This is a genomic window from Streptomyces sp. NPDC002935, assembly GCF_040611295.1.
Taxonomy (GTDB): Bacteria; Actinomycetota; Actinomycetes; order Streptomycetales; family Streptomycetaceae; genus Streptomyces.
The window spans coordinates 55,577-105,481 of sequence record NZ_JBEXNW010000032.1 but is presented as its reverse complement, the minus strand read 5'-3'; the positions used below and the strand labels follow the sequence as shown (position 1 = coordinate 105,481).

The 49,905-nt window shown below is 70.8% G+C and carries 43 protein-coding genes (1 of these 43 running past the window's edge); 22 read left to right on the top strand and 21 right to left on the bottom strand.

Translation table 11 applies throughout. The features are described from left to right. Positions 1 to 287 precede the first annotated feature (287 nt). Positions 288 to 629, top strand: a complete 342-nt coding sequence (locus ABZX90_RS33510) for a peptidoglycan-binding domain-containing protein (RefSeq protein WP_261706364.1) — start codon at positions 288 to 290, stop codon at positions 627 to 629. Positions 630 to 828: 199 nt separating this feature from the next. Here ABZX90_RS33510 and ABZX90_RS33505 read toward each other — a convergent pair whose 3' ends face one another. The 3 genes from ABZX90_RS33505 to ABZX90_RS33495 all read right to left on the bottom strand — a co-directional run bounded on the left by ABZX90_RS33505 (position 829) and on the right by ABZX90_RS33495 (position 3,417). Next, positions 829 to 972, bottom strand: a complete 144-nt coding sequence (locus ABZX90_RS33505; protein ID WP_355211231.1) for a helix-turn-helix domain-containing protein — start codon at positions 970 to 972, stop codon at positions 829 to 831. After that, a complete protein-coding gene (locus ABZX90_RS33500) occupies positions 972 to 1,166 on the bottom strand; it encodes a hypothetical protein (protein WP_355211229.1) in 195 nt (64 codons plus the stop codon). The genes ABZX90_RS33505 and ABZX90_RS33500 overlap by 1 nt, the downstream gene beginning before the upstream one ends. Before the next feature lie 577 nt (positions 1,167 to 1,743). Then, complete coding sequence (locus ABZX90_RS33495; RefSeq protein ID WP_355211226.1) at positions 1,744 to 3,417, bottom strand: GAF domain-containing protein; 1,674 nt, start codon at positions 3,415 to 3,417, stop codon at positions 1,744 to 1,746. 293 nt (positions 3,418 to 3,710) lie between these two features. Between ABZX90_RS33495 and ABZX90_RS33490 the strand changes: the two genes are divergently transcribed. The 8 genes from ABZX90_RS33490 to ABZX90_RS33455 all read left to right on the top strand — a co-directional run bounded on the left by ABZX90_RS33490 (position 3,711) and on the right by ABZX90_RS33455 (position 12,625). Beyond that, entirely contained in the window at positions 3,711 to 4,736 is a 1,026-nt protein-coding gene (locus tag ABZX90_RS33490) for an NAD(P)-dependent alcohol dehydrogenase (RefSeq protein ID WP_351130194.1), read from the top strand. Positions 4,737 to 4,756: 20 nt separating this feature from the next. Further along, on the top strand, positions 4,757 to 6,367 hold the full coding sequence (locus ABZX90_RS33485; RefSeq protein WP_355211223.1) for an extracellular solute-binding protein: 1,611 nt from the start codon (positions 4,757 to 4,759) through the stop codon (positions 6,365 to 6,367). 70 nt (positions 6,368 to 6,437) lie between these two features. Beyond that, on the top strand, positions 6,438 to 7,316 hold the full coding sequence (locus tag ABZX90_RS33480) for a sugar ABC transporter permease (protein ID WP_351130188.1): 879 nt from the start codon (positions 6,438 to 6,440) through the stop codon (positions 7,314 to 7,316). Continuing rightward, the gene (locus ABZX90_RS33475; protein ID WP_351130185.1) at positions 7,313 to 8,158 is read left to right on the top strand and encodes a carbohydrate ABC transporter permease; all 846 of its coding nucleotides are present in this window, start codon (positions 7,313 to 7,315) and stop codon (positions 8,156 to 8,158) included. Before ABZX90_RS33480 ends, ABZX90_RS33475 begins: the two co-directional genes overlap by 4 nt. Then, positions 8,155 to 9,243 (top strand): ABC transporter ATP-binding protein, encoded by a 1,089-nt coding sequence (locus ABZX90_RS33470; protein ID WP_355211219.1) that lies wholly within the window; start codon positions 8,155 to 8,157, stop codon positions 9,241 to 9,243. Before ABZX90_RS33475 ends, ABZX90_RS33470 begins: the two co-directional genes overlap by 4 nt. A 1-nt stretch (position 9,244) precedes the next feature. Next, positions 9,245 to 10,324: an ABC transporter ATP-binding protein gene (locus ABZX90_RS33465; protein WP_351130180.1), complete on the top strand. Its 1,080-nt coding sequence runs from the start codon at positions 9,245 to 9,247 to the stop codon at positions 10,322 to 10,324. Positions 10,325 to 10,584: 260 nt separating this feature from the next. Beyond that, positions 10,585 to 10,917, top strand: a complete 333-nt coding sequence (locus tag ABZX90_RS33460) for a putative quinol monooxygenase (protein WP_351130178.1) — start codon at positions 10,585 to 10,587, stop codon at positions 10,915 to 10,917. Between the two features lie 322 nt (positions 10,918 to 11,239). Then, positions 11,240 to 12,625, top strand: a complete 1,386-nt coding sequence (locus ABZX90_RS33455; RefSeq protein WP_355211214.1) for an MFS transporter — start codon at positions 11,240 to 11,242, stop codon at positions 12,623 to 12,625. A gap of 45 nt (positions 12,626 to 12,670) precedes the next feature. Here ABZX90_RS33455 and ABZX90_RS33450 read toward each other — a convergent pair whose 3' ends face one another. The 4 genes from ABZX90_RS33450 to lnt all read right to left on the bottom strand — a co-directional run bounded on the left by ABZX90_RS33450 (position 12,671) and on the right by lnt (position 18,000). Then, a complete protein-coding gene (locus tag ABZX90_RS33450; protein WP_355211211.1) occupies positions 12,671 to 14,596 on the bottom strand; it encodes a GAF domain-containing protein in 1,926 nt (641 codons plus the stop codon). Between the two features lie 303 nt (positions 14,597 to 14,899). After that, positions 14,900 to 15,700, bottom strand: a complete 801-nt coding sequence (locus ABZX90_RS33445) for a 3-hydroxybutyrate dehydrogenase (protein ID WP_355211208.1) — start codon at positions 15,698 to 15,700, stop codon at positions 14,900 to 14,902. A 54-nt stretch (positions 15,701 to 15,754) separates the two neighbouring features. Then, entirely contained in the window at positions 15,755 to 16,234 is a 480-nt protein-coding gene (locus ABZX90_RS33440; RefSeq protein ID WP_355211205.1) for an NUDIX domain-containing protein, read from the bottom strand. Between the two features lie 152 nt (positions 16,235 to 16,386). Next, positions 16,387 to 18,000 (bottom strand): apolipoprotein N-acyltransferase, encoded by a 1,614-nt coding sequence (gene lnt / locus ABZX90_RS33435; RefSeq protein ID WP_355211202.1) that lies wholly within the window; start codon positions 17,998 to 18,000, stop codon positions 16,387 to 16,389. A gap of 224 nt (positions 18,001 to 18,224) precedes the next feature. Between lnt and ABZX90_RS33430 the strand changes: the two genes are divergently transcribed. Continuing rightward, positions 18,225 to 19,295 (top strand): O-antigen ligase family protein, encoded by a 1,071-nt coding sequence (locus tag ABZX90_RS33430; protein ID WP_355211199.1) that lies wholly within the window; start codon positions 18,225 to 18,227, stop codon positions 19,293 to 19,295. A gap of 17 nt (positions 19,296 to 19,312) precedes the next feature. On the opposite strand, the gene ABZX90_RS33425 is transcribed toward ABZX90_RS33430, so the two are convergent. Further along, positions 19,313 to 19,858 carry a hypothetical protein gene (locus ABZX90_RS33425; RefSeq protein WP_355211196.1) on the bottom strand — a complete coding sequence of 182 codons (546 nt, stop codon included), beginning with the start codon at positions 19,856 to 19,858 and terminating at the stop codon, positions 19,313 to 19,315. A 50-nt stretch (positions 19,859 to 19,908) separates the two neighbouring features. Next, entirely contained in the window at positions 19,909 to 20,700 is a 792-nt protein-coding gene (locus ABZX90_RS33420) for an aspartate/glutamate racemase family protein (RefSeq protein ID WP_351130161.1), read from the bottom strand. Positions 20,701 to 20,758: 58 nt separating this feature from the next. Here ABZX90_RS33420 and ABZX90_RS33415 point away from each other — a divergent pair, with 58 nt between their 5' ends. Then, positions 20,759 to 21,934, top strand: coding sequence for a glycosyltransferase (locus ABZX90_RS33415; protein WP_355211193.1), 1,176 nt, complete (start codon positions 20,759 to 20,761; stop codon positions 21,932 to 21,934). A 73-nt stretch (positions 21,935 to 22,007) separates the two neighbouring features. Here the strand turns inward: ABZX90_RS33415 and ABZX90_RS33410 are convergent, their stop codons facing one another. Then, the gene (locus ABZX90_RS33410; RefSeq protein ID WP_355211190.1) at positions 22,008 to 23,342 is read right to left on the bottom strand and encodes a TerD family protein; all 1,335 of its coding nucleotides are present in this window, start codon (positions 23,340 to 23,342) and stop codon (positions 22,008 to 22,010) included. A gap of 298 nt (positions 23,343 to 23,640) precedes the next feature. Between ABZX90_RS33410 and ABZX90_RS33405 the strand changes: the two genes are divergently transcribed. The 4 genes from ABZX90_RS33405 to ABZX90_RS33390 all read left to right on the top strand — a co-directional run bounded on the left by ABZX90_RS33405 (position 23,641) and on the right by ABZX90_RS33390 (position 28,316). Further along, the gene (locus tag ABZX90_RS33405; protein WP_351130154.1) at positions 23,641 to 24,057 is read left to right on the top strand and encodes a DUF6643 family protein; all 417 of its coding nucleotides are present in this window, start codon (positions 23,641 to 23,643) and stop codon (positions 24,055 to 24,057) included. A 42-nt stretch (positions 24,058 to 24,099) separates the two neighbouring features. Then, entirely contained in the window at positions 24,100 to 24,924 is an 825-nt protein-coding gene (locus tag ABZX90_RS33400; RefSeq protein ID WP_355211184.1) for an MOSC N-terminal beta barrel domain-containing protein, read from the top strand. Between the two features lie 184 nt (positions 24,925 to 25,108). Continuing rightward, a complete protein-coding gene (locus tag ABZX90_RS33395; protein WP_355211181.1) occupies positions 25,109 to 25,714 on the top strand; it encodes a hypothetical protein in 606 nt (201 codons plus the stop codon). 172 nt (positions 25,715 to 25,886) lie between these two features. Next, on the top strand, positions 25,887 to 28,316 hold the full coding sequence (locus ABZX90_RS33390; RefSeq protein WP_351130149.1) for a right-handed parallel beta-helix repeat-containing protein: 2,430 nt from the start codon (positions 25,887 to 25,889) through the stop codon (positions 28,314 to 28,316). On the opposite strand, the gene ABZX90_RS33385 is transcribed toward ABZX90_RS33390, so the two are convergent. Beyond that, positions 28,286 to 30,679 carry a hypothetical protein gene (locus tag ABZX90_RS33385; RefSeq protein ID WP_355211178.1) on the bottom strand — a complete coding sequence of 798 codons (2,394 nt, stop codon included), beginning with the start codon at positions 30,677 to 30,679 and terminating at the stop codon, positions 28,286 to 28,288. The two genes, ABZX90_RS33390 and ABZX90_RS33385, sit on opposite strands and share 31 nt — an antisense overlap. A gap of 281 nt (positions 30,680 to 30,960) precedes the next feature. Here ABZX90_RS33385 and ABZX90_RS33380 point away from each other — a divergent pair, with 281 nt between their 5' ends. Continuing rightward, on the top strand, positions 30,961 to 31,791 hold the full coding sequence (locus ABZX90_RS33380) for a DeoR/GlpR family DNA-binding transcription regulator (RefSeq protein ID WP_355211175.1): 831 nt from the start codon (positions 30,961 to 30,963) through the stop codon (positions 31,789 to 31,791). Positions 31,792 to 31,981: 190 nt separating this feature from the next. Continuing rightward, the gene (locus tag ABZX90_RS33375) at positions 31,982 to 32,461 is read left to right on the top strand and encodes an SRPBCC family protein (protein WP_351130143.1); all 480 of its coding nucleotides are present in this window, start codon (positions 31,982 to 31,984) and stop codon (positions 32,459 to 32,461) included. Positions 32,462 to 32,795: 334 nt separating this feature from the next. On the opposite strand, the gene ABZX90_RS33370 is transcribed toward ABZX90_RS33375, so the two are convergent. Further along, positions 32,796 to 33,920, bottom strand: coding sequence for a PLP-dependent cysteine synthase family protein (locus ABZX90_RS33370; RefSeq protein ID WP_351130141.1), 1,125 nt, complete (start codon positions 33,918 to 33,920; stop codon positions 32,796 to 32,798). Positions 33,921 to 34,236: 316 nt separating this feature from the next. On the opposite strand from ABZX90_RS33370, the gene ABZX90_RS33365 reads away from it, so the two are divergent. Then, positions 34,237 to 34,560, top strand: a complete 324-nt coding sequence (locus ABZX90_RS33365) for a hypothetical protein (protein WP_261703200.1) — start codon at positions 34,237 to 34,239, stop codon at positions 34,558 to 34,560. A gap of 207 nt (positions 34,561 to 34,767) precedes the next feature. Beyond that, positions 34,768 to 35,283: an ATP-binding protein gene (locus ABZX90_RS33360; RefSeq protein ID WP_351130138.1), complete on the top strand. Its 516-nt coding sequence runs from the start codon at positions 34,768 to 34,770 to the stop codon at positions 35,281 to 35,283. Between the two features lie 62 nt (positions 35,284 to 35,345). Here the strand turns inward: ABZX90_RS33360 and ABZX90_RS33355 are convergent, their stop codons facing one another. The 5 genes from ABZX90_RS33355 to ABZX90_RS33335 all read right to left on the bottom strand — a co-directional run bounded on the left by ABZX90_RS33355 (position 35,346) and on the right by ABZX90_RS33335 (position 41,619). Further along, the gene (locus ABZX90_RS33355) at positions 35,346 to 37,907 is read right to left on the bottom strand and encodes an FtsX-like permease family protein (protein WP_355211170.1); all 2,562 of its coding nucleotides are present in this window, start codon (positions 37,905 to 37,907) and stop codon (positions 35,346 to 35,348) included. Further along, positions 37,904 to 38,662, bottom strand: coding sequence for an ABC transporter ATP-binding protein (locus tag ABZX90_RS33350; RefSeq protein ID WP_355211167.1), 759 nt, complete (start codon positions 38,660 to 38,662; stop codon positions 37,904 to 37,906). The genes ABZX90_RS33355 and ABZX90_RS33350 overlap by 4 nt, the downstream gene beginning before the upstream one ends. Further along, positions 38,659 to 38,964, bottom strand: a complete 306-nt coding sequence (locus tag ABZX90_RS33345) for an SHOCT domain-containing protein (RefSeq protein WP_351130131.1) — start codon at positions 38,962 to 38,964, stop codon at positions 38,659 to 38,661. The genes ABZX90_RS33350 and ABZX90_RS33345 overlap by 4 nt, the downstream gene beginning before the upstream one ends. Positions 38,965 to 39,587: 623 nt before the next feature. Then, positions 39,588 to 40,826, bottom strand: coding sequence for an ROK family protein (locus ABZX90_RS33340; protein WP_351130128.1), 1,239 nt, complete (start codon positions 40,824 to 40,826; stop codon positions 39,588 to 39,590). Positions 40,827 to 40,959: 133 nt separating this feature from the next. Then, positions 40,960 to 41,619, bottom strand: a complete 660-nt coding sequence (locus ABZX90_RS33335) for an alpha-ketoglutarate-dependent dioxygenase AlkB (RefSeq protein ID WP_351130226.1) — start codon at positions 41,617 to 41,619, stop codon at positions 40,960 to 40,962. A gap of 59 nt (positions 41,620 to 41,678) precedes the next feature. On the opposite strand from ABZX90_RS33335, the gene ABZX90_RS33330 reads away from it, so the two are divergent. Together ABZX90_RS33330 and ABZX90_RS33325 are read left to right on the top strand one after the other, a co-directional pair. Continuing rightward, on the top strand, positions 41,679 to 42,833 hold the full coding sequence (locus tag ABZX90_RS33330) for a methyltransferase (protein WP_355211163.1): 1,155 nt from the start codon (positions 41,679 to 41,681) through the stop codon (positions 42,831 to 42,833). Between the two features lie 195 nt (positions 42,834 to 43,028). Continuing rightward, entirely contained in the window at positions 43,029 to 44,426 is a 1,398-nt protein-coding gene (locus tag ABZX90_RS33325) for an FAD-dependent monooxygenase (protein ID WP_355211160.1), read from the top strand. Between the two features lie 125 nt (positions 44,427 to 44,551). On the opposite strand, the gene ABZX90_RS33320 is transcribed toward ABZX90_RS33325, so the two are convergent. The 3 genes from ABZX90_RS33320 to ABZX90_RS33310 all read right to left on the bottom strand — a co-directional run bounded on the left by ABZX90_RS33320 (position 44,552) and on the right by ABZX90_RS33310 (position 48,150). Then, on the bottom strand, positions 44,552 to 45,784 hold the full coding sequence (locus ABZX90_RS33320; RefSeq protein ID WP_351130122.1) for an MAB_1171c family putative transporter: 1,233 nt from the start codon (positions 45,782 to 45,784) through the stop codon (positions 44,552 to 44,554). A gap of 599 nt (positions 45,785 to 46,383) precedes the next feature. Beyond that, a complete protein-coding gene (locus tag ABZX90_RS33315) occupies positions 46,384 to 47,235 on the bottom strand; it encodes a class II fructose-bisphosphate aldolase (RefSeq protein WP_355211157.1) in 852 nt (283 codons plus the stop codon). Between the two features lie 33 nt (positions 47,236 to 47,268). Next, positions 47,269 to 48,150: a sugar isomerase gene (locus tag ABZX90_RS33310; protein ID WP_355211154.1), complete on the bottom strand. Its 882-nt coding sequence runs from the start codon at positions 48,148 to 48,150 to the stop codon at positions 47,269 to 47,271. A 121-nt stretch (positions 48,151 to 48,271) separates the two neighbouring features. Here ABZX90_RS33310 and ABZX90_RS33305 point away from each other — a divergent pair, with 121 nt between their 5' ends. Then, positions 48,272 to 49,051: a DeoR/GlpR family DNA-binding transcription regulator gene (locus ABZX90_RS33305; RefSeq protein WP_355211151.1), complete on the top strand. Its 780-nt coding sequence runs from the start codon at positions 48,272 to 48,274 to the stop codon at positions 49,049 to 49,051. Between the two features lie 191 nt (positions 49,052 to 49,242). On the opposite strand, the gene ABZX90_RS33300 is transcribed toward ABZX90_RS33305, so the two are convergent. After that, positions 49,243 to 49,905, bottom strand: partial view of a GNAT family N-acetyltransferase gene (locus ABZX90_RS33300; RefSeq protein ID WP_355211148.1) — the 3' portion only. Its footprint extends 453 nt past the window's final position; the window shows 663 of its 1,116 coding nt (coding positions 454–1,116); its start codon lies beyond the right edge, outside the window — the gene reads right to left on this strand; its stop codon occupies positions 49,243 to 49,245.

Genomic DNA, 49,905 nt, shown 5'->3' with positions numbered 1-49,905 from the left:
GTCACCCACGCAACTACCTGGCATTTCTCGGCCTCGCCGCAGCCCTCTGCTGCTACAAACGACTCCTCAAACTCACCATGTAGGACACCGTCTTAACGGGATCTGCGCCGTCCGCCCGCGCACACGGGAGGAAGATCGGCGGCAGACGGCGGCGATTCACCAGCCGCAGGGACCTGCGAATCACCGGAATCTTCGGGCTGGGCGCGGCGAGCGGATTGATCCTCGCCACTTGGCTGCCGACCTACCACAACGCCGACCCTACGACCTCCTCTTCGCCTCCCCGGCACATGGAATCCCCACTGCCGACGACTCCCGCGCCGAAGGACCCCTCCCTCCCGACTGAAGGGCAGTCGAACCGCCCGCCGCACGGCACACCAGACCCGCCGCTCCCCGAAATCCCGGGCACGGGCGTCCTGCGCCAAGACGACAGCGGCCATGGCGTCTACGAGTTGCAGGTACGTCTCCTGCAGATACCCGGCATCTACGACGGTGGGCCGATCGACGGGCGCTACGACGCGGAGGTCCGAGCGGCAGTGACCCTGTTTCAGAAGCGGTACGGGATCCGCGGCGATGAGACCGGGGTCTACGGCGACAACACACGTTTTGCCCTCATGCTGCGGACCAAATAGCCAGCGACAGAAGGACGGTTACCAGGATCAACGTCGGCGCCAGTCCCACTGCAGGAACACGCCCCAACTGCGGCAGGGTCGGCGCCACCTACCCCGCAGCGTCTCGTCGAGGTTGCGGATGCGGTGATGTGTGTCCAGAGAGCCGGACGAGTGTCCACTTCAGGGAACCGATGAGGTGACGAGGGCCCCCATGACTCCATCATCTGCGCTTGCGGCGCAGGACCCCGTGCCAGCGGCAGACGTTGAGGGCGAAGTGGAGGTCGAAGGCGTTGGCGTCGAGGTCGAGGTGGCAGTGGTCGACGGCCCGCTGGATGCGGTAATGGACGGTGTTGCGGTGGACCATCAGCTGATCCGCGGTGGCGGCAGCAGCAGCGCCACCACGTCCCCGGTCCCGACACCCCGCGCCCGCAGGGCCGCCGCGGCCCGGCGCACCCGGCGGGCGAACGCCGCGTTGTCCAGAATTGCCACGTCATGAGGGAGGCAGGGCCCGTCCGCGTCCCCACGGGCCCGCAGATCTGACAGTTCCGCGATCTGCATGTCGGCTCCTCGAAGTGACGCGGTGCTCCGCGACCAGCCGCGTCCCGACGCGGGACGGATGTCCGGTACGTGAGGAGAGACGGTACGAATCCGGGGCGCCGCAGGCACTGATGGCCGCAACTGCACGCCGACGCGCCGTTCTTGACCCGGGCACGGTTGCGTCCTCGGAAGTGATCTGGCCATCTGGCCGGGATCTTCGGGTGAACCGTTCCATCGCCCTGTTGACCCCCAGAATCGTCATCTCAGGGCTGTGGACGGCCAGACCGATCGGGCATCGGCGGAACAACCCGTCACGCGGCCGGCAGCAGGCGTGGCTCAGACCCGGGGGTCGCTCCCCGCTCCAACGCCTGGTGCGGGGACGAGTCAGATGCCATGTGACGTATTGAACTCGGTCAGAGCCGGCAACCCAGCGGGCGCGGTGTCACGACGCGGTGGCCATCACCCGCGCATCCCACGACGGCCCTGCCTCCACGCCTCAGGGGCTGGGGCCACCGGGCCTCGTCCATGCTGTGTGGCCGCCCGAGCGGCGACGTCGAGCAGGCGCCGCACGCCACGGCCGGCGTGCCGGACCGGCCCGTCACGTCAGGCTCGACGGAACGATTCCGTAGCGGCGCATCTTGCGGTACATCGTGGCGCGGGAGATCCCGAGGTCCTGCGCGGTCCGCTGGACGTTGGAATTGCGGTCCATCAGCCCACGCAGAATGGCGTCGCGTTCCAGCGCCTCGATGGTGGTCAGGACCTTGTGCGAGGACACCCGGCATTCCGGCGGCAGGTCCTCCACGTGGATCACCCGGCCGGAAGGCCGCCGCGCCAGGCCGCGGATCACCGACTCGAGCTGCCGGACGTTCTCCGGCCAGGGGCATCGCTGAAGCAGGGCCAGCGCATCCGGGGAGAACGTGCACTCGCCGCTCGGCCGGTACTTGCGCAGGAACAACCGCGCCAGGTGCTCGATGTCCCCATAGCGATGCCGTAGGGGAGGCACCTCCACCGAGGCGCCACAGAGCTGGTCGAGCTGGTCGTCGGCACTGACCATCGACGGCTGGCAGATCATGACCAGTTGCCCGGTCGCGCTGCCGTCCAGCTGCACCAGCAGGTTGCTCAGCCGCTGCCGCAGCTGGTCGCCCAACAGGTGGACATCGCTCAGGACGAGCACGTTGGACGGCACGATGAGCAGCTCTCCGATGTCGTGCAGCCAGCGCTCCGTGACGGCCGGTGCATCCGACAGCGGCGCTTGCGTCATCTCCAGCCGACGTCCGGCGCCGCGGGCCCGGTGCAGGGCCTCGACCAACGTCCTCTTGCCGACGCCGGCTTCGCCCAGGAGATGAAGCCATGTCCCGGCGACGAACGCTGTTTCGCTGTCGGCGACCGCGCGCAGCCAGTGCGGGGACGAGCCCACCAGTCCCAGATTGGAGCGGGCGGGCGCGGCGGAACCCGCAGGTGTGGGCTGGGGCCGTCCGATCAGCCGGACTCGGAAGACGGCGCCCGCGTCGCTGTCCTCGCGCCGACAGCGACTGACCCTGAGTTCGGCGACCCGTCCCGAGGGCAGGGCGATGCTGCGGGTCCCCTCAGGCCGGGGATGGTCGGCGATCTCACGGGCGTGGTCGAGCAGCGCATACTGATCCGGCCCGGTCACGGTGGCGCTGAGCTGCTCGTTCATCATGACGACATCGCGGTTGAGAGCGAGCACGGGTCCTGGGCGCGCCGAGGAGCACGCCTCCATGTAGTCCTGGAAAAGAGCCCGCTCGCGCCGCGAGGTGATCGCCGCGATTTCGGCCTCGATCTGGGCCGCGACCGAGCGGGCGAAGGCCATCAGCATGCCGTCGGAGCCCTGACGGATGGTGGTGAGGTTGAAGGCTCCCAGCAGGGTGCGCCGGGTGGGATGCAGGATCGGCACGGCCGCGCAGTGGAAGTCCCGCAGCGCCTCGACGTAGTGCTCCATCCCGGCGATCATGACCGGGTGGCCACTGGCCAGCGCGGTCCCGATGCCGTTGGTGCCCACATAGCGCTCGGCGAACACATGGCCCGGGGCCAGGTGTACCCGGTTGAGGTTCGTCGTCAGCCCCTCGTGGGAGACCTTCCGGGAGAGGACCACTCCATTGCGGTCTGTGATCATCGTGGAGACCGGGTCGTCGGCGAGCTGCTCGTGCAGCCTGTCCAGGATCGGCAGCCCAGCCCTTGCGAGGGGGCTGTCCAGATTGGGGTTGTCCAGGTACGGAGCGTCGAGGCTGCCCGACTTCACCTTGTATTCCATCGAGCGATGCCATGAGGCCACCACAAGCGGCCGGGCGCTCGGATCCTTGGTGACTTCCAGGTAGAGCTCTCTGGCCACTCTCAGTGAGCTTTCGGGTTGTTGGCGGGGCATTAACACTCCCGTACTGCGCGCGTTACATCCCTCGGTGCAGTGATTGGACCAGCTCGACAGCGTGGCGCCTACGGCGTGTACCACATTGAGACATTCGCGGACGGATTCTGAGACATCGACCTGCGATCGGCGGCCTGTGTAATCGGCGCACCACCCCACCCGCCGACTCGCAGGGAGCCGCTATGAAAGCCGTGCAGGTCATCGAGTACGACGAGCCGCCCGTGCTCGTGGACGTGCCGGACCCGCAGATCACCGGCCCGCTGGATGTGATCGTGAAGATCGGGGGCGCCGGAGTCTGCCGGACCGATCTGCACATCCTCGAAGGACAGTGGAAGGACAAGAGCGGGGTCGCCCTTCCGTACACGATCGGTCACGAGAACGCCGGCTGGGTCGCGGAGGTCGGGCAGGCCGTCACCAACGTCAAGGTCGGTGACCCGGTCATCCTGCACCCGCTGGTGACGTGCGGTCTGTGCCGCGCCTGCCGGGCCGGCGACGACGTGCACTGCATGAACTCGGCCTTCCCCGGCATCGACGCCGACGGGGGCTACGCCGAGTACCTGAAGACCAGCGCCCGCTCGGTCGTGCCTCTCGCCCCGTCCCTGGAGCCGGCCTCGGTGGCGGCCCTGGCCGACGCCGGGCTCACGGCGTACCACGCCGTCGCCAAGGCGGCCCGGGTGCTGCGGCCAGGCGACAAGGCCGTTGTCATCGGCGCCGGCGGACTCGGACACATCGGAATTCAGGTGCTGCGGGCCCTGTCGCCGGTGGAGATGATCGTCATCGACCGCAGCCCGGAGGCCCTGGCTCTGGCCAAGGAACTGGGCGCCGACCACACCCTCGCCGCGGACGGAAGCGAAGCCGACCGCGTACGGGATCTCACCGGCGGTCACGGGGCGGAGGCCGTCCTGGACTTCGTCGGCGAGGGGGGTGCCGTCGAGACGGGCGTGGCCTGCCTGCGCCGGAACGGCAACTACTACGTCATCGGCTACGGCGGCCACCTCCACGTGCCGACGATCGACGTCATCTCCACGGAGATCAACTTCATCGGCAACCTCGTGGGGTCCCACAACGACCTCTCCGAGCTGATGGTCCTGGCGGCCCAGGACAAGGTCACCCTGCACACCCAGCGATACCCCCTCGCCTCCTTCCGGCAGGCCCTCGACGACCTCGACACCGGGGCCGTACGCGGCCGAGCGATCTTGATCCCCTGACACGTCCAAGGAGCAATTCCATGCGTACGAGACCTTACAAGCGGTTCGCCGCCGTCGCGGCCGTCGCCGCCCTGACCGCCACCGCGTGCACCGCCCCGAACCAGGCACAGGACAAGCCGAAGGAGAAGGCCCCGCTCTTCAAGCTCGGCTCGGAGATCAGCTACAAGAAGTACGGCAAGGACTACCCGGACACCAAGGTGGAGGACTTCCCGGGGCCGTGCAGCTATGAGGCGATCAGCCGGAAGGACTACTCCGGGGAGACGCTGAAGATCATCAGCCACGCCGTCCCGGTCATCGGCGAGCCGACCCAGCTGCACGCCAAGCAGTTCGAGGAGATCACCGGGGCGAAGGTCGAGGTGGTCAACGTTCCCTTCGGTGAGCTGCACCAGAAAATCCTCACGCCCCTGCAGGCGGGCCAGCCCGCCTACGACGTGATGTTCTACCCCTCGCTGTGGATCGGCGACATGGCCCCGTACCTCGCGCCGGTGCCGAAGAAGTATCTGAACACTCCCGGCATGAAGGACGTCACGAGTACCTATATGGATGTGGCGACTTGGAACGGGAAGGTCGTGCAGTACCCCATGGACGGGGACCGGCATTACCTCAAGGTCCGCGCCGACGTGCTGAACGACCCCAAGCAGCAGGCGGCCTACAAGGCGGCCACGGGCAAGGAGCTGAGAGTTCCGAAGACCTGGGCCGAATACCAGGACGTCGCCAAGTTCTTCAACGGTAAGGACTTCGATGGCGACGGCAAGCGCAACTACGGCAGCGCCGAGGTGACCAAGCGCGACGACCTGACGTTCTCCGCCTTCATCAGCCGGGCGGCGCCGTATGTGAAGAACCCGGACGTCAAGGGCGGTGTCTTCTTCGACCTTGAGACCATGAAGCCGCTGATCAACACGCCCGGCTTCGTCCGCGCCCTGGAAGACATGGTGAAGGCCAAGTCGACCTGGGCACCCGGTGGCGCCAACTTCGGCCTGGGAGACGAGATCTTCTCCTTCGGCGGCGGCCAGACGCTGATGTCGTACTCGTGGGACGACGCCTTCATCCAGGCCCAGCAGCCCGACAGCAGGATCCGCAACAAGGTGCAGGCGGCGCCACTGCCCGGATCCAGCGAGGTCTACAACCGCACCACCAAGTCGTGGGACACAAAGGCGAACCAGGCTCCGTATTTCACCTGGGGCTGGACTTCGGCGGTGCCCAGGGCCTCCCGCCACCAGCAGATGGCGTTTGACTACCTGTGCTTCTTCAGCAACGAGGCCAACACCGCCCTCGACCTGAGCATCGGCCGGTTCGGCGTCAACCCCTACCGCTACTCCCACTTCGACCCGAACTTCTGGGAGGGGCTGGGCTGGGACCCGAAGGTCGCCAAGTCGTACGTGAAGACGCTCTCCGGCATGGAGGAGAGCCGCAACCGCGTCTTCGACCTGCGCGTTCCCGGTGTCAACCAGTACATGTCCGCGCTGGCCAACGGCGTCGCCGCGGCCCTGGCGGGCCAAAACTCCCCGCAGGACGCGCTGGACGGCGTGGCCAAGGAATGGTCCAAGATCACCGGCCAGATCGGCAAGGACAAGGTCCAAAGCGCCTATCGCAACGTGGTCGCGCTCGAGGACAACTCGATCCGACCGTAGGACGCCCCGGGTGGCTGGACCCGACCGGACGGCCACCCGGGGGCGCCCGCCCCCTTCCGCAAGGAGAACCATGGACGGCCTGCGCCGGCACAAGAGCATGTTCCTGCTGCCAGGACTGCTCACGCTCTTTCTGATCATCATTTTCCCGCTTCTGTTCACCATCCGGGTCAGCTTCTCCGGCTGGAACGTCAGCAACCCTCAGATGGACTTCATCGGAGGCGCCAACTACACCGCGATGCTGGACGACAGCCGCTTCTGGGCCTCCATCACCCGGCTGATCCTGCTGGCGGGCGGAACGGTCCTGATCCAGTACGTCATCGGGTTCGGTATGGCCATGCTGGTCTGGCGCGAGGCACGCGGCCGCAGATTCTGGCGGGTGCTGTTCCTCGTGCCCATGATGACCACGCCCGTGGTGATGGCCGCCATCTGGCAGACGATCTTCCATGAGTCGCTGGGTCCGGCGAACGATCTGCTGGGGATGCTGGGCCTGACGAAAGTTCCCTGGCTCACCGAGTCCGGGCCGGCGCTGGTCGCGCTGATGACCGTCGAGGTCTGGCAGTGGACCCCCTTCATGTTCCTGCTGCTGCTGGCCGGCCTGCTCAGCCTTCCCAAGGAACCGTTCATGGCCGCCGCGATCGACGGCGCCGGCACCTGGCGCACCTTCTGGAAGGTGACCTTCCCGCTGATGGCGCCGGTCTCGGTCGCGGCGATCATCATCCGGCTGATCGAGGCGTCCAAGCTCTCCGACAGCGTCTACGTACTGACGTCCGGCGGGCCGGGCTCCTCCACGGAGACCCCCGGTTACTACCTCTACATCCAGGGGCTCCGCGATCAGCAGACCGGCTACGGCGGGGCGATGTCCCTGACCTACCTCGTCCTGATGATCGTCACGCTCACGGTCGTCGCCGCCCTGCTCACCAGGGCCTTCAAGCTGAAGGGGGCCTCATGAGGTCGCGCCTTTATCCCGTATTCAAATACACCGTGATCGGCCTGTGGGCCTGCTTCGTCGCGGGACCGTTCTTCTGGGCGATGACGACCAGTTTCAAGAACGCCAACGCGGTCCAGGGCGGCCCCACCTACATCCCCTGGGTGCAGTACAAGCCCACCCTCACCGGCTGGCGCAACATCTTCGGCGGAGCCGGCGGTATCGATGTGATCGATCCCTTCGTCAACAGCGCGATCATCACCATCGCCGCGTCCGCCATCAGCCTGGCCCTGGGGTCCCTGGCCGCCTACGCACTGTCCCGCTACCGGTTCAAGCTGGGCTTCATCAAGAACAGCGATATCGTCTTCTTCTTCGTCTCCCAACGGATCATGCCGCCCGTCGTCCTGGTGATCCCGTTCTTCTACCTCCTGCAGTGGGGTGGCCTCCTGGACAGCATCCCGGGCCTGGTCATCGTGACGGTCGCGCTGCTGCTGCCCATCGCGGTCTGGGTGATGGTGGACTTCTTCAACGGCATCCCCCGGGAAATCGACGAGATGGCGATGCTGGACGGCTGCCCCCCGTTCCAGACCTTCGTACGGGCGATCCTGCCGAACTCCCTGCCCGGGCTGACCGTGGCGGCGATGTTCTGCGCCGTGTTCGGCTGGAACGACTTCTTCTTCGCCTTCCGGCTGACCTTCACCGAGGTCCAGACCCTGCCCCAGGCGGTCGTCGCCCTCAACTCCTCCATTCCACCATGGTGGACGCTGTCCGCCGCCGCGCTCTTCGGCGTGGCACCGCTGATCCTGCTCGCCCTCTGGGTGGAGCGCCTACTGTCCAAGGGGAACCTGTCGGGAGCGGTCCGATGAACCTCAGCGCCAATGATCTGTGCCTGACCGTCGACGGCGTCGACCACCTCAAGAACGTCACCGCCACCTTCCAGCCAGGACGGCTCCACACCGTCATCGGCAGGACGATGGCCGGGAAGACAACGCTGCTGCGGGCCCTGGCCGGTCTGCAGAAAGTGGACTCCGGCTCGCTGACCCGGGCGGGAGCCGACTTCCTGAAGACGCCGGTGTGGCGGCGCGACACCGCCATGGTCTATCAGCAGTTCATCAACTACCCGCATCTCAATGTGTACAACAACGTGGCCTTTCCGCTGAAGCGGGCCGGGCTGTCACGGGACGAGATCCAGCGACGGGTCCGGCAGAGCCTGGCGAGCGTGGGGCTCGCGGACTTCGAGAAGCGCAAGCCCTCCCAACTCTCCGGCGGCCAGCAGCAGCGCGTCGCGATGGCTCGCGCCCTGGCCCGCGGTACCGGCATCCTCCTGCTCGACGAGCCACTGGCGAACCTGGACTACAAGTTGCGCGAACAGTTGCGCGACGAGTTCAAGGCCCTCTTCTCGGACCAGGGCGACACGATCGTCATCTACACGACCACCGAACCCGCCGAGGCGATGATGCTCGGCGACGTGGTCCTGGTCATGCACGAGGGGCGGATCCTCCAGACCGGCACCCCGCAGGAGGTCTTCGAACGCCCGGCGACCACCGCGGTGGCGTCCATCATCAACGACCCGCCCATGAACATCTTCGCGGGCCGGATCGAGGGCGGCCAGGTCACGGTGGCCGACTTCCAGGCCACGCACGTCTCCGCGCACCTGGCCGACCTGCCCGACGGCGCCTACCAGTTCGGCCTGCGTGCCACCGACGTCAGCCTGGCTTCCGGCGGGGTCGAGGGCGAGGTCACCTTCGTCGAGATCTCCGGCTCCGAGACCTTCGTCCATGTGGTCGTCGCCGAGACCCCCTTCGTCGTACAGATCGAGGGCATCCTCGACGTCGCCCTCGGCGACCTGATCAAACTTCGGCTCCGTCCCGACCGGCTGTTCGCCTTCGACGAGCAGGGGACGCTCGTGCGAACACCTTCATACGATCTCGCTTCAGTGGAAGGGCATTGATATGGCGCAGTTGGACATCGTCGACGTCGGGCACGCGTACGCGCCGGGTGCCGAGGAGGAGCGCTGGGCTCTCAAGCCGCTGAAGCTGACCTTCGAATCCGGCAAGACCTATGCGCTGGTCGGACCCTCGGGCTGCGGCAAGACGACGCTGCTGAACATCCTGTCCGGCCTGGTCAGACCATCCCGGGGACGGGTGCTGTTCGACGGCGTCGACGTCACCGCTCTGCCCACGAAGGCGCGCAATATCGCCCAGGTCTTCCAGTTCCCCGTCATCTACAAGTCGATGACGGTCTACGAGAACCTCGCCTTCCCGCTGCAGTGCCGGCGCTGGGACAAGGCGAGGATCGATGCCAAGGTCCGGCAGGTCGCCGAGGCCCTGGACCTGCACGACCGGCTGGGGCAGCCCGCTCGCGGGCTCACCGCCGACGACAAGCAGTTGATCTCACTCGGCCGCGGCCTGGTCCGTGACGACGTGGCGGCCGTCCTGATGGACGAGCCGCTCACCGTGATCGACCCGCAGCTGAAGCACTCGCTGCGGCGCAAGATCCGAGAGATCACCGAGCAGTTCCGGCCCACGGTGATCTACGTGACGCACGACCAGTACGAGGCGATGAGCTTCGCGCAGGAAGTGCTCGTCATGCAGGACGGCCGCGCCGTGCAGCAAGGCACCCCTGAGCAGCTCTTCGAGGCGCCCTCCTCGACCTACGTCGGCTACTTCATCGGCTCACCGGCGATGAACTTCCTGACCGTGGACCGCAACGACGGGCCCTTCGCGCTGGGCGGCCGGACGCTGTCCGTTGCCTGGGACATCCCCCAGAGCACGACCGGGGTCCAGGTCGGCGTCCGGCCCGAACACGTCAAGGTCGTCACGGACCCCGGCCCCAACACCTTCCCCGGCCGACTGCGGAGCGTCAGCGACCACGGCGCGCAGCGCGTGCTCGAGGTCGAGGTCGCCGGGCAACTCGTCAGGGCCAAGACGCCGCGGGAGGAGGGAGTTCCGGTCGGTGAGGAGGTCCTCGTTCACCTGCCGCGCGCCAAGGTCCTTCCGTACGCGGACGGTCAGTTGGTACTCCAGTCGTAACGATCCGTCGGGCACGCCCGCGCCACCTACCCGCTCCACCGCAGCGGGCCGCCCATCGGGGGCCCGCTGCGGCGGGCCGCCCATCGGGGGCCCGCTGCGGCGCGCGGGGCGCGTGGGGCGCCGCAGCCGTGCGGCGGAACGCCGCGACGCGTCCGCTGTCGTGGGGTCGGCGAACCGGCGACAGCAAACCGAGGTCGTACGATCCGCCGTACGCAACGCCCGTTTGATGCAAAATGCACAGACATCAGCGAAGGAATCCCATGATCTTCATTACCGCCAAGTTCCGAGTCCGTCCCGAGCACGCCGACCGCTGGCCCGAGATCACCGCCGACTTCACCCAGGCCACGCGCGCCGAGCCCGGCTGCCTGTGGTTCGACTGGTCGCGCAGTCTGGCGGACCCGACGGAGTACGTCCTGGTCGAGGCCTTCCGCGACGACGATGCCGGCGCCGAGCACGTGCAGTCCGCGCACTTCAAGGCTGCGCAGCAGACGCTGCCGCCCCATCTGGTCGAGACGCCGCGCATCGTGAACGCGACCGTTCCTCAGGACGACTGGTCGCTCCTTGGGGAGATGGCCGTCTCCGGACAGGAGTAGCTCCCTGTCCGGACGCGCGTCAGCGAGCAGCGCGCTCACGGTATGACCGCTGTGCCTCCGAGTTCAACGGAGCGTAGTCAGCACCAAGTCAGCACGGGAGTCAGCACCGCACCGTCAAATCACCCCCAACTACGCGTCCCGGACGGCACTCGTTTCGACCACCTACGAGCCCCTGAACCAGCCTTCCACGACCCTGGCATGGTGGCCACACGCATAGCCAACCCTCGAACTATGTTGCCCCACCACATGTGCCCCTGACCTGCATCTTCCTACCGTGTGCCAACACGTACCCGTCCCCACCGCACATGAGGAAGTGGCGCACATGGCCTCCGGAACCACCGCTCCCCCACCCCCCACCAACCTCAAGCGCATCGTCGCCGCCAGCCTCATCGGCACCACCATCGAGTGGTACGACTTCTTCCTCTACGGCTCGGCCGCCGCCCTGGTCTTCAACAAGCTGTTCTTTCCCGGCTCCGACCCGCTCGTCGGCACGCTGCTGTCCTTCCTGACGTACGCCGTCGGGTTCGCGGCCCGGCCGCTGGGCGCGCTCGTCTTCGGCCACTACGGCGATCGGCTCGGCCGCAAGAAACTGCTCGTGCTGAGTCTGCTGATGATGGGCGGGGCGACGTTCGCGATCGGTCTGCTGCCCACGCACGCGACCGTCGGCGCGGCGGCCCCCGTCCTGCTGACCGCGCTGCGGCTGGTGCAGGGCTTCGCGCTGGGCGGCGAATGGGGCGGTGCCGTCCTGCTGGTGTCTGAGCACGGCGATGCGAAGCGGCGTGGATTCTGGGCCTCATGGCCGCAGACCGGAGCACCCGCGGGCCAACTCCTGGCGACCGGCGTCCTGTCGCTGCTCACCGCCACCCAGTCGGACGACACCTTCACCTCCTGGGGCTGGCGCATCCCCTTCCTGCTCTCCGGCGTCCTCGTCGTCGTCGGTTTGTGGATACGTCTGTCTGTCGATGAATCACCCGTGTTCAAGCAGGCGTTGGCCCGGGCGGAAGCCCGCACGAAGGCTGGGCCGGACAAGCCGGAGACGCTTCCGCTGGTCTCCGTCCTGCGCCACCACTGGCGTGACGTACTCGTCGCGATGGGCGCCCGAATGGCCGAGAACATCAGCTACTACGTGATCACCGCCTTCATCCTCGTGTACGCCACCACCTCCGCGGGTGTCTCGAAACAGACCGCGCTCAACGCCGTCCTCATCGCCTCGGCCGTGCACTTCGCCGTCATCCCGGCCTGGGGCGCGCTCTCGGACCGCATCGGGCGCCGCCCCGTCTACCTGGTCGGCGCCGCGGGTATCGGCCTCTGGATGTTCCCGTTCTTCTCCCTGATCGACACCGGCGGCTTCGGGAACCTGGTCTTCGCCGTCACCGTCGGCCTGATCCTGCACGGCGCCATGTACGCACCCCAAGCCGCCTTCTTCTCCGAGATGTTCGCGACCCGGATGCGCTACTCGGGTGCTTCCATCGGCGCCCAGTTCGCCTCAGTCGCGGCGGGCGCGCCCGCACCGCTCATCGCGACGGCGCTCCTCTCCTCGTACGACAGCTCGACTCCCATCTCCCTGTACGTGATCGGGGCGGTCGTCCTGACCCTGATCGCCGTGGGCCTCGCGAAGGAGACCCGCAACCGCGACCTGTCCGACGTCGAGGCCACGACCGACGAGCGACCCGCTCCCGCCGCGCCGGCGGACGCCCGTTCCGTCTGACCGCAGACCCGCCCCCGATCCCCGTACGCGATCCGCGTGCGGGGATCAGCGCGCTGTGTCCGACGACAACCGGTGCAGTCTCAGGGCGAGTTGGATCTCCAGGGCGCGGGCCGGGCTCTGCCAGTCGTCCCCGAGCAGGCGACCCACCCGCTCCAGCCGCTGCGCCACGGTGTTCACATGCACATGCAGGCAGTCCTTCGTGCGCGCCGGGCTCATTCCGCTCGCGAAGTAGGCGTCGAGGGTGCTCAGCAGGTCGGTGCCGCGCCGTTCGTCGTAGGCGACGACTCCGCCGATCGTGCGGTCGACGAACCCGGAGATGTCCCGGTCCCCGGCGAGCAGCAGCCCGAGGAACCCGAAGTCCTCGGCGGCCGCGCCGTCGCCGGCCCGGCCGAGCAGACGCAGCGCCTCCAGGCAGCGCTGCCCCTCCGCGTACGCCGAGGCCACCACTTCGGGGCGCGCCGCGAGCCGGTCGACGGGCGCGGAGGCACCGACGGTGACCGCCTCGTGAACGGCGGTGCCGAGCTGCTTGGCCGTGCGGCGGGCCAGTGTCGTCACCGTGTCACCGGGTGCGAGCGGGAGCAGCAGGACGGTGCCACCGTCGCGGGCGGCGGCCAGTCCGTGGCGGGTGGTGGCGAGATGGGACGCGGCCGACCACAGCCGTCTGCGCGCGGCCGCCTCCTGGTCGGCGTCGGCGGCCGTGGCGTCGAGCCGGGCCGCCAGCACCACATGAGGGCCGTCGAGATCGGCGCGCAGCCGCGCGGCCCGCTCACGCAGCAGTCTCGGATCGCGGTCCCGGGCGTCCAGCAGGTCGTCCAACAGCTCGCCGCGTACCCGCTGTTCGGCCTCGGAGGCCGAACGTCTGGCGAGCAGGAGCAGCGATGTGACCATCGCGGCGCGCTCCAGGGTGCGTTGGTCGACGGGGTCGAGGCCCGGATGTCCGCGCAGCACCAGCGCGCCGAGCAGCTCGCCGCCCGCCGCCACCGCGGCGACCCAGTCGTCCCCGTGGCGCACGGCGTGGCCATCGGATCGGGCCGCCTCCACGGCGCTGGCCGGTGTGTCGCCCGGCTCCGCGAACTCGACCGTGCCGTCGAGGACTTCGGACACGGCGGCGGCCACGTCATGGACTCCCCCGCCGCGCAGCACGAGTTCGGCGAGCCGGTCGTGGACGTCTGAGGCGCGCTCGATCACTCCGCTGCGGTCCCGGATGATCTCGTTGGCGCGGCCCAGCCGGTCGAGGGCGGAGCGGGTCTCCGCCAGCGCGTTCGCCGTGTCGATGGCCGCCGCGGCCAGCGCCGCGAAGGAGCCGAGCAGCGCGATCTGCTCCCGCTCGAAGACCCGCGCCCTGCGGTCCGCCGCGAACAGCACGCCGATGACCTGGGGTCCGATCATCAGCGGCACGCCGAGAATCGCGACGAGCCCCTCGTCCCGCACTCCCGCGTCGATGGTCCGGGTGTGCTGGAAGCGCTCGTCCTTGAAGTAGTCGTCGGTGACATAGGGGCGGGCGGTCTGGGCGACGAGCCCGCCCAGGCCCTCGCCCATGCCGAGCCGCAACTGCTGGAAGCGCGCGGCGACGGAGCCCTCGGTGACACGCATGTGGGTGTCACCTCTGACGGCGTCGTTCAGGCTGAGATAGGCGACGTCCGTGCCCAGCAGTGACCGGGCCCGCTGGACGATCGCCTGCAGCACGGCGTCCAGGTCGCGCAGGCCCGCGAGGTCGTGCGCGGTCTCGAAGAGTGCGGAGAGCTCGGCCTCGCGGCGGCGCCGTCCTTCTATCTCCGTGCGCACGCGCAGGGCGAGCAGCTTGGCCTGTTCGAGCGCGGCGACGCGCTCGGCGGGCAGGCCCTCGGCGCGGGCGAGCAGCACCGGCTGCTCGTACGCGTCGGCGGTCGCTCCTCTGGCCAGGAGTTCCAGGTACGGCGCTTCCGCGCTGTCGGCGGAGCGCTCGGCTGATGGCAGGTGATCGCGGGACATGGCAACAGGATCGCGCATCCGCGGGGCGGCGCCGCGGCCCTGTGGATAACTCACGACCGACTCCGGTACGGCTCGGGGTGGGACCCCGTTCCCGTGCGCCTCGGGGTGGGGCCGACACCGGGCAGGTCGCGGTGGGGCCGGCTCCGGCGCGGTTCGTGACGGGGCTGATTCCGATGCGGCACGTGGCGGACTCCGGCTACGACGCGACGGGTGACGGGGTCGATTCCGATACCGTTCGGGACGTGGCCGGTTCCGATGGGGCCGGGGCGCGGCGGGCAGGGCATGGCAGTGCTTGGGCCCCGCTCAGTGCGCGGTCCAGCCCCCGTCCAGCAACAATGACGTTCCGGTCATGAAGGCCGCCTGCGGACCGCAGAGATAGGCCACCGCCTCGGCGACCTCCTCCGGCTCGATGAGCCGCTTGATCGCGCTGTCTCGCAGCAGGACCTCGGTCAGGACACGCTCCCGAGGAATCCCGTGGGTCCGCGCCTGATCGGCCAGTTGCTTCTCTACCAGCGCGGTGCGCACATAGGCGGGGTTCACACAGTTCGAGGTGACTCCGTGGGGCGCGCCTTCGAGGGCTGCGGTCTTCGAGAGGCCTTCGAGGCCGTGTTTCGCGGCGACGTACGCCGACTTGAACGGCGAGGCACGCAGCCCGTGGACGGAGGAGACATTGACGATGCGGCCCCAGCCCTGCCCGTACATGTGGGGCAAAGCACCGCGGATCAGACGGAACGGCGCCTCCAGCATCACGGTCAGCACCGTGTGGAACACGTCGGGCGGGAACTCCTCGAGCGGACGGACCATCTGCAGCCCGGCGTTGTTCACGAGGACATCGACACCCGCCGCGACCTGCTCGGCAGCGTCGAGGTCGGTGAGGTCGAGGACGTGCGGCTCGACGGTGCCGGGAAGGCCGGGTATCCGCTCGGCCAGGGTCTCCAGGCCTCCGGCATCCCGGTCGACCGCTCTCACCTTGGCTCCGGCGGCGGCGAGCCGCAGGGCGCAGGCGCGGCCGATGCCGCTCGCGGCGCCGGTGACGAGGGCGGTGCGGCCGCCGAGGTCGAGTGCGGAAGCGTGGGTGCCCGGAAGGGCGCTGGGCGCGGTCATGGCTCGACCCTAGGCAGCAGCCGCCCCCCAACCGATGTGGTCAGCACACACACTTCACGCTGAAGTCATAGGCTCGAACCATGTGGGTGCGTCGACCAGCGCCTGCTTGATCCGGACGAGGGCGTAGTCGTTCAGCTTCGGCAGGGCGTCCACGTCGAACCAGCCGACCTGGAGTGACTCGTCGTCATTGACGCGGGCCTCGCCTCCCACAGCGCGGCACCGGAGCGTGATGTCCATGAACTGGCAGACGTCGCCGTTCGGAAAGTTCACCTCGTCCCCGGCCCGGACCATGACGATGCGCTCGACCTCGACGTGCACGGCGGTCTCCTCGTACACCTCACGCACGGCGCAGGCGGCCGGCTGCTCTCCCGGATCCGGGATGCCGGAGATGAGCGCCCACTTGTGGTTGTCCGAACGCTGCCCGAGCAGGATTCTGCCCTCGTCGTCGAAGACCACGGCGCTCACTCCGGGAAGCCAGAGGAGCTGGTGGCCCGCGGAGGCCCGGATCGCGCGGATGAAGTCGGGAGTAGCCATGGCCCCGACCCTAACCGCGCGACTCCGTCACCTCGGCGGGGCCCCACGAACCGTGTACTAGGGCCTGTCCGGCGGATCATGCCGGAGACGCGGGGTCTGGTGCGCTGATCAGGCGCCGCAGGTTTCCTCCGACTTGCTCCGCCGGACAGGCCCTAGGCGGCGGTGTTACGCCGCGCGCGGAGCACGGTCGCCGCGCCCCAGCCGAGGCCACCCGCCGCGACCAGCACCAGGACGATCTCCGGGATGACGCCGAGCTTCGTGGCCGGGGTCTCGGAGGAGCGCAGCGGCACCTTCTGGACCAGCGAGTCGGCGACGAACATCCCGGTCCTCTGGGTGATCTTCCCGTCGGGCATGATCACGGCGCTGACACCACTCGTCACGGGGACGGTGACGGTGCGGCTGTGTTCGACGGCGCGGACGCGGGACATGGCGAGCTGCTGGTACGTCATCTCGCTGCGGTCGAAGGTCGCGTTGTTGCTGGGCACCGAGATGATCTGCGCGCCATCGGTGACGGTGCTGCGCACGGCCCAGTCGAACGCGGCCTCGTAGCAGGTGGCGAGGCCGACCTTGGTGCCGTTCATGGTGAAGACGCCCGGTTCGGTGCCGCGGCTGAAGTCCTGGCGCACCATCGACGTCCAGTTCTTGTTGATGGCCCCGAGCAGCGAACGCAGCGGCAGGTACTCACCGAACGGCTGGACCTGCCGCTTGTCGTACGTGTCCACCGGGCCCTTGTCCGGGTCCCACAGGATCTGCTCGTTGTAGAGCTTGCCGTCGCGCTCGACGACCCCGCCGACGGAGATGGGGGCGCCGATCGCCTTGGCCGCCTCGTCGATCACGAAGCGCGCGTCGGCGTTGGCGAACGGGTCGATGTCGGAGGAGTTCTCGGGCCACAGCACCAGGTCGGGCTTGGCGGCCTTGCCCGCCTTGATCTCGGCGGCCAGTCGCTCGGTCTCCCGCACGTGGTGGTCGAGGACGGCACGCCGCTGGGAGTTGAAGTCGAGTCCCGCGCGCGGGACGTTGCCCTGGATGAGCGCGACGGTCGTCGTGCCGTTCTCGGCCTTGTCACTGACCAGCGTCCGCGCGGCCAGCGCCCCGACGACGGGGACGGCGACGCTGAGCAGTGCTGCCACGGCCGCGCCCCGGCGCAGGACACGGGTGCCGCGCCCCTCGACGGCGAGTCGGACGATCTCGTACAGCCCGAATCCGCACAGTACGACCGCGAAGCCGAGCACCGGAGTGCCACCGAGCGCGGCGAGCGGCAGGAAGACACCGTCGGCCTGCCCGAACGCGATCTTCCCCCAGGGGAAGCCGCCGAAGGGCGCACGCGCGCGTGCCGCCTCTCCGGCGATCCAGACCGCGGCCGCCCACAGCGGCCACCCGGGCAGCCGGGAGACGAGCGTGATCCCCGCGCCGACGAGGGCGACGTAGACCGCCTCCACCGCGACGAGCGCGAGCCAGGGACCGGAGCCGACCTCGACGCCGGTCCACACCAGCAGCGGGAGCAGGAATCCGAGGCCGAAGAGATATCCGAGACCGAGACCGGCCTTCCAGGAGCGACCGCGCAGGGTCCAGCCGAAGACCGCGAAGGCGGGCAGGGCCAGCCACCACAGGGTCCGTGGCGGGAAGCTGACGTACAGCAGCACTCCGGAGAGGGCTGCGGCGGCGGCCGGAACGAGTCGACGCACCAGGGCGGCTCCGCGCGGGGCGGGCACAGCCTGGGGTTCGAGCTGTTCCGGCTCGTCTACGGTGGTTGCGGTGGCGGTCACTCGGGGAGTGTACGGCGCTTGACCTGGCCGCCGACAGCTCGGCCTTCTCGGTCCCGATGGGCGGAACGCCGCCCGGCAGCTCCCTTCGCACGCCTCTGCCGCAACGTTCCTGCACAACATGTCCCCAAACCGGCGCATCACCCGTTACGGTGTGCCCGAGCCTCTGACGTGCGGCCTGATGCGGTGACGGCGCCCGGGGGCCGGCGGAGTCGGGGGGCGACGGGGTGGGTTCCACGGGGACGGCGTCCGCGGCGGGTTCGGCGGCCACGGGCGAAAGACGCAGCGCCGCGGATGCCGTCGGCGTAGCCGTGCTCGCGGCCTGCGCCGCCTGGTCGCTGATCACCGCGGCCGCGCACGAGGGCCGGCCCGAGGGCATGCTGCTGGCGGTGCTCGCCGTGGCAGCGGGCTACGCCTCGGGGCGGATCTTCGGAGCACTCCTGCCGGTGGCCGCACCCTGTGCCGGAGCCCTGGCCGGACTCGGCCTCGCGATCGCCACGCCCGGCCCGCAGATCAGTCTGGAACTCGGCCACACCGGCGCTACCGCCGCCCTGCTGACCCTCTCCTCCGGCGCCGCGTGCTGCGCGGCCTGGGCCGCGCGCCCGCCGGCCCTGCGGCTCGCGCTGCGACTGCTGGCCGCCGGGACCGCGGTGACCGCGGCGGTCCTGGGGTCGACCACAGGATTCGTCACCTGTACCGGGGTCCTGCTGTGTTCGCTCGCCGCCGCGCGCGTGCGGCGCCGCGCCCTCGGCCTGACGGGGCTCGCGGCCGCCGCGGTGCTGGTGACCGGAGCCACTTGGGCGATCAGCGAGGACGCACTGCCGACCGGACTGACCGCGTCCCTGGAGGGCCAGCTCACCGAGCACCGGGTCCTGCTCTGGCACGACGCTCTGCACATGGCCCGCGCCCATCCCACGCTGGGGGTCGGGCCCGGACGCTACGGCGAGCTCAGTCCCACCGTCGCCCAGTCACTGCTGCCCGACGGCAAACCCCACTCCGCGCCCCTGCAACAGGCCGCCGAGCAGGGCCTGACCGGCGTGGCCCTGCTCGCGGCCGCCTTCTGCTGGGTCCTGTACGCACTGTTGCGCTCGCCGCGTTCCACGCCGATCGCGCTGACGACCGGCGCGGCCCTGACGGCGCTCGCCGCCATCGCGTCGATCGGCAACGCACTCAGTTTCATGACGGTGACCGCGGGTGCGGGACTGCTCGCCGGGATCGCGACGGCACGACCGCTCACCACGGGGGAGCCTGACGACGGCCTGGACCCGGAAGGGCGTTTCGGTCACCCGGGGACATGAGAGCCGCACCTCGGTCGTCAGCGCACCACACCGGACGTGTTCGGGCGCAGGTGGCCGCGGATGATCCGTACCGCGGCTTCCGCGTTGTCGACGGTGATCGTGAACGTATGGCCGTCGCCCAGGCGCAGCACCACGCCCTCGCCACGGCGGACGATGACGGCGGTTCCCTTTTCGGGCCGCCAGCGGTACCCCCAGCCGCCCCACTGACGCGGGGTGACCTGGGGCGCGAAGTCGGCACCGACGACCGTGGAGAGAGGGATGCGGCGGCGCGGCAGACCTATGTGGCCGCAGCGCACTTCCAGGCAGTCCTTGTCCACCTTCACGGCGACAACCACGAACGCGAGCGTGCCGAAGAGGATGAGCAGTCCGGCCGCGATGCATCCGACGACGGACATGATCAGCGGGGCCGTTCCCGACGTCCCACCGGAGTCGACGGCCAGCTCGATCCCGAGAGCCAGACAGGCCAAGCCGCCTATGGCGGGCAGCAACTGAACGCGATTCCTCGCGTGTCCGGTCCAGGTCTCCGGATGCGGGGAGGTTTCGCCGTGGGGGTGGTCCCTCATGCCTATGAGACTACTCAGGTTCCGCTGCACGGGCACCGGGTCGCGGAGCGTTACTCCGCGCGTGCGGGGCTGACCGCCGCGAGGGTGCGGCCTTCCTCGTAGGTGAGCGCGGTCGCGGGCAGCGCGCCCTCGCGCCCGCCCAGAAGCACCGTGACCGTGGAGTCGGCGGACGCTCCGGGGTCGGGGAGCTCGCCGATCCGGCGCAGCGCCTGGGCGGCGACGGCCCCGGCGGAACCGTGCAGCACGATCGGCGGGCGGCCGGGGCGCTGCACGGCCGCGCGGATGCGCTCGGCGACGAGTTCGTAATGGGTGCAGCCCAGGACGACGGCCCTTACATCCTCGGGGGTGTGCGCGGCGGCGGCAGCGATCGCGGCGTCGATGGCCGCCTGGTCGGCGTGCTCCACGGCGTCCGCGAGTCCGGGGCAGGCCACCTCGGTGACGTCCACTCCGGCGGCGAACTCGTCGATGAGTCCGCGCTGGTACGGGCTGCCGGTGGTGGCGGGCGTGGCCCAGATCGCGACAGGTCCACCGCCCGCGGCGGCCGGCTTGATCGCCGGGACGGTGCCGATGACGGGCACCTCCGGCTCCAGATGGGCACGCAGGGCGGGCAGGGCGCGTACGGAGGCGGTGTTGCAGGCGACGATCAGGGCGTCGGGCCGGTGCAGCGCGGCGGCCTCTGCGACAGCGAGGGCACGTGCCGTGACGTCCTCCGGTGTACGCGGCCCCCAGGGCATGCTGCCCGGGTCACAGGAGAGGACGAGATCGGCGTCTGGCCGCAGTCGACGTACCGCGGCGGCAGCAGCGAGCAGTCCGATTCCGGAGTCCATGAGCGCGATCTTCACCCGGTCACCATAGACGATCCGTCCTCACGGGTGACCGCGGTGGGGCAGACTGCGGCAGGTGAGCGCCCTCGTGTGGATCGCTGTCGGATCACTGGCCGCGTGGCTGTGGCTGCTGCTCGGCCAGGGCTTCTTCTGGCGTACGGACATGCGGCTGCCCTCGCACACCGAGCCGGCGGACTGGCCTTCCGTCTGTGTCGTGGTCCCGGCCCGGGACGAGGCCGCCGTGCTGCCCGAGAGCCTGCCGTCGCTGCTCGCCCAGGACTATCCGGGGCGCGCCGAGATCTTCCTCGTCGACGACGGCAGTTCGGACGGCACGGGAGAGCTGGCCCGTGAGCTGGCGCGCCGGCACGGCGGACTGCCGCTCACCGTCGGCTCACCGGGAGAACCCCCGGCGGGCTGGACGGGCAAGCTGTGGGCCGTACGCCACGGCATCGGTCTCGCCCGCGCGCGGGGACCCGAATATCTGCTGCTGACCGACGCGGACATCGCGCACGCGCCGGACAGCCTGCGGACGCTGGTGGCGGCGGCGCGCACGGGTGGTTTCGACCTCGTCTCGCTGATGGCGCGGCTGCGGGTGGAGAGCGTGTGGGAGCGGCTCGTCGTGCCGGCGTTCGTCTATTTCTTCGCGCAGCTCTACCCCTTCCGCCGGATCGCCGTGAAGGGGTCCCGGACGGCGGCCGCGGCGGGTGGATGTGTACTGCTGCGCGCGGACACCGCCGAGCGGGCGCGGATCCCGGACGCGATCCGGCAGGCCGTCATCGACGACGTGGCGCTCGCCCGTGCGGTCAAGCGGAGCGGTGGCCGCATCTGGCTCGGCCTCGCCGATCGGGTCGCCAGCGTGCGCCCGTATCCACGGCTGCACGATCTGTGGCGCATGGTCGCGCGCAGCGCTTACGCCCAACTGCGGCACAATCCGCTGCTGCTCGCCGGTACGGTCGCCGGGCTCGCCGTGGTGTACCTGGTGCCGCCGGTGGCCCTCCTGTTGGGCCTCGCCGCGGGGAACGCGTGGGCGGCGGCGGCCGGAGGGCTGGCCTGGCTGGTGATGACGGCGACGTATGTACCGATGCTCCGCTACTACCGGCAGCCCGTGTGGCTCGCTCCCCTGTTGCCGGTCACCGCGTTCCTCTATCTCCTCATGACGGTCGACTCCGCGGTGCAGCACTACAGGGGGCGCGGTGCGGCCTGGAAGGGCCGCACCTACGCCCGCCCCGACACCGCCCTCGACGAGAACTGAGACCCGCTGAGGACACCGAGGACGCTGAGGACCGCCGAGGAACTCTGCGGAACAAGGAACGGGGCCCCGAGGCTCACTTCCGGCCGGGCGTCCAGTTCATGCCCCAGCCGTAGGCGTAGTCGACGGTGCGCTGCGGACTCACGCCGCGCTCGGGGATCAGGTAGCGGGCCTCGCGCTGGACGATCAGGTCGCCGCCGTTGCCGGTGATGAGGGCGAGCGCGCAGACCGTGGAGGGCGCCGTGCACTCGTCGAGCGAGAAGTCGATCGGCGCGCCGTTCAGCGGCTGGAGGGTGACCGTGGCATGCAGGTCGGCGAAGGAACGCGCGCCTTCGTAGATGGTCACGAAGATGAGGATGCGCCGGAAGCTCTGCTTGTGGTCGAGGTTGATGGAGAGGTTCTCGCCGCTGGCCACGGCTCCCGTGCGGTCGTCCCCGTCGAGATGTATGAACGGCGGCTGGTGCAGCGCCCCGAAGGCGTTGCCGAGCGCCTGGACGACGCCCTTGCGGCCGTCGGACAGCTCGTACAGCGCGCACAGGTCGAGGTCGAGGTCGGCGTGCATGGCGACGGCCCGGCCGCGCTTGCTGCCCCACCCCTTGAACTGCTTGCGCACCTCCCAGTTGAGGTTCACGCGCATGGCACCGGAAGTACCGCCCTGTTTGCTGAGCGAGACGGAGGGTGCCTCCTTGGTGAGCGTCACCTTGGACAGGCGGACCGGCGTCGGAGGAGCCGCGGGCGGCTGCGGAGCCATGGGCGGGGCCATCGGTCGCTGCATGGTCACGGGCGGGGCGACGGGCGGTGGCATGGTGACCGGCGGGGCCACGGGCGGCGGCCCCTGGACGAGGGTGGAGGGCCCCTGCGGTGCGGGGGCGGCCGGGGGTGCCGCGCGCTGCGGCTCGTCCACCGTGATCCCGTAGTCGGTGGCCAGCCCTTCGAGGCCGCTTCCGTAGCCCTGTCCGACGGCACGGAACTTCCAGGCGCCCTGGCGTCGGTAGAACTCGCCCAGCACGAAGGCGGTCTCCACGCTCGCGTCGGCGCTGTCGAAGCGGGCGATCTCCGTGCCGTGCTGTGCGTCGAGGACCCGTATGTACAGGCCGGGAACGCTTCCGAAGGAGCCGCCGTCCGCGGAGGCGGCCAGTACGAAGGTCTCGATGACGGGCTCCGCGCGCGTGAGGTCGACCAGCAGCGCGTCGCTCACCTGGCCGCCTTCGTTCCGCTTCCCTTCGTGGCGCACGGCGCCCGAGGAGTGCGTCGGCTGGTTGTAGAAGACGAAGTCGGCGTCCGAACGGACCTTTCCGGACACCAGCAGAAGGGCGGACGCATCCACGTCGGGCACCCCCGGTCCTGAACGCCACCCAAATTCCACCCGCAGTGCGGTCGTCGGGACAGGAACATTCGATCCCTTAGGCATTGACATGTACGCCCCCATCACGTGTCTCCGCGCCGGTGCGACTCCCGAGCGGGCCGCCGGCTCCGTTCCCGCCAAACCTAATCCCCCGACCACCCGAACTCCCATGACTCGTGCAGGAAGATCCTGGTCAACCGCCGGTAACCCGTCCGCAGCTCGGCCTTTACACGATCTCAACCATCTTTGACGTCCTTTTTTGCCGAGTTCGCTCGCATTGGGGATCCCGCGTCACTGCCGACACGGAAAACAACCCTCTTATCGGTCTCCCCAACCAGCACATCGTGGGCTTAACTTATGTGCCATGACCTCCCCCCGCTCCACCTATGGCGGCGGTTACTACTCCGCCTTCCAGGACACCCCGATCTACGACTCCCTCGTCGCTGAGCGGGGTACCCCCCAGATCGCCCCGATCCGGGTCCCCTCCGCCTACGACTCGGGCAACAACCTCCCGGCACTGCCGTCCGCGCTCCCCGCGCTGCCGGCCGGTCCGTCCTACGGTTACCAGCAGGCCCAGCAGCCCAGTCCGCTGCAGCAGGCCCCCGCGCCGTACATCCCGCAGCAGGCCGCCGCGCCTCGGGGCTATCCCGGCCCCCAGCCGCAGCAGCCCCGCCCGATGGCGAGCGGCACGGGCTACGAGGCGATGCGCCCCGCGGCTCCCCGGCCCGCCCCGGCTCCCTACCAGGATCCCTACAACAACCAGCAGTACCGCGGGTACTGAGCCCGAACCCGATTGTCGGTGCTTCCTGGCACCATGGCGGTCATGGGGAATGCGGAACTGCACTCGATCCACGTCCATCCGGTCAAGGCGTTCCGGGGCCAGTCACCCCGGGAGGCCGAGGTGGAGCCCTGGGGGCTGGCCGGAGACCGACGCTGGGTTCTGATCGACGACGGGGGAAAGGTCGTCACGCAACGCGAGCAGCCGCGTATGGCGCTGGCCGCCGCCGAGATTCTCTCCGGCGGCGGCCTTCGTCTGTCCGCCGAGGGCCGCGAGCCGGTGAGCGTTCCCGTGCCCGAGCCCATCGGCACGACGACCGTCCAGATCTTCGGCGACAAGGTGGAAGGGGTCCTCGCCGATCCGGCCGCGCACGACTGGTGCAGCGGCTACCTGGGCGCCGATGTGCGCCTCGTCCACATGGACGATCCCGCCACACGCCGGCCCGTCGACCCGGAATTCGCCCTGCCGGGCGAGACGGTCAACTTCGCCGACGGCTACCCCCTTCTCGTCACCGCCACCGGGTCGCTGGACGCGCTCAACTCCTTGATCGCGCAGGGCGACCACGCCGACGAGGGTCCCCTGCCGATGAACCGCTTCCGGCCGAACGTGGTCGTCTCGGGCACCGACGCCTGGGCCGAGGACAACTGGTCGCGGATCGCCATCGGCGAGGTCACCTTCCGGGTGGCCAGGATGTCGGGGCGCTGCGTCGTCACCACGACCGACCAGGACACGGCCGGGCGCGGCAAGGAGCCGCTGCGCACGCTCGCCCGCCACCGCCGCTTCGCAGGCAGGCTGATCTTCGGGCAGAACCTGGTGCCCGAGTCCCGCGGCACGCTGCGCGTCGGCGACCCGGTCACGGTCCTCGCCTAGCCCCTGCGATCACATTTCGCCAGAGGCCGGGCAGAGGGAACCCCGGCCCCGGGCGGGATCGTTGAGTCGGCGTGAGATGTTCAGGAAGGGCCCGGGAGAGGGTGATTTCGCTCTCTCTTCCCCGGCCTCTCGCGTGAACGGCTCCGCTGCGGGTTATCACGGACGCGGAAGGGGGTGCGGGACAGTGCGCGCGATCATCGGACTCTGGCGCTGGCGGCACAATCCACTGCGCCGCACGACGGATCTCGTGGAGGCCTGGCTGGCCCTCGCCGCCCTCCTGCTCGTCCTCGTCGCCGCGCCTCTCGTCGGTGCAGCCGTAGGGGCCTCGGCCCAGGACGCGCTGCAACAGGCCGTACGGAACCAGCGCAAGGACCGGCACCAGGTGGCGGCCACCGTGGTCAAGAAGCTGACCCGCGGTCCGCTGGCGCCCGACCCCGAGACGTCGACGGCACGGGACGCCCGCAGCCGCGTCACGGCCGACTGGACGGCGCCGGACGGCACCCCGCAGCACGGCACGGTGATCGCCGGCCTCAAGTCCCCCCGCCCGGGGGACCACTTCCCGATCTGGACCGACCTGCACGGCCGAATAGTGGGCCGTCCGCTGGACAGTGCCACCGCGCTCACCCACGCCGTGCTGGCCGGTTTCGGCGCGGCCGTGCTGTCGGCGGGACTCATGGAGGGTGGCAGACGGCTGATCGTGTGGCACATGGTCCGTCGGCGTTACGCCCGGTGGGACCAGGCCTGGGACAAGGCCGGTCCTGACTGGGGCAAGGCAGGCACCGGCAGTTGACAGCCTTCCCGCTCCGGTCAACCGGGCGTCCCCGCGCACGCTACGGTGGACCGGCCGAACTGTTCGGCACCGTCGTGAGAGGCTGTCCGGCAGGGACCGGGATCCCGACCGACGGGGCATCAGCACGGCCTCGCAGGACCCGCGTACGACGAGGTGGGGGCACAACAGCGCCATGGCACAGGGCACGGTCCAGGTGACGCACACCGGAACCTCGCGGTGGCGGCGCCGCACGGGTGAGTACGCATCGCTGGCCGCCGCCCTGGAGGCCGCGGCCGACGGTGACGTCCTGACCGTCGCTCCCGGCACCTACCGGGAGAACCTCGTGGTGGAGCGCGCGGTGACGCTGCGCGGCCCCGAGGGCTCCCCCGGCTCCGTGCGCATCGCGCCGGTCGACGGCGTGCCGCTGACCGTGCGCGCCTCCGCCGTGGTCCAGGACCTGCATGTGGAGGGCCAGGACTCGGCCGCGCCCGCGCTGCTCGTCGAGGACGGCACCCCGGAACTGCTGGACGTGCGGATCGTCACGCGGTCCGCCGCCGGGATCGAGGTACGCGGTGGTGCCCGCCCGACCGTGCGCCGTTGCACGGTCGACAACCCCGCGGGAGTCGGCATCGCCGTACTGGACGGCGGCGGTGGGGTGTTCGAGGAGTGCGAGATCGTCGCGGCCGGTCAGTCGGGCGTCGCGGTCCGCGGGGGCGCGCATCCGCGCCTCGAGCGCTGCCGGGTGCACCACACTTCGGGTGCGGGACTCTCGGTGACCGGCGAGAACTCGTCGCTGGAGGCGGTGGGCTGCGAGGTGTACGAGGTCAAGGGTTCCGGGGTGCAGATCACCGGCCGGGCCACGGCTCATCTCACCGACTGCGATGTGCACCGGACGACCGCCGACGGTGTCACCCTCGACACGGACGCGGTGCTCACGCTGGCCGACTGCCGCATCCACGACATCCCGGAGAACGCGGTAGACCTGCGCTCCCGCTCGGTGCTGACCCTGACCCGCACGACCGTGCGGCAGTTCGGGCGCAACGGCCTGTCGGTCTGGGACCCCGGCACACGCGTGGACGCCAACCAGTGCGAGATCTTCGACAGCACGGGCGACTACCCCGCTGTGTGGGTGAGCGACGGCGCGACCGCCGTGCTGGACTCGTGCCGGGTGCACGACGTGCCGGACGCCCTCTTCGTCCTCGACCGGGGCTCGCGCGCGGATGTCGTCGACTGCGACATCTCGCAGGTGCGCAACACCGCGGTGTCGGTGAGCGACGGTGCCACGGCACAGCTCGACGACTGCCGCATCCGGGACGCCGCGACCGGTGCCTGGTTCCGTGACCACGGCAGCGGCGGCACCCTGTCCGGCTGCATCGTGGACGGCACACAGACCGGCGTGATCGTCACCAAGGGCGCCGATCCGACTCTTGAGCGCTGCACGGTCACCTCGCCCGCCGAGGCGGGCTTCTATGTGTCGGCCGACGGCCGGGGCAGCTTCCTGAACTGCCGGGTGGCGGACAGCGGAGGCTATGGCTTCCATGTGATCGACGGCTGCCGGGCGACCCTGCGGAAATGCCGTACGGAGCGGTGCGCGCGCGGCGGTTTCGAGTTCGCCGACGCAGGCGCGGCGCCCGGCGGAGGCCCGATCGTCGAGGACTGCGCGAGCGACGAAAGCACCGGCCTGCGCGCTCCGGCGCACGAAGCGGCGGTCGAGACGTCGGCTTCGTCCGCGAGTCTGCTGGGGGCGATCCCCGGTCAGCGCAGCACTGAGCGGGAGCCGCTCGTCACCGCCGTGGAGCCCGCGCAGCCGGCCCGTGGGTCGAAGATCGTCCTCGGTGAACTCGACACACTGGTGGGCCTGGAGAGCGTCAAACGCGAGGTGCGGGCCCTCACCGACATGATCGAGGTGGGCCGCCGCCGGCAGCTGGCCGGCCTCAAGGCGGCGTCCGCCCGGCGCCATCTCGTCTTCACCGGCTCCCCCGGCACCGGCAAGACGACCGTCGCCCGGCTGTACGGCGAGATCCTCGCCTCGCTGGGTGTGCTGGAGAAGGGGCATCTGGTCGAGGTGTCCCGGGTGGACCTGGTCGGTGAGCACATCGGGTCGACCGCGATCCGCACCCAGGAGGCGTTCGACCGGGCGCGCGGCGGTGTGCTGTTCATCGACGAGGCGTACGCGCTGTCGCCGGAGGACTCGGGCCGCGACTTCGGGCGCGAGGCCATCGACACCCTGGTGAAGCTGATGGAGGACCACCGGGAGGCGGTCGTCGTGATCGTCGCGGGGTACACCGCCGAGATGGAGCGGTTCCTGTCGGTCAACCCCGGTGTGGCGTCCCGCTTCTCACGGACCATCACCTTCAACGACTATCTCCCCGACGAGCTGCTGAGGATCGTGGAGCAGCAGGCCGAGGAGCACGAGTACCGGCTCGGTCCGGGCGCGGCCGAGGCGCTCCTGAAGTACTTCACGGCGATCCCGAAGGGGCCCGCGTTCGGCAACGGCCGTACGGCGCGGCAGACGTTCGAGGCGATGGTGGAGCGGCACGCGGGCCGGGTCGCCCAGCTGGACGAGCCGAACACGGACGACCTGACCCTGCTCTACTCGGAGGATCTCCCGGAGCTGCCCTGAGCCTCCGTTCGGGGACGCTGGCCGGGCACCTCGGGCAGCAGCCGGGCCAGCAGCAGGTCCCGCTCGTCGGCGAAGGCCGGGTCCGCCTGGTAGTCGGAGTGGCCGAGGACCGGCGCGGGCAGCGGCTGCCGCTCGGTGCGGCCGTAGGCGAGCGGGTCCATCAAGGGCTCGTGGTCGACCTCGGGACCGCAGTCGCCGGGCAGCCGGACGGGTCCGCCGATGGGGTCGGTGGGACGGTAGAGATTGCGCCAGCAGGCGACCTCGCGGTGCAGTGAGGCCAGGGCGGCGGGCCCGAAGTGGGCCGGGAACCACCGTCCGTACAGGCGCTCCAGCGGTGAACCGTAGGTGAGCAGCGCGATCCTCTTGCGTACCGAGGGCTTGAGCTGCCAGGCAGCGGCGGCCGCCAGCACACTGCCCTGGGAGTGTCCGGAGAGCACGAGGCGTCCGCCGGTGGTACGGGTCCAGGTGGCCATGCGCCAGGTGAGGTCGGGCACGGCGCGCTCGGCGTAGCAGGGCGGCGCGAAGGGGTGGGCCGCGCGCGGCCAGAAGGTGCCGACGTCCCAGAGGATACCGATGGTGCGGCGGGCGGCGGGGTCCTTGTAGGCGCGACGGCCCCAGGTGACGAACAGGATGAAGCCGAGGCCGATCAGCCAGGAGCCGAGTGCCTGCGCGGTCTCGGCCGCGCCCTGGACGACGCCGTACGTCCCCCGCGCGGCCTCGCTCGGAGCGTCCCCGGTGGCGAAGGCCCCGGCCAGAGCGCCGGCCCCGAGCAGCAGTGTCGCGGACGAGATGACGCCGATCATGAGCGGCGCCCGGTCGGTGAGTGCGGCCATCGCGCGCGTGCTCGCGATGCGGCGGGTGCGGGCGATGTCCTTGGCCTCGCTCGGGTAGTCGCGCCCGACGGCGATCGTCTCGCGGTGGCGCAGCTGCCAGGTGCACCGGGCGAGCCAGCCGACGAGGGCGAGCAGGACGACGAGCAGCGGCGGGATGGCGGAGGCCTGCCAGGTCAGCAGGACGGGCGGGCCGGGGATCGAGTGCCGGGTGCCGTCGAGCCAGTCGGCGACCCGCTGGGAGACCCCTCCGGACATCACGCCGCCGAGTGCGCAGGCGAGCATGGCGACGGCGGGTCCCGCGAAGCCGCGCATCGCGGTGCGCGCGTCGCCGCCCGCTGTTCGGGGGGTGCCGGGAACCCGGGGATTCGTGCGGTAGAGGGAGTGGGCGACCGCGCCGAGCGCGATCACGAGCAGGCCCTGTCCGAGGGCGAGGCCGCCGAACGTGGTGTCGCCGGGCAGGCGCCCCGCCGAGTGCCAGTCCGGCCGTGACCAGCAGGCGTACACCAGGGTGAGGGCCAGCAGGACGAGCGAGGCCGGCGGCAGTCGGCGCACGAGCCCCCGGTCGCGTCCGTGGTCGATGCGGTTCTCGCTGCGGCCGCGACGGCAGACCACCCACAGCACAAGGGCCGCGCCCACCACGAGTGTTGCGTTCAGGAGGGCGCCCAGCGCTTCCAGTACGGCGGGCCCGCCCGGCGCACGGTCGTAGCGGGCGGTCGAGGAGCCCACGGCCGCGGCGACCGTCAGGAAGCCCGCGGCGGTGTGCGCGGCGCGCAGCCGGGCCACCAGGCGACGCCCGTACCAGAAGCCGGGGCGGCCGAGTCCGGAACCGTCGGTCTCCTCGTCGGGCTCGGCGGCGCGGGACATGGGCTGCTGCGACTCGTACGCGCTCCAGGTGCGGTGCGACAGGTACCACAGGAGGGTGGTGAGCGCCGCGGGCACCAGGCAGGCCAGGGCGAGGCGGCGGCCCGGCTGACTCCACCAGCCGGCGTCGGGCCGGTCCGGGGAGAGGAAGCCGAGCCAGGAGTGGTTGCGCACGCACGCACGGGTGCCCGCGCACTGCCAGGCGGCCAGATCGAGGGCGACCTCGCAGGCCGCGGCGACCAGCAGCACCGTGAGGGTGAGCCCGGCGAGGCGGACGAGCAGCCCGTACAGGCGCACGGCTCTGCCGCGGCCGGCTGAGGCGGGGCGCATCCAGTGCGCGAGGTTGACCACCATGAAGGGCAGCAATAAGAGCCACAGGGCGCGGGCGCCGTTGCCGGACGTGAGGTTGCACCAGACGTACGCCTCGCGCACCGGCCCGCCGCGGTGGTCGCCGGGCCGCTCCTCGGCGTCGACGTCGTCGGCGCGCCGGAACACGGCCGCCGTCACGTCGCCGGTGATCCGGACCGTCCGCGGATCGTTCAGCATGTCCTCCGGCGTGGCGCCGCCGACCCCGTGAACCAGGAGTTCCAGGGCGGTCCCGGCCGCCTCGGGCGGCTGTACGGGGCTGCTGGACTCCCCGTCGATGGCTTGTTCCCGTGCACGTTCCACTGTCCGCACTTCCCCCGTGCCACGCGTGTCGCATGTGTCATGTGCAGGCACAAGGATCCCGCGCTCCGGGCAGCGTGCACAGCCGAACTCACGGAATCTCCCCGATACGTGTGAAAGTTGCGCCACGGGAGGGGCGACGTGAGCGTGCGGGCAGTGGCGCGACTGGCGGTGTCCCGTGCAAGGATGGGACGTCCTCCAGACCTCGGACAAGGAGAATGTCCACGTGGGAGTGGGTTCGGACGGAGTGTCGGGCAGGCAGCGGCGAAAGGACCGGAGCGGTCGTGAGTGAGAATCAGAACCTCCTCGCGGAGCAGCGGCGCGCTCTGATCCTCGACGAGGTGCGTCGCCGCGGTGGCGTCCGCGTGAACGAGCTGACGCGAAGACTCGGCGTCTCCGACATGACGGTCCGCCGCGACCTCGACGCGCTGGCCCGTCAGGGTGTCGTCGAGAAGGTGCACGGCGGCGCGGTGCCGGTGGTCGAAGCGAGCACGCACGAACCGGGTTTCGAGGCCAAGTCGGGTCTGGAGCTGACCGCCAAGGAGGACATCGCGCGGGCCGCCGCCGAGTTGGTCGCGCCGGGGTCGGCGATCGCCCTCTCCGGTGGGACGACGACGTACGCGCTGGCCCATCATCTCCTTGACGTCCCGGACCTCACCGTGGTCACCAACTCGGTACGCGTGGCGGACGTGTTCCACTCGGCGCAGCGAACGTCCGGTCAGCGTCCGGGCGCGGCGACCGTCGTCCTCACCGGTGGGGTGCGCACGCCGTCCGACTCCCTCGTGGGGCCGGTGGCCGATCAGGCCATCGCGGCACTGCACTTCGATGTCCTCTTCCTCGGTGTCCACGGCATAGCGGCCGAGGCCGGGCTGTCGACGCCGAACCTCGCGGAGGCGGAGACCAACCGGCGGCTCGTGCAGTCCGCGCGACGCGTCGTCGTGGTCGCGGACCACACCAAGTGGGGCACGGTGGGCCTCAGTTCGTTCGCCGCGCTGGAACAGGTGGACACACTGGTGACCGACAGCGGGATGCCCGCCGCGGCTCGCGTGGAGATCGCGGAGCACCTGCGGCGCCTGGTGGTGGCCGGCGAACCCGAGGACGATACAGACATCTGACGGTCCGCCAGCTAGGGTGACGCTGCCCGCGCCGCCGGTCACGCCGTCGGCGCCGTCCGTGGCGCGGGTGCGCCCAGGCCATCGCTCGCCGCGGACCGGGGCCGGTTCCGCGAGGCGGTCGAGCGGGGCCGTCGCGGGCGTCCGCGCACACACGGAGACCGGGACCCGGTTCCCACAAGGGGGTTCGCTCATGGCACGTCGCCTGCGTCCGGTGGGACCCGACTTCGTCGAGACCGCTCCGCTGCGTCTGGTGTTCGCGCGGGAGGTGACCGCGTCTCCCGAGGCGGTCTTCGCCGCGCTCGCCGAGGACGTGTCCGGCTGGAGCGAGTGGTTCTCGGCGGTGACGCTCGCCCGGCCCGCCGCGGACGGCAGCGGGCGCGAGGTGCGGCTCCGCGGCGGGACACGCTTCGAGGAGACCGTCCTCGTCGCCGAGGCTCCCGAGGTGTACGCGTACCGGGTGGATGTCACGAACGCGCCGGGGATCCGCGCCCTGGTCGAGGAGTGGCGGCTGACGCCCGCGGGCAAGGGGACCCACGTGCAGTGGACCTTCGCCGCCGACGGAACAGCCTTCTTCCGGGCGGCGCTCACCGTGGGGCGGGGCGGTCTGGGCCGCGCCTTCCGCGGCGCGGTCACGGCACTGGACCGGCGACTGGCGACGACACCCGCCTGAATCGCCGGCGCACGGGGCGGACAACACCAGTCATGCCGCGCCCAGTCATGACGCGTCAGTCGTCACGCGTCAGTCGTCACGCGTCAGTCGTGACGTGTCAGACGTCGGCGTCAGGCGTCAGGCGTGACGCGTGAGGCGTGAGGCGTGAGGCGTGAGGCGTGAGGAACAACTGGGTTCCCCCGGACGGGTGTTGGACGCCCAGTCCTGGGCCAACCCCCGGGGCAGCCCATCCGGCCGAGGCAGGTTCGGGCGGGCGTGGCCGACCGGTGGCGCGAAGGCCGACGCGGGGGTCGGCCTGGTCATGGAGGCCGACAGCGTTGCCCGGCGCCGAGGGTCAGGCAGGCCAGACGCCCGTCTCCAGCAGGGAGTTGATCGCCGTCGTGTACGGCGCGATGTCCAGGCCCTGTTCGGCCAGCCACGCGTCCGAGTAGTACTTGTCGAGATAGCGGTCCCCGGGGTCGCACAGCAGTGTCACCACGCTTCCCCTGCGCCCCTCGGCCACCATCTCGGCGACGATCTTCAGGGAGCTCCACAGGCCCGTGCCGGTCGAACCGCCCGCCTTGCGGCCCATGGCCTGTTCCAGTGCGCGTACGGCGGCGACGGATGCCGCGTCCGGCACCTTCATCATCCGGTCGATGGCCCCGGGCACGAAGCTCGGTTCCATGCGCGGCCTGCCGATGCCCTCGATGCGCGAGCCGCAGTCGCAGGTGACGTCCGGATCGCCGGTGGTCCACCCCTCGAAGAAACAGGAGTTCTCCGGGTCGGCGACACAGATACGGGTGTCCGCCTGCATGTAGTGGACGTAGCGTGCGAGGGTCGCCGACGTACCGCCGGTGCCGGCCGTGGCGACGATCCACGCGGGCTCCGGGAAACGCTCCAACGCCAGCTGGCGGAAGATGGATTCGGCGATGTTGTTGTTCCCCCGCCAGTCCGTGGCCCTTTCCGCATAGGTGAATTGGTCCATGTAGTGGCCGCCGGTCTCGGCCGCGAGTGCGAGGGACTCCTCGTAGATCTTGCGCGAATCGTCCACGAAGTGGCACTGCCCGCCGTGGAATTCGATCAAGCGGCATTTCTCGGCGCTCGTGGTACGGGGCATGACCGCGATGAAAGGCACGCCGATCAGCCCCGCGAAATAGGCCTCGGACACGGCGGTCGAACCGCTGGACGCCTCGATCACCGGTCGGCCCGGCCGAATCCAGCCATTGCAGAGGCCGTACAGGAAGAGGGAGCGGGCGAGGCGGTGCTTGAGGCTGCCGGTGGGGTGGGTCGACTCGTCCTTCAGGTACAGATCGATGCCCCACTCCTCCGGCAGCGGGAAGCGGAGCAGATGGGTGTCGGCCGAGCGGTTGGCATCGGCCTGGACCTTGCGGACGGCTTCTTTGAGCCAGCTCCGGTACTCCGCGTCACTGCGGTCGACATCGAGGGTCTCGCCGGTCCGGGTCTGCTGGGGAGTGCTCACGGGATGGCTCCTAACGCATGGCACCGACTCCGCTTCGACTGGTCGGACGCCTCGATCATAAACACCTTCCGCACCCTTCTCACCTGCATAAACACATCTTTGGGCAGCCCAAAGGCACCCCTGGGGGGAGCGCGGGAATCCACATGGGGGGCGCATCCCGGCCTTTGCTCCCGTCACCGCGACCACCTCGTCGAGAGCACTGGTGCTCGACGTTGCCTGCGGGCAGACTGCACCGCACGGGGCCGATCGCCCCCGACGGGGATGCACACTGGGTCACGACAGGCCACAGCCGGAGCACACGAGGGGGCGGGGCATCATGGCGGAGCCGGAGTTCACGGCCACGGGCGTGCGGATCGGGAAGAGGCTGCGCTCGCTCACCCGGGCCGGACAGGTCCGGATCAGCGACGGCAGGCTGGAACTGCTCACCAGCTACGGGAGCGAGATCGACAGCGCGCCGGTGCAGGCGGTGCGCGCGTCGAAGCCCTGGTTCGCGCACGAGGACCGGGCCTTGGCGGACGTCAACGGCACGCGCTACTCCCTCACGCTCGGCGAGCACGATCCCGCACCCGGCAGGCCGGGACCACCCTCGGCGCGCCGCTTCATCGAGGCGGTCCGCAGGGCGGCGGGACGCAGCGGCTGAAGTGCGCCCGCGACGCGCCGAAGCGCCGCGAGTTGCAGGACCGCGCCCCCTGCGCCACTCTGATGTCACATCACTACTCTGGGTTTACCGGCGATAACGCTGCGAACCAGCCCGCCGGCCACCACAGCAGGCGGCCGTTCCACTCAGCCGCCTCTGCTGGATCCGATCTCCGTCTTCTTCCGGACCTCAATTCGGGGAGTCGCAGCCGTGATCAGCCAGCCAAGCAGGCATTGCACGGTGGAGCTCCAAGCCCTGCCGTCGCGGATCGGCCAGGTCCGCAGAATCGTCTCTGCGCAGTTGCGCTACTGGCATCTGGACCCCTTGATAGACCGGGCCGCACTCGGAGTGACCGAGCTGCTGACCAATGTCCACCGGCACGCCCAGCCGGACAAACTGTGCACCGTGGAGATCGAGCTGCTGCTCGACCGGCTCACGGTCTCGGTGCACGACCACGACCCCCGGCTTCCCGTGGTGCGGGAAGCCGGCCCCGGCTCGACCTGCGGACGCGGCCTCGCCATGGTCGCGGCGGTGAGCGAGAGCTGGGGTGTGCGGCCCAACGGCGAGTCGGGCAAGGTCGTGTGGTTCACGCTTCCGGCGTCGACACCCGTGGTGGCGGCTGCCCTGCGTTCGCCGTACGAGACCGCCGGCGAGGCCACTCTCAGGCACACCGTCGACGTACTCAGGCCCGAACACGCTCCCGCCCGGTCGGCCGTTGCCGGCTGACCGGGCGGTGACCCCTCTCTCGTACGCCGCTCATACGCGGGCGTCGTACGGCCCCGGGTGGCTCACTCGGTGGCGATGGCGCGCAGCACGTCCAGGCGTGCCGCCCGCCGTGCCGGGCGCAGTCCCGCGAGGGCCCCGGCAGCGAGACCCACCAGGGCCACCACCGCGAGCCGCAGCGGCGGGATCGCGAAGGCGAACGCGCTGTCCGACGCGCCGTCGGAGGCCTCGACGAGCACCCAGCCGAGGAAGGCACCCAGGGCGAGTCCGCCCGCCGTGCCGAAGGCGGCGACGAGGACCGACTCCCAGCGGACCATGGCGCGCAACTGCGCCCGGGTCTGCCCGACGGCCCGCAGCAGACCGAGTTCCCGTGTGCGCTCGTGGATCGCGAGCGTGAGGGTGTTGGCGATGCCGAGCAGGGCGATGAGCACCGCGAGGGCGAGCAGGGCGTAGACCAGGGTCAGCATCATGTCGATGCCGCCCGCCGAGGACTGCGCGTACTCGTCCCGGGTCTGCACCTCGGGGTTGCCGTACCGCTCGGCGACCTGCTGCACCGCGGCTTTGCCCTCCGCCTTGCTCACGCCGTGCTTGAAGGAGACGGCGACGAGCGTGTCGGAGTCCTGGGTGCGGTGCGGGGCCCAGGCGGCGCGGGTGATGACGTAGTCGCCCGCGAGTTCCGACTGGCCGTAGACGGCACGGACGGTGAAGTTCGTCTTCTGTCCGTCAGTGAAGGCGAGCCGGGCCGTGTCGCCGGTGACCAGGTGCTGTTTGTCGGCCTCCTTGCGGGTGATGGCGATGCCGTCGGAGCCTAGGTCGCTCAGCGAGCCCTGTACGTCGCCGAGGTCGAAGACCTTGCCGAGCGTGACCGGGTCGGTGACCGTCAACGCGCGGCCCTTTCCGTTGACTTCGGCGACACCCTTGCCCAGCCCGACGGCGTTCTCGACCGTCGGCTGACGCGCGATGGCGGGGGCCAGTTTCGGGCTGAGTCCGCTGCCGCCCGCGCCGAACGACGGGGTACTGACGGCGACGTCACCCGCGAAGGAGCGGGAGACGGTCTGGTCCATGGTGGCCTTGAGCGAGGCGCCGAAGACCGTGAACAGCGAGACGACGGCGACGCCGATCATGAGGGCGCCGGCGGTCGCGGCGGTCCGCTTGGGGCTGCGCAGCGCGTTGCGCCGGGCGAGACCTCCGGTGACGCCGCGCAGCTTGACGAGAGGCGCGCCGAGGACGCGTACGGCGGTGGAGGACGCGACCGGTCCGAGGACCACGAAGGCGGCGAGGGCCAGCACGGCGCCGAGTCCGGCGAGCCACAGCGACGGCGTCAGCAGGACGCCGGTCAGCGTAACGGCCACCGCGAGGGCGGCCAGTCCGCCGCCCACGGTCGCGCGTCCGCGCGAGGCGCCGGACTCGTCGACCGCCGTCTCCCGCAGCGCGGCGAGCGGCGCGGTGCGTCCGGCGCGTTCGGCGGGCAGCAGGGCGGAGCCGAGACAGACCACGATGCCGACGCCGAGCGGCAGCAGCATGGACAGCCCGCTGATCACCAGGCCGCCTTCGGGGAACGGGAATCCGATGGCCGGGAACAGCGCCTGGAGTCCGGCGGCGATACCGATCCCACCGAGGAGTCCCACGGCCGAGGCGGTCACGGCGACGACGCTCGCCTCGGCCAGGGTCGACACGGTGACCTGTCGACGCGAGGCACCCAGGGCGCGCAACAGCGCGTTCTCGCGGGTGCGTTGGGCGACGACGATCGCGAAGGTGTTGTGGATCGAGAAGGTCGCGACGAGGAGCGCGATGCCGGAGAAGACGAGCAGGAGCGTGGTGAAGATGGTCAGGAACTGGCTGGAGATCATGTCGGTGTTCTCCTGCGCGGACTCCTGTCCGGAGATGGCCTCGACTCCCTTGGGGAGTACGGGAGCCAGGTCGGAGACGAGCTCGTCCTGACCGACTCCCGGGCCCGCGCGCACGCGGATGCTCGCGGCCTCGCCGGGCTTCGCGGTCAGGTACTTCTCCGCGTCGGCCTGCGTCATGCCGGTGAAGGTCACCTGGGCCATGCCGTCCTCGCCACCGAAGGTCGCGAGGCCCACGATCGTCACCCGGACGGGGTCGGGCGTGCGCAGGACCGTCGTGTCGCCGATCTTCAGGTCGCCCTTCTCGGCGGCTCCCCTGTTGACCACGACCTCGCCGGACTTCGACGGGGCGTGGCCTTCGGCGAGGCGGTACGCGTTGAGCTTCGGGTCGTCGATCCAGTTGCCCGCGAGGGTGGGTGGGCCCTGGCCGCCGATGGGCTTGCCGTCGGAGCCGATGAGCTGGCCGGCGCCCTGGATGTCCGGCGCGGCGGCCGCGACACCGGGGGTCCGCTCGATCGTCCTCACCAGATCGGTGGCGACGGGCGCCCGTACGCCCTGGCTCTCCCCCGGTGTGGTGATGGTGTCGGCGCTGCGGACCACGGCGTCGGTGCCCTTGGTCGCGTTGCCGAACATCGTGTCGAATCCGGCGCGCAGGGTGTCGCCCATGACGAGGGTGCCGGCCAGGAAGGCGACGCCGAGGAGCACGGCGAAGAACGTGCCCGCGAAGCGGCGTTTGTGGGAGCGCAGCGACGAGACGCTGAGGCGCAGGGCGGCGTTCATACCGGTGCCCCCTTGCCGTCGAAGGCCTTCATGCGGTCGAGGACCTTGTCGGCCGTCGGGTTCTCCATCCGGTCCACGAGGCGTCCGTCGGCGAGGAAGACCACCTCGTCGGCGTGCGCGGCGGCGACGGGGTCGTGCGTGACCATGACGACCGTACGGTCCATCTGGCGCACCGCCCGGCCGAGAAGGTTCAGGACCTCCTCGCCGGAGCGGGAGTCGAGGTTGCCGGTGGGTTCGTCGGCGAAGACGACGTCGGGCTGTCCGGCGAACGCCCTTGCCACGGCGACGCGTTGCTGCTGTCCGCCGGACAGCTCGCTGGGCCGGTGGTGGAGCCGGTCGCGCAGGCCGACGACGTCGACGAGGGCGTCGGTCCATTCGCGGGAGCCCTTGGTTCCGGCGAGGTCCATCGGCAGGGCGATGTTCTCGGCGACGGTGAGCGTCGGGATCAGGTTGAACGCCTGGAAGACGAAGCCGATGCGGTCGCGGCGCAGCAGGGTCAGGCGGCGGTCGTCGAGGGTGCCGAGATCGGTGTCGCCGATGTACGCGGCTCCCGAGGTGAGGGTGTCGAGGCCGGCCGCGCAGTGCATGAGGGTCGACTTGCCGGAGCCCGAGGGCCCCATGATCGCGGTGAAGCGGCCGGCCGGAAGGCCGACGCTCACCCCGTCCAGGGCCCGCACGGCGGTGTCGCCGCTGCCGTAGACCTTCACGGCCTCGGCGACGCGTGCCGCGTCCCGGCGGGCGGTCGTGGTCGTCATGCCGCACCGCCCTTGCCGGTGCGCCCGAACTGCTCGTCGAGGACGGAGAGCCGACGCCAGTACTCGTCCTCGTCGATCTCCCCGGAGGCGAAGCGGCGGCCGAGCACGGCGATCGGCGAGTCGCCGGCCGGCAGGGAGCCGCCGGGGCCGAAGCCGCCCACCCCGCGCCACGGGCCACGGCGCCCGCGCCAGGCGGTGCGGCGCAGCACGGTCACGACGCCGATCACGACGGCCGCCCAGATCAGCGGAAGGAACAGGATCCACGGGCCGGGGCCGCCGTCCCAGTTCGCCAGGGTCTGCATCTCGAGTCATCTCCTCGGTGGAATCGCGCGTCTCCGCGGGATCTCTTGGTGATGCTTCGAGACTCGCCCCGGCAGGGGGTCCGAGTCGTCGTACGGCCAGCGGCACCGCGCGTACCTCCCGGGGAGTACACCGGGCGCCTCGGGCTGCTTCGTGCGGCGACTCTCCTCCGCGGACGGGGGACCTCGACTCTTGGTAGTCCCCTGCTCCCGGGCGAGGCCTGCGCGACGCGTCCGCCGCGCGGACCGAGCCGGCCGCGTTCCGCGCGCAGGGCGGCGGCAACGTGGTCCAGTGAACGCCGTACGGCCTGGGCAGGCGGGCCGCGCATCTGCCGCTGAGCTCCCGCGACGCCGAGGTCCACGTCGTCGCGGCGACCGGGCTGCACCAAGCGGCCCACTACACACCGGAGACCTCGTGGTGCGGCGCCAGGCCGCCGAGGTCGGCGGCTTCCTCGCCTTCGACGGTCACTCCCGCGTCGGCGCGCTCGGTCAACGGCGGCCCGGGGACGCCGTACCTGCTGCGCCGGGTCCGCCCGGGGCTCGAACTCGCCCTGGGCGAGAACCTGGTGGACGGATTCTCGGAGGACGCCGGGCGCGCCTACGCCGTCGTCCGGCGCTCATGAGCGTCAGACGGGCAGTGCCCTCAGCGGGTCGTCCAGCACCGGCTGCCACGCCAACTCGGCCGCGCCGACCAGGCTGTTGTGGTCCAGGGTGCAGGCGAGGATCGGCACTCCGCCGCTCTGTCCCCACAGGCTGCGGTCGGCGACGACGGCGCGCAGCCGGTCCGGGTCGGCGTCCAGCAGGGCGCGGTGCAGTCCGCCGAGGATGATGCGGTCCGGATTGAGGATGTTGACGAGGCCCGCGAGACCGAGGCCGAGGCGGTCGATCAGCGCCTCGACGGCCGTACGGACGGACGGATCGGCGTACTCGTCGCGGATCAGCTCGTTGGACTGCTGGAGCAGTGACACCTCGGGGCCGGGGTCACGGCCGGCGGCGGTGAGGAAGGCCAGCGGGTCGGCCTCGACATCGAGACAGCCGCGGCTGCCGCAGTAGCAGGGGCCGCCCTCGGGATTGACGGTGAGGTGGCCGACTTCGAGCGCGAGCCCCGAACTGCCGGTGTGCAGGCGCCCGTCGAGCACCAGGGCGCCGCCGACGCCACGGTGTCCGGTGGCCACGCAGAGCAGGTCGCGGGCGCCGCGGCCCGCTCCGTGCCGGTGCTCGGCGAGGGCGGCGAGGTTGACGTCGTTGGCGGCGAACGCCGGCCCCTCGATACCGGCCGCGCGCACCCGCTCGGCGAAGATCTGCCGGACAGGGGCGCCCGCGGGCCAGGCCAGGTGCAGGGGGTTGAGGGCGAGTCCCTCGGGTTCGGCGACGGCGGACGGTACGGCGAGCCCGGCGCCCACACAGCGGCGCCCGGTCTCCCGAAGCAGTTCGGCACCGGCGTCGACGACCGAGCCGAGCACCTTCGCCGGATCGGCGTCGACGGTCTCGCAGCCGGGCGCGGTCGCGACGATCCGGCCGCCGAGGCCGACGAGCGCGGCGCGGAATCCGTCGGCGTGCACCTGTGCGGCCAGCGCGACGGGTCCGTCCTCGGCGACCTCCAGCCGGTGCGAGGGCCGGCCTTGCGAACCGGCGGCGGCACCGGGCCGCGCGTCGACCCGGATCAGCCCGAGCGCCTCCAGCTCCGCGGCGACCGCGCCCGCGGTCGCCCGGGTGACGCCCAGCTCGGCGGTGAGCACGGCACGCGTCGGCGCGCGCCCGGTGTGCACGAGCTCCAGCGCCGGTCCGAGTGCCCCGCGGCCTCGGTCGAGCCGTGTCCGCGTGTTCCCATCCCCTGCCGCCCGGGGGCCCGCCTTGCCGTTCATGAGGGCGAGTCTCCCATGATCCGCTCCCGCGGGGCCCGTCCGGTCCGCGGGGCCGTGCAGAGGAGACACGCGGGCGCGGCGCCCGGCTTTCGGATCGCATCCCGGCCGCGCGGCCGGGAACGCGGGCCCTGGTCTAGAAGCCGCTGACCCGGAGCGTGACGTTCAGCCGCCCGGTCAGTCCCAACTCGGGGGGTGCCGTGCCCGCGTACACCCTCGGCACTCCGTGAAAGGCGAGCCGTGACTGGCCGCCGAACACGAAGAGATCGCCGCTGCGCAGCTCGACGTCGGTGTACGGCCGCGCCCGGGACTCCGTGTTCCCGAACCGGAAGACGCAGGTGTCGCCCAGGCTCAGCGACACGACCGGAGCGTCGGACGATTCGTCACTGTCACGGTGCATGCCCATGCGGGCTTCGGCGTCATAGAAATTGATCAGCGCGATGTCGTACGAGGCGGACCCCTCCGGGCCGAGGGCCTCGGCGCCGAGGGCGTCCGTCACCGCTTCCCGGGCCAGCTCGCCGAGCCGGTCGGGGAAGGGCTTCACCGGGGAGCCGTCGCCGTCGACCACCGTGCGGGCGTAGGCGTACGGGTACCAGTGCCAGCCCAGACAGACCTGCCGGGAGGTCATCGTGCCGCCACCGGGAGTGCGGACCGTGCGCAGGCCAGCCGGCGGGCGTGCCCAGCCGCGGCAGGCCTCCAGCAGCTGCCGCTGACGGTCGGCCTCCAGCCAGTCCGGGAGGTGCACCGCGCCGGGCGCGATCTCCGTCCGGTCGCGGGGGAACAGCTCCGCGTCCATCGACATGCCCCCATCCTCGCGCATCCGGGACGGTCCGCGTCGCATAGCCTGGACCCACGATGAACGACCGTATGACCACACCCTGGGGCGATTACGAGCTCGCCCGCTTCCCCGAGGACCCACGCGACCGGCTGCGCGCCTGGGACGCCGCCGACACCTATCTGCTGCGGCACCTCGCGGAGAGCGACGTCCCCCTGACGGGTTCGGTCGTGATCGTCGGTGACCGGTGGGGCGCGCTCGCCACGGCGCTGTCGTCGCGACGGCCGACACAGATCACCGACTCCCTCCTCGCGCAGGAGTCGACCCGCGCGAATCTGGCGCGGGCGGGCGCCGAGGAGTCCGCGGTCCGGCTCCGCACGACCCAGGACCCGCCTCCGGAGCGGATCGACGTACTGCTCGTGCGGGTGCCCAAGAGCCTCGCCCTCCTGGAGGATCAGTTGCACCGGCTGGCGCCCGGCGTGCACGAGGGGACGGTCGTGGTCGGCACCGGGATGGTCAAGGAGATCCACACCTCGACACTGCATCTCTTCGAGCGGATCCTCGGTCCGACCCGCACCTCGCTGGCCGAGAAGAAGGCCCGGCTGATCTTCTGCACCCCTCTCCAGGGGATCGCGCGGAAGGCCAACCCCTGGCCGTACAGCTACCAGCTCCCGGACGACGTCGGTGTGGTGTCCGGCCGCACGGTCGTCAACCACGCGGGTGTCTTCTGCGCCGACCGTCTCGACATCGGCACCCGCTTCTTCCTCCAGCATCTGCCGCGCAGCCGGGGCACCGAGCGGGTCGTGGACCTGGGCTGCGGCAACGGCGTGATCGGTACGGCGATGGCGCTTTCGAATCCGGACGCCGAGGTGCTGTTCGCCGACGAGTCGTACCAGGCGGTGGCCTCGGCGGAGGCGACCTACCAGGCGAACGCCGACGGGAGCGCCGATTTCCGTGTCGCCGACGGGCTGGCGGGCGTCCCCGCCGGGAGTGTCGACCTCGTCCTGAACAATCCGCCGTTCCACTCCCACCAGGCGACCACGGACACGACCGCCTGGCGGATGTTCTCGGACGCCCGGCGCGCGCTGCGGCCGGGCGGCGAGCTGTGGGTGATCGGCAATCGCCACCTGGGGTACCACCTGAAGCTGCGCAGGCTCTTCGGCAACAGCGAACTGGTCGCGGGCGACGCCAAGTTCGTGATTCTGCGGGCCGTGAAGAAGGACGTCAGCGCATAGACGAACCCGGTTCGATGACGTCCGGCACGCCCTCTGACCAGCCTGGTCATCGACCGGCTCACACCGGACGCCGGCGGCGGGAGGACACCCGGCTCGTCGCCGAACAACAGAACGGGCGCACTTTCCGATCTCCCCTGTACGCCTGCGTGTTCGATCGTAGAGTGAGGGCGCTCACCAAGGACACCTGGGGGAATCATGTCGCGCCGCGCTGTCGTCATCGGTGGGAGCGTGGCCGGTCTGCTCGCCGCAGCCGCACTGTCCCGGTCCGTGGACGAAGTGATCGTCCTGGAGCGCGACGAACTGCCCGAGGGGCCGCAGCCTCGCAGGCGGACTCCGCAGGCACGGCACGCTCACATCCTCCTGCCCAGCGGACGCGACGCCATCCAGGAGCTGCTCCCCCGAGTCGACGTGCGCGAGCGTCTGCTCGCGTCGGGAGCTCATGAACAGCCCCTCACCGACATGCTGGGCTTCGGCCCGCAGGGCTGGTTCCGCCGCTGGCCGACCGTGACCGACGAACTGTTGCTCACCTGCTGCAGCCGCGACCTGCTCGAATGGACTGTGCGCGGCGCGGTCCTGGACACCGCACAGGTCACGGTCCGCCGTGCCGAGGCGGTGTCCCTGCTGGGAACCGCTCAGCGCGTCACTGGTGTACGCGCCCTCTCCGACGGCGCCGAGGAAGACCTGCGTGCCGATCTCGTCGTCGACGCGAGCGGCCGGGGATCACGCGTCGAGCACTGGCTCGAGACGCTCGGCGTGCCGGGGATACCCACGGACGAGGTCGACTCGGGGCTCGTCTACGCCAGCCGGGTCTTCAGCGTGCCGAAGGGCGCGGAGCACTTCCCGGTGACCCAGGTCGAGGCGGACCCCGCCGACTCCGGGCCGGGGCGTTCGGGAAACCTGGTGCCGATCGAGGACGGCCGCTGGCTGGTCAGCCTCGCGGGCACCCGCGGCGGCGAACCCACCGCCGACCCCGAGGAGTTCACCGACTTCGCGCTCGGCCTGCGCCACCCCCTCATCGGGCAGCTCATCTCCGATGCCGAGCCGCTCGGCGACGTGTCCCTCAGCCGCAGCACCCGCAACAGGCGCCGCGACTTCCACAAGGCTGCCATGCCCGAGGGCCTGGTCGTGCTCGGTGACGCCGTCGCCACCTACAACCCCGTCTACGGTCAGGGCATGTCCATCGCGGCCCTCGGTGCCCAGACCCTGAGCCGGCAGGTGCAGCGGGCCGACGTCGCCTCTCCGGGGTTCGCCCGCGGCGTCCAGCGCGAGGCCGCCAAGTCCGTCTCGGCCGCCTACACACTGAGTACGTCCCAGGACCAGTGGTTCCCGGAGGTCGTCGGCAAGGCGCCGACACTCGTGGACCGGCTCCTCAGCCGCTACATGGGCCGGATGGCACGCGTGGCCACCACTTCGTACCCCGTGTCCGCGGCCATGTGCGCGGTCCTCACGCTCCAGGCGGACGCGAGCGCCCTCGTGCACCCCAAGCTGCTGCTCGCCACTCTGAAGGGTCCCGTCCTGGAGCCCCTGTCCGGGCCGCCGCTGACCGACGAGGAGAGCGCCTTCCTCGACTCGGTGGGCCCGATCCCCGTGTGACGGTGTCCGCGGCAGGGGCTTGAGCCCGGCGGTCCACGCGCGGAGCCCGGGTCTGGAGGTCCGCGCTCCGCGTGGGTCGTCCGGGGCCGGGCAAGGCAGCCGTACGCAGGCCACGGTGGGCGCGGTCAGGAGAGCTGTCGCACCGCGGTTCTCCGCGATTGGATCGCGGCGTCGACGATGGGGGTGCGCACCGCCCGCGACAGGCTCAGCAAGGACGGCTGGCCCGTGTCCAACGACCGCGAACCGGCGGCGGGACGTCGCACGCGTGCGCTGACGGAGACCACGACGTCGACGTCACCGACCGAGATGCCGATCGTGCCGGTCTCCGTGTCGGGGGACGGAGCCTCGGCGAGAGCGGCCACGGCGACCATCGCGGCCATCCCGATGACCTCGGCGTCCGCCGCGCAGGACCCGGCGGCCAGCGCCTCCCGATAGGCGCGGCGCCGCACCTGGTCGTCGAGTTGTCCGGAGAGCCGCTTGAGGCCGTCGCGGATGGCCGTTTCACGCGTGGTGAGCTGCAGTTCGACGTCTCCGATCGTCCGCCACGACAACGCGGCGACGCCGCGCCGACGGCTGGTCGGTCCCGTCAGCAGACAGAACAGCGGGCGCAGGCGTACGAGCGTGACGGCGGAGTCGATGCGCGGACCGACGAGGGGAAGGATGTAGCCCGCCGAGACGAGGCAGGAGCCGACGGCCACGAGCGGTGCGACGCTGGTGCTGAGACCGTCCCAGCGGTGCCCGAGCCAATGAGCCGTCAGCGCGACGGACTTGACGACGCTGTAGGCGCTGGTGAACAGCCAGCCGAGCACGAGCAGGGCCAACGACCCGCGGGTCCAGCGCTTGACCTTCCGTGTCCAGCGCCAGCACAACAGGGTCGTCGTCACCGCCGCCACCATGTGCGCCGCCAGGTACAGCACGATCATCTCTCGGATGAACGGAGTCGAGGCGTAGTAGGTGTCGAAGTCGGCCCGGCGCTCGACCGGCGCGTCGCCCAGCGCGAACAGGATGCCCTCGGCGGCGATGACTCCCAGATAGCTGAACAGCCATGCCCGGGACGTACGTCGTACCCGCTCGGGGTCACTGCTCCGCCAGTGGACGATGAGGATGAGGGACGCCGCGCCGAAGGCGGTCACCGCGCCGTAGGTCAGCGGCGCTGCCACATTGGGTATGCCCGTGAGGTTGTTGACCAGGGCGACGGTGGGCGGCGCGCCGAGCACGAAGCAGAGTCCCGACAGGAAGATGACGGCGCAGAAGGACCGTTTGAGGGGGTCTCTCCAGTGGCGGCGCAGGTCAGGCAGCTGGGCAGCGAGTCCCATCCAGAGGATGGCCGCGGCGAGGTAGTAGATCAGTCCGTTCACATCGGGCCCAAAGGCAGGTGCCGACGGACTTCTCGATGCGCGGCGGGGCGCGGACCGGTGGCGGACATCACGGTGTTCACCAGGGCGCACGCATCCTCGTCGCTCACCAACGTACGAATATCAGCCAGAAGTTGACCGCTCAAGGCCCTCTCCATCCTGCGCTCGGTCCAGCGCCGGCTCTGCCCCGAATCCCCCGCCAACCCCTGCTCCCCGCGTCAATGGGGCATACGGGCACCTGCCCGAGCGGCCTTTGGGCCGATGCCTCGCCCGCGAGCCTGCCGTGCCCTTTCGGCCTTCTCATACTTGTTCACAGTAGCCACCTTGTCACCCGCTCGAACTGTCGTCAGTGCAAAAGCACATGCGCGGCGGCGGCTCCGATCGGACCCGGCACCGGCGAGGTGAGCGCCCGGGGCCGCGCAACAGGCCGCATATCAAGCTGTAGGGGCACGTAGAGGACGGCGGGACCGAACCCGGTCCGAGGACAGCCACCATCGGACACCCTTGCGCCGAAGCGCTGTTCATGGCCGGGAGCGGTCGCCCGGGACAGCGATCGGCCCGGCAGCCGCGCCTGCGTCGCGGGTGCCGGGCCGAGTCGCCGGCTACCCCCGCAGCACGCCGATGAGCCCCGCCACCGTCCGTGCCATCGCCTCTCGTCCCACGCTGAGGTACTTCCGTGAGTCCACGGCTTCGGGGCTGGCCGCGAGGAACTCGCGGATGGCGCCGGTCATCGCGATGTTCAGCGCGGTGCCGACGTTGACCTTGGCGATACCGCCCTGGACGGCCGACCAGAGCTCGTCGTCCGGCACCCCGGAGGAGCCGTGCAGGACGAGCGGGACGCCGAGTGAGGCGGCCAGACGTTTGAGCAGGTCGTGGTCGAGGGCCGCGGTGCGGGTGGTCATCGCGTGCGAGCTGCCTATCGCCACGGCCAACGCGTCCACGCCGGAGTCGGCCACGAAGGCGCGGGCCTCCATGGGGTCGGTGCGGGCGCCGGGCGCGTGGGCGTCACGCGGCGGCTCACCGTACTTTCCGCCGATCTCACCCAACTCGGCCTCGATCCAGAGGCCTTGGGCATGGGCCCAGTCGGCGGCAGCCCGGGTCGCGGCGAGGTTCTCCTCGTAGGGCAGGCGCGACGCGTCGTACATGACGGAGCTGAACCCGGCACCGGGCGCCTGGCGCAGCAGGTCGTCGCTCTGGACATGGTCGAGGTGCAACGCGACGGGTACCGAGGCACGTTCGGCGGCCGCTGTCGCGGCGCGGGCCAGCGGGAGCAGCCGGCCGTAGCGGAACGTGACCACGTTCTCGCTGACTTGGAGCACGACGGGCGCGTCGGCCGACTCCGCGCCCGCGATGACGGCCTCGACGTGCTCCAGTGTGATGACATTGAACGCGGCGACGGCGGTCCGCGCCTCGGCGGCCCGGGCGACCAGCTCACCGGTTGCTGCGAGGGGCACAACTCCTCCTTCTCCGTGGGGGGTCGGGCCGGATCAGTGGCTCAGGATCACCGAGCGGGTGAGGTGGCGCGGCTGGTCGGGGTCCAGGCCGCGCGCCGCGGCGACGGCCACGGCGAGGCGCTGGGCGCGGACGAGTTCGGCGAGCGGGTCGAGACCGCCTTCCACCCACAACCCGCCGGTCCGCCGCACCTGTTCGGCCAGACCCTCGGGTGCCTCGCCGAGCATCCAGGTGGCGGTGCCGTGGGTGGTGATGCTGATCGGACCGTGCCGGTACTCCATCGCCGGGTAGGACTCGGTCCAGGCGAGGGACGCCTCCCGCATCTTGAGCCCGGCCTCGTTGGCGAGACCGACGGTCCACCCGCGGCCGAGGAAGGTGAACTGCGCGCAGTCGACGAGCCCTTCGGGCAGCGGCGTGTCGAGCGCGGTGCGCGCGTCGGCGACCACGGCGTCGCTGTGGAGACCGAGGTGGGCGCGGAACAGCGTGAGCGCGGTGGTCGCGAACCGGGTCTGCACGACGGACCGCTCGTCGGCGAAGTCGAGCACGACGATGTCGTCCGCGGACTCCATCACGGGCGTGTGCGGATCGGCGGTGACAGCGGTCGTACGGGTGTGTCCGCGCAGTCGGCCGAGGAGTTCGAGCACTTCGGTGGTCGTCCCGGAGCGCGTGAGGGCGACCACCCGATCGTAGGAGCGGCCCTCCGCGAACTCCGAGGCGGCGAAGGCGTCCGTCTCACCCTGCCCGGACTGTTCGCGCAGTACGGCCGCGGCCTGCGCCATGAAGAACGAGGTGCCGCACCCCACGATCGCGACGCGTTCCCCCGCCGACGGCAGTGCCGCGCCGTGCTCGGCCGCCTGTTCGGCGGCGCGGATCCAGCACTCGGGCTGGCTGCTCAGTTCGTCCTCGACATGGGTCATGCCCTACCCCTCCCATGGATGCTTGTTTGTGCAAGATATAGCGAGCTTTCGAGCACAATCAAGCAAATGAGCTGAGGTGAGGTGCGTTAGGGTCGCGGAAGATCGAAGAATGGAGGGTCGGATGTCGCGCGACGCCCGTTGGAAGGCGCTGCTGGAACTGCTCGTGGAGCGGGGCCGCCTGGATGTCGAGGAGGCCGCGACACGACTGCAGGTCTCGGCGGCGACGATCCGGCGCGACTTCGACCAGCTCGCCGAGCAGCAGATGCTCGTGCGCACCCGGGGCGGCGCCGTCGTGCACGGCGTCTCCTACGAACTGCCGCTGCGCTACAAGACCGCCCGCCACGCCTCGGAGAAGCAGCGCATCGCGAGAGCGGTGGCCGACCTCATCGCCCCCGGCGAGGCGGTGGGCCTCACGGGCGGCACCACGACGACCGAGGTGGCCCGCGCCCTGGCGGTACGCCCCGACCTGGCGTCGGGCTCCCCCGCGCTGACCGTCGTCACGAACGCGCTGAACATCGCGAACGAGCTCGCCGTGCGCCCCCAGTTCAAGATCGTGGTGACCGGCGGGGTCGCCCGGCCGCAGTCCTACGAACTCATCGGCCCTCTGGCGGACGGCGTGCTCGGGCAGATCACCCTGGATGTCGCGGTTCTCGGCGTGGTCGCCTTCGACGCCACGCACGGCGCCGCCGCCCACGACGAGGCGGAGGCCGCGATCAACCGCCTCCTGTGCGAGCGGGCCGAGCGCGTGATCGTCGCCGCCGACTCCAGCAAGCTGGGGCAGCGCGCGTTCGCCCGTATCTGCGCGGCCGAGTCGGTGGGCACGCTCGTCACGGACGTGGCGGTGGGGCCGGAAACGATCGCGCGGTTCGAGGAGGCAGGGGTCGAGGTCATCGCCGTATGACGCCGAGGCCGGCGCCCGACCTCGATGCCATCGCCGTACGACGCTGACGTGCCGCGCGACCGCACCCACGGTACGGGCGTGCCCGAAGGGTTCCCTCGTCCGAACCGTGCGAGCGTGCCCGAAGGGCTCCCCCGTCCGAACTGTGCGGCCTCAGAACCTCCCGCCCCCTCGGATGTCGCCGCGCGGCCGGGTCAGCCTGCCCTGGGTCCCACTTCGCCGGATTCCGCGCGACCCGACGCGCGCAGCGTGCCAACGGTCTTGAGGAGCCGGTCGGCCGGGTCCCGTAGCGTGGGATGGGCGAGGACCGTGTTCCGCAGACCGCGTACGGGCCTGCGCCAGAGCCGGTGCGCCGCCGCCACCGGATGGGGGCGGGCCGCGAACCCCTCCCCCACGCGCAGTTCGCGCGTCTTGAGCCAGTCCTTGTACTCCTTGTCACCGCGCCCCAGGTCAAGAAGGCTCACACCGTTCCGGCCGGCCGCCTCGGCGGTCCGCAGATGCATCATCAGGCCGGGCGAGTACCGGTGGAATTCGGGGTCGTACGCGGTGAACCAGGCGGCCAGTACCGTGCGCGACCGCGGTCCGAAGTGGGCGGCGACCGGCCGGTCCCCGGCGTAGAGCACGGACAGAACGCCGGTGAAGTGCTCCTCCCGGACGCCGAAGAGGTGGTCCACCAGGTCGACGATCCAGGGCCGCGCGAACCGGTCCATGCGTCCCGTCCTGCGGTACTGGGCGGACTTCCACTGCATGAGCGTGCGCAGCATCCGCGGGTCGCGCTCGTCGAAGACGAACCGCACCTCACCCACGTCGCGCCCGAGGCGCCGTTCCTTCTTCAGGGTCGTCTTCGCCTGGCCCGG

Coding starts and splice junctions, on each gene's coding strand:
- ABZX90_RS33510 (WP_261706364.1), top strand. CDS start 288: ATGGAATCCCCACTGCCGACGACTCCCGCGCCGAAGGACCCCTCCCTC.
- ABZX90_RS33505 (WP_355211231.1), bottom strand. CDS start 972: ATGGTCCACCGCAACACCGTCCATTACCGCATCCAGCGGGCCGTCGAC.
- ABZX90_RS33500 (WP_355211229.1), bottom strand. CDS start 1,166: ATGCAGATCGCGGAACTGTCAGATCTGCGGGCCCGTGGGGACGCGGAC.
- ABZX90_RS33495 (WP_355211226.1), bottom strand. CDS start 3,417: ATGGAATACAAGGTGAAGTCGGGCAGCCTCGACGCTCCGTACCTGGAC.
- ABZX90_RS33490 (WP_351130194.1), top strand. CDS start 3,711: ATGAAAGCCGTGCAGGTCATCGAGTACGACGAGCCGCCCGTGCTCGTG.
- ABZX90_RS33485 (WP_355211223.1), top strand. CDS start 4,757: ATGCGTACGAGACCTTACAAGCGGTTCGCCGCCGTCGCGGCCGTCGCC.
- ABZX90_RS33480 (WP_351130188.1), top strand. CDS start 6,438: ATGGACGGCCTGCGCCGGCACAAGAGCATGTTCCTGCTGCCAGGACTG.
- ABZX90_RS33475 (WP_351130185.1), top strand. CDS start 7,313: ATGAGGTCGCGCCTTTATCCCGTATTCAAATACACCGTGATCGGCCTG.
- ABZX90_RS33470 (WP_355211219.1), top strand. CDS start 8,155: ATGAACCTCAGCGCCAATGATCTGTGCCTGACCGTCGACGGCGTCGAC.
- ABZX90_RS33465 (WP_351130180.1), top strand. CDS start 9,245: ATGGCGCAGTTGGACATCGTCGACGTCGGGCACGCGTACGCGCCGGGT.
- ABZX90_RS33460 (WP_351130178.1), top strand. CDS start 10,585: ATGATCTTCATTACCGCCAAGTTCCGAGTCCGTCCCGAGCACGCCGAC.
- ABZX90_RS33455 (WP_355211214.1), top strand. CDS start 11,240: ATGGCCTCCGGAACCACCGCTCCCCCACCCCCCACCAACCTCAAGCGC.
- ABZX90_RS33450 (WP_355211211.1), bottom strand. CDS start 14,596: ATGTCCCGCGATCACCTGCCATCAGCCGAGCGCTCCGCCGACAGCGCG.
- ABZX90_RS33445 (WP_355211208.1), bottom strand. CDS start 15,700: ATGACCGCGCCCAGCGCCCTTCCGGGCACCCACGCTTCCGCACTCGAC.
- ABZX90_RS33440 (WP_355211205.1), bottom strand. CDS start 16,234: ATGGCTACTCCCGACTTCATCCGCGCGATCCGGGCCTCCGCGGGCCAC.
- ABZX90_RS33425 (WP_355211196.1), bottom strand. CDS start 19,858: ATGAGGGACCACCCCCACGGCGAAACCTCCCCGCATCCGGAGACCTGG.
- ABZX90_RS33410 (WP_355211190.1), bottom strand. CDS start 23,342: ATGCCTAAGGGATCGAATGTTCCTGTCCCGACGACCGCACTGCGGGTG.
- ABZX90_RS33405 (WP_351130154.1), top strand. CDS start 23,641: ATGACCTCCCCCCGCTCCACCTATGGCGGCGGTTACTACTCCGCCTTC.
- ABZX90_RS33400 (WP_355211184.1), top strand. CDS start 24,100: ATGGGGAATGCGGAACTGCACTCGATCCACGTCCATCCGGTCAAGGCG.
- ABZX90_RS33390 (WP_351130149.1), top strand. CDS start 25,887: ATGGCACAGGGCACGGTCCAGGTGACGCACACCGGAACCTCGCGGTGG.
- ABZX90_RS33375 (WP_351130143.1), top strand. CDS start 31,982: ATGGCACGTCGCCTGCGTCCGGTGGGACCCGACTTCGTCGAGACCGCT.
- ABZX90_RS33365 (WP_261703200.1), top strand. CDS start 34,237: ATGGCGGAGCCGGAGTTCACGGCCACGGGCGTGCGGATCGGGAAGAGG.
- ABZX90_RS33355 (WP_355211170.1), bottom strand. CDS start 37,907: ATGAACGCCGCCCTGCGCCTCAGCGTCTCGTCGCTGCGCTCCCACAAA.
- ABZX90_RS33350 (WP_355211167.1), bottom strand. CDS start 38,662: ATGACGACCACGACCGCCCGCCGGGACGCGGCACGCGTCGCCGAGGCC.
- ABZX90_RS33345 (WP_351130131.1), bottom strand. CDS start 38,964: ATGCAGACCCTGGCGAACTGGGACGGCGGCCCCGGCCCGTGGATCCTG.
- ABZX90_RS33340 (WP_351130128.1), bottom strand. CDS start 40,826: ATGAACGGCAAGGCGGGCCCCCGGGCGGCAGGGGATGGGAACACGCGG.
- ABZX90_RS33335 (WP_351130226.1), bottom strand. CDS start 41,619: ATGGACGCGGAGCTGTTCCCCCGCGACCGGACGGAGATCGCGCCCGGC.
- ABZX90_RS33330 (WP_355211163.1), top strand. CDS start 41,679: ATGAACGACCGTATGACCACACCCTGGGGCGATTACGAGCTCGCCCGC.
- ABZX90_RS33325 (WP_355211160.1), top strand. CDS start 43,029: ATGTCGCGCCGCGCTGTCGTCATCGGTGGGAGCGTGGCCGGTCTGCTC.
- ABZX90_RS33310 (WP_355211154.1), bottom strand. CDS start 48,150: ATGACCCATGTCGAGGACGAACTGAGCAGCCAGCCCGAGTGCTGGATC.
- ABZX90_RS33305 (WP_355211151.1), top strand. CDS start 48,272: ATGTCGCGCGACGCCCGTTGGAAGGCGCTGCTGGAACTGCTCGTGGAG.